Below are 56,556 nucleotides of genomic sequence, written 5' to 3'. Positions count from 1 at the left end.
AATGAAAGAGTGAGAAGTTTGAAAGAAATATTAAAACAGCAATATGCCATTATAGATATTGGATCTAATACAATGCGTTTAGTTATTTATGAAAAGCAAAACGGAGGTTTTTATAAAGAGATTGAGAATACGAAAGTGGTTGCAAGGTTAAGGAATTACTTAGTCGATGGTGTGTTGATTGAAGAAGGAATAGAGGTATTGTTACAAACATTATTTCAATTTCAAGAAAGTACACGATTCCATCAGTTGCGCCATGTACTTTGTGTTGCAACAGCAACAATTAGGCAGGCTGAGAATCAAGAGGAAATTAAAAAACTTGTTGAAGGACAAACAGACTTTACTCTTAGAGTATTATCAGAATATGAAGAAGCACGTTACGGCTATTTAGCGGTTATGAATTCAACTTCGTTCTCGGAAGGGATTACAGTAGATATTGGTGGAGGAAGTACGGAAGTTACATACTTTCGAAATAGAGAGATTTTAGAGTATCATAGCTTTCCTTTTGGGGCACTTTCTTTAAAGCAACAATTTATTAAAGAGGATATACCTACTGAAGAAGAGTTGGACAAGCTTCAAACGTACCTAGAATATCAATTTCGAACATTACCATGGTTAATTGATAAGAAATTACCCCTTATTGCAATTGGTGGTAGTGCGAGGAACTTAGTGAAAATTCATCAAAATTTAATTTGTTATCCTATAGCAGGAGTACATTTATACAAGATGAAAGAAGAAGATATTAAAAATGTGAAAGAAGAATTGGAAGGCTTGTCGTTCATAGAACTTCAAAAATTGGAAGGATTGGCAAAAGATCGAGCGGATACAATTGTTCCCGCAGTCGAAGTATTTCATACGCTTGTTAATGTTATAGAGGCACCAGCATTTGTATTAAGTAGAAAAGGATTAAGAGAAGGTGTTTTCTATGAAGAGTTGACAAAAGATTTGGGGATTTCATATTATCCGAACGTGGTCGAAGAAAGTTTGTATTTATTATCACATGAATATGAAATGGACATGGAATTTGTAATGCAGCTTATTAAACATGGAAGATTAATTTGTCAACAGCTTGAAGAAACAGGGCTGATTTCTATGTCAGTAAAAGACTGGGAAGTGTTCCATCAAGCAGCGAAAGTATTTAATATAGGCAAATATATAGACGAAGAAGCGAGCCGCTTACATACGTTTTATTTATTAGCAAATAAAACAATTGATGGTATGATGCATAAAGAGCGAGTTAGATTAGCGCTTATTGCGTCTTATAAATCAAAAATGTTATTCAAACAACATCTGTCTCCGTTTGAAGGATGGTTTGATAAAAACGAACAAAAAAAAATCCGCCTATTAGGGGCTGTTTTACAATTTTCAGCAGCTCTAAATATAAGACAAAGATCGCTTGTTGAATCGATATCTATAACAGAAAGTAAAGAAGGATTAACATTTAAAATTGTATGTGAGCAATCGGCATTAGCGGAAAAAGTGCAAGCTGAAAAGCAAAAAAAGCAGCTGGAAAGAGTATTGAAAACGAATATTAACTTATTCTTCGAATCAAAACACTAAGTTGTACGGATGTCTTCACAAAAAATTAACACTTTGGAATATTGTAATTTGTTAAAATGAAAGTAACTAAATTATAGTAAAAAAGTTTCAAGGGAAGTGTGAAGAGGATGGAAATGTTGAAGGGGAATATAGTCAATTTAAATGATACAGCTTATTACAACAATAGAGAACTAAGTTGGTTAGCATTTAATGAACGTGTACTACAAGAAGCACAGGATGAGATGAATCCGCTTTTAGAAAGATTAAAGTTTATTAGCATTTTTAGCTCCAATTTAGATGAATTCTTTATGGTACGTGTAGCAGGATTGAAGGATCAAGTGAGCGCTGGGTTTAACCAACCAGAAAATAAGGCTGGCTTAACACCAAAAAAGCAATTAAATAAAATTGCGATAAAGGCCCATGAATTAATGACTGTACAATATGATACGTTTAAAAATTATGTGTTGCCAGCGTTAGAGTTAGAGGGGATTGAGCGTTTAACATTCCATGATTTGACGAAAGAACAAAGAGAATTTATAGAAGAGTATTTTGATGAGCAAATTTTCCCAGTCTTAACACCTGTAGCTATCGATGCGTATCGTCCATTTCCTATGTTATTAAATAAAAGTTTGAATTTAGCTACTCTTTTATATGATGAGAAACAAGTGGAGGAAGAAAACCGCACGAAGTTAGGAATTGTACAAGTTCCTTCATTACTTGAACGTTTCATATTTTTACCGAGTGAAGGGCAAAAGCATAAATTTATTTTATTAGAAGATGTAATTAGTGGTTTTACTCATAAATTATTCACTGGATATAAAGTATCATCTGTTACTCGTTTCCGTATTACACGCAATGCGGATTTAACGATTCATGAAGAAGGTGCGAGAGATTTATTAAAAGTAATTGAAAAAGAATTAAAAAAGCGTAAGTGGGGAGCTGCTGTACGTTTAGAAGTTGGCAAAGAACACATTGATGAAAGAGTATTAGCGTTATTATATGAAGTGTTGGAAGTAAAAGATGAAGATGTGTATATAATGGATGGACCGTTAGATTTAACATGTCTATTTTCTTTATATAAAAAACTAGCGCCTTTATATGAACATTTAGTATATCCGGCTCTTATTCCGCAACGACCTCAAGATTTAGGGGATGCGGAAGATGTATTCGAAAAAGCAATTGAGCATGATATTTTATTACATCATCCGTTTGAATCGTTTCAGCCAGTAGTTGATTTTGTTCGTGATGCAGCAGACGACCCGAATGTACTTGCGATCAAACAAACATTATATCGAGTAAGTGGTGATTCTCCAATTATTCAGGCGCTAAAGGTAGCGGCTGAAAAAGGGAAACAAGTGACGGTATTAGTTGAGTTAAAGGCAAGGTTTGATGAAGAAAATAATGTGCATTGGGCTAAAGAATTAGAACAGGCGGGTTGTCATGTGATTTACGGTGTAAGTCATTTGAAAACACATAGTAAAATTACGCTAGTTGTAAGAAGAAAAAACGGAAAAATTGAAAGGTTCGTACATCTTGGAACCGGAAATTACAATGATGCAACCGCAAAGCTATATACTGATTTTGGCTATATTACATCACGAAAAGACTTTGGGGTCGATGCAACAAATTTCTTTAATTATTTGAGTGGTTATACAACAAAGCCGCATTTTCATCATTTATCGGTTGCACCATTTGATATAAGAGAGCAATTTATCGATTTAATAGATGAAGAAATTCGTTATCATAGGCAATATGGAAATGGATATATCATTGCTAAAATGAATTCATTAACTGATAAACCACTTATTAAAAAAATGTATGAAGCATCACAAGCTGGAGTAAAGGTAGAGCTCATCGTTCGAGGAACATGCTGCCTACGACCTGGTATTCCAAATGTAAGTGAAAATATTCGTGTAGTTAGTGTTGTCGGGAGATATTTAGAACATAGCCGTATTTATTATTTCCATCATAATGGAGAAGAGAAAATATATTTATCTTCAGCTGACTGGATGACAAGAAATATGGAGAAACGTGTAGAAATATCTTTCCCGATATTAGATATTGAAATGAAGGCACGAATTAAGGCGATTTTACAGCTTACTTTAGCTGATAATGTGAAAACACGTGAACAAAATAAAGACGGTGAATATTATTATGTTATTAATAATGGGGCAGAAGAGATTGATAGCCAAGTGAAGTTATTTAAGATGGCGTATCAAAACACAGATGCTGAATAATGAGAACAAAGTAAAAAACCTCTTTTTTAAGAGGTTTTTTACTTTGTTCTCTACTTATTATAAAGGATGCGTAGAGAGAATACTTTTTATTATAAGCATGTTAATGGATTATGAATCGGTTAAGAAAGGAAATAACATTAGTAGAATTGTTGCGGTACATTAATAATAGAATGGTTGTTGACAAGGTCCGCCATAACAAGGATAAGGTGTCGGCGGTGGGAAAGGTGGTGGATATGGTGGGTAATACGGTCTAGGACCGAAAGCTAATGCTCCGCCAAGCAGTCCACCAGCAATACCAGCTAGAAATGGGACGCCAAAAAACGGAAAGAAGCGTGAGTCGCCTACTGGACCAATAGGTGCTGAACGGACTGGGATTGGTTGATAATATGGATACATGAACAAACCTCCTTTATTGGACTCACTTTTATCATATGGTAAATGAAACATGGATGAGCGCGTACAAGAAAGGATATGTAAGAAAATAGGCGAATGATTACGAATGTTGGAGTGTAAAAATTGTTATCTCAGGTTTTGCCATAAATCGGAATGGGACACGTGTTCTGCCTAGGCCGCGATTGACATAGAGAGCTAAATCTTGGATCGTATAGAAACCTTCTACATAATTTTTAGCAAGTGCTGGGGTAATAATAGCGCCTAAAAAAGGGATTTGTACTTGTCCGCCATGGCTATGACCAGAAAGTTGTAAGTTAACCGGATATGTAGCAATTTGCGGTGCAATATCTGGTTCGTGAACAAGAACAATGTTATAAATGTTTTTCCGAGCGCGCTGTAGTGTCTCCTTTATTTTTGGTTTGCCTAATAGTATATCATCAAGACCGAAAATTGAAATTTCACTATTATCCAGTAGACGGATTCTCTTTTCACTGTTTAGTAACAGTTCAAATCCAGATTCACGCATGATGTGTTCGTAGTATTCCGTTCCATATCCGCCGTGATCATGGTTACCATAAATAGAAAATTTACCGAAGGGTGCTTGTATATTTTTTAAAATAGATGCAACGAAAGGAGTGTCAGTATATGTTTGATAATTATCAATGAGATCACCAGTAAAAAGAACAATGTCGGGTTTTACAGCATTAATTTTAGAAACGATTTGAGATAAATGTTGGAGAGAGAAATAGTACCCGAGATGTAAATCGCTAAATTGAAGAATCTTCATACCGTGAAAGCTTTTTGGTATGAGTTGTGATTTCAATGTATGTTCTGTAAAAGAGAGCAGATGAGGCTCAATATATTTAGCGTAATAGTATCCGATACTAGTCGTTATAAATGAATATAGGCAAGTACGCATTCCAGTTTTTAAAAAATCTCTTCTCGTAATTTTCTTCATAAAAATATGAGTATACCTATTTGTCTTATATTACATGTGTTCGTTACATTTACAGGTTACTCAAATCTCCTTTCGTTTTTTTTAATATATTTTAAATCATGTAAAAGTAGTATAGATAACGAAAAAGTGAATAAAAAGAAATCTCTTTACGTTAAAATATCAGAAAAGTTTAAAAATATAAAGATTTCTATTAAATAAAATGATAAAATGAATGTGTATTCATTTTTTGGAGGGGGATATATATGAAAGAAAAAGTAGTTATTGTAACAGGTGGATCGAGCGGAATGGGAAAAGGAATGGCGACTCGCTTTGCAAAAGAAGGGGCACGAGTTGTTATTACAGGACGTACAAAGGAAAAACTAGAGGAAACAAAATTGGAAATTGAACAATTTCCAGGACAAATATTACCGGTACAAATGGATGTAAGAAATACGGATGATATTCAGAAAATGATTGAACAGATTGATGAGAAGTTTGGACGAATTGATATTTTAATCAATAATGCAGCTGGAAACTTTATTTGTCCAGCAGAAGATTTATCTGTGAACGGCTGGAATTCGGTTATTAATATTGTGTTAAACGGTACATTTTACTGTAGCCAGGCTGTCGGAAAATATTGGATTGAAAAAGGTATAAAAGGAAATATCATTAACATGGTAGCAACATATGCGTGGGATGCAGGTCCGGGAGTTATTCATTCGGCTGCAGCGAAGGCTGGAGTATTAGCAATGACGAAGACACTCGCTGTTGAGTGGGGACGTAAATATGGAATCCGAGTTAACGCTATTGCGCCAGGACCAATTGAACGTACGGGCGGTGCTGATAAATTATGGATTTCAGAAGAAATGGCTAAGCGTACGATACAAAGTGTTCCGCTTGGAAGACTTGGTACGCCAGAAGAAATTGCAGGTCTAGCTTATTATTTATGTTCAGATGAAGCTGCGTACATAAATGGAACTTGTATGACAATGGATGGAGGACAACATTTACATCAATATCCATTTTAAAAGGGATAAGGAAAATGTGACGGAATTGTGACATATGAAAGAAAAGTGTTTACAAGAGGTCATATATACGTTATATTTAAGACCTCTTTTTTCTTCATAGTAGAATTGCTAATTCCCCTTAGCATTTTACCCCTCTAATCCCTTCAGGAAAACTGAAGGGATTTTTTATTATTTTTCCGTAAATATCATGTTATAATTTTTGAAAAGTAAAGGGAGGGAAGCACGTTGATAGATGCATTAGATGTAATGAGTAACTTGGATAAAGTCCTTCCTTATTATCAAGCAATTTTTAGTGCTGATGAACATACTGTAATTGGATATGAAGTAGTAGGGCGTATTCAAACAGAAGAGGGCATACAAAGTTTAGCTTCTTTCTTTCATGATGACTCTATTCCAAGTGAGTTTCAACTAGAAGCGGATAACATTATAGTAGAAAAAGCTTTAAATCGTTATTTAGAAAGTGATCAAAAACTATTATTATTTATACATCGGAATGCTAACGTATTGATGAACGATGATGATGAAAGTTTGCTTCAACTTTTATTGATGTATGAAAAACAAGGTTTAAATTTGAAAAACATTGTTTTAGAAATTACAGAACATGAATGTAAAGAAGATATAGAGCAATTTAATCATTTGCTTATGTATTATCGTACATATGGTATTCAAATTTCGATTAATAAAGTCGGAACAGGTACAAGTAATTTAGAACGTATTAGCGTGTTAGCACCTGATATTTTAAAAGTAGATTTAACAAATTTAAGGCAAACTGCACTTTTACAATCTTATCAAGATATTTTATATTCTTTATCATTACTTGCTAGAAGAATTGGTGCGACATTGTTATATGAAGAAATAGATGCTTTTTATCAATTACAATATGCATGGAAAAACGGTGGTAGGTACTATCAAGGGAATTATTTGAAAGAATGCTTACCTGATTTTATTGAAACGAACGTTTTGAAAGAACGACTTGGTAATGAGTGTCATCAATTTATTCAACATGAGAAGAAAAAACTACAAAAGATTTATAATTTAACAGAAATGTTACGTGATCGAATTGGCGATGTTTTAGCCAAACAGAAAAAGAATGAAGATATAAATGATTGGTTATTACAATTTAGCCAAAGTGTATCACAATGTAGTTTTCGTATATTTATTTGTAACGAAGATGGTTTCCAACAATCAGGAAACGTTATGAAAAAAGATGGGGAATGGATTGTGATGCCTGAGTATTACATGAAGAACTGGAGTTGGCGCCCGTATTTTCTAGAGAATATTATGAAAATGCGTTTTGAGAATAAGGCAAGACTTTCAGATTTATATGCTGATATTGAAACCGGTGAGATGGTACGAACATTTTCTTTCCCGATTGATGATGAAAACTTTTTATTTATAGATTTATCGTATGAATATTTATATGAAGAAGATGTTTTATTTTAATGCACGAAGAGATTCGTGCATTTTTTGTTTGTTTTTATCATAAATTGGTAATAGTGAAAATGGTGCCGAAAATGCTGTCTATCGTTGTAAAGATTTTACGAACGAAACCAGCCCTTTCTTTGCATAATCATTGTTACAATGAATACTACAAAGACAAGTTTTCTAAAAAGGAAGGTGAAAAAATGAGGAAATATGGAATATGGTTAGTTCTATTTGTATGTGTTGCCTTTCTAGTTGGTTATAGTGTTACAACTGTTTTAGGAAAAGAGGAAGTGAAAGTCGATCGGAAAGAAGTGTTTGTAACGATACAAAAAGGCTATGAAAGCCAATTTTCAATTCGTGGGAAGCGTTTGCCGATGAATAAGATGATAGAAACGTTATCACCATATTTTACAGAGAATTTCCTTCAAGTATTTACAGATGAAAATAGTAGAAGTGATAAACAAAGTGGTGAATATTTACTTCCAGCAAAAGAAGCGCCATTTTCTTTTAATTCAGAAACGAAAATGTCATATGATGAAGAGCATAAAATTTTATATGTTTATGAGCGGGCGAAAAGTGGACAATATCAAATTGTAACATTGCAAAGAGATCAGGGGAAATGGAAATTGGCCGGATATCATGAAAGCCAAGAACTTTTAACTGAAATAAAAAGGTTACAACAATTATAAAGTGAAACTTTAATCAGGGCATATCCTGTTTAATATGAACTTGCCACAATCAGATGCATACTTCCAAAATATAGCGGGATAAAAATAGGAATAGGTCTTTACCTATTCCTATTCTATATTAAGAAGTTGTTGTAATTTTTCAATTTGAAAACCAGCAACAACTTCTCCATCAATTACAACCGTCGGAGTTGAATAAGAATCATAGTCATATAAAAGACGATTGCGAGCAGCGGCGTCTTTTTTTACGTCAAATTCTTCGTATACAACGTTATTATGCTTTAAAAATTCTTTCACAATAACACATGGCGGACAATCAGGTTGTGTGTAAACCTCAATTTTTTTCATTGCAATTCCTCCTTTTTACTGTTTTTTATTATATTCTTCCAGTATAAAAATCGCAATAAAGAAGGGAAAAGATGTTCTTTCTGTTTTTTCCTTCGTATTTCGACAAATTTTTAGTTGAGTTTCTGGCCAATAACCTTTATCCTAGAGTGTGGAACATTTTTTCTGTTATGACGGATAGAATGAGTATAGCTGTAAAACCTATTGGTAGGAAGATCAGAGAAAGGAGAGATTTCATGTCTCTACTCCAAGGAATTTTAACTCGACTTGTTAGTCTACAAGAACAAGCTGAAAGCGGTGAAGTAGCACAACGCTATTTTGAAGTGAACGGTGAGCGCAAATGTAGCGTGAAATTTTTCGATAAAAGTGAAATGTATGAGTTAGAAGTGTATCAACAAGGTGAAAAACCTCAAGTGTATCAATTCGATAATATCGACATGGTTGCAATTGAGATTTACGATATCATTTCTTGATACATATAAAAAAGGTGTTGCCATAGGGCAACACCTTTTTTAGTTCTATTACTTTTAGTATATATGTATAAGGATTTTTCATTTTTCCTACAATGGTAATAAAGTGAAAGTGTAATTAGTAGGGTTTCTTCGTCCTATACAGCTTATTATCCATCACCAATTGAGGACGGATAGTAAATAGCGGGATGAAAATAGTGAGGAGGTGTGTTATATGGAACGTTTACCAGTTGTGATTTGTCCTAATTGTCACAATTCTGCTGAGATTATTCATGTACTAACGGCTCAATCGAATCAAAACGTAATTTATACGTGCCAAGTTTGCCAATATGTAATTCGGAATATTGAAACGAATAAAGGGTAGGGAGTTATAATTTTTGTTTTTGTCCCATACAATGAAAATACGAAAAGTCTGTCTAATTGAAAGGACGTGACTATGTGGCCGGTGAACATAAATTTTATAATGTTTCAGAGAGACATTTAAATTTTGATATGGTCTTTACCCGTATTTGTAATTTCATTGAAAAGGATCCGCGAAATTTATATCGTTTATCCATTGGGACAGACTCACAAGCACATCAAAAGGATACGAGGTTTATTACGGCAATTCATATTCATCGCGTTGGAAAAGGAGCCTGGGGGTGTTTACACCATCAATCAGTAAAAGATAAGCCAGCAACTTTACGTGAGAAAATATATTTAGAGACGCAGTTTAGTCAAGAAATTGCATGCCTATTTACTCCACATCATATACAAACAATATGGGATTTATTGCATCCATATGCTCAAGATGGGGCTGGTTTTATAATGGAGATTCACTTAGATATCGGAAATGATGGTTTAACAAAAGAATTTATTCTAGATATGACAGCGAAAATTCAAGCGATGGGATTAACTGCAAAAATTAAGTCAGATGCTTATGCGGCGTTTAGTTATGCAAATCGATATACGAAATAAAAACAATTTATATATTTCTTCCACTAAAAACTGAATATTACATCTATTAAATAGGCTGAAAATTTTATATAATAATGGTAACGATGCGAGTATAAGGAGAGGGGTATATGAAAAGGGAATTTGTTTTAACGGAAGAAGAGGAAAGTTTGTTACTAGATATTTTATTTCAGCAAAATTATGCGAGTGAAATTTTAGCTGTGGAACTTACAGATATCGAGAATGGTTTAAAAAAGACAGACGTGATGCAATATAAAAAAATCACAAGGTTATTTTACAGATTAAAAAATAAAGGGTATTAAGCGCTACCGGAATGGTAGTCTTTTTTTTGTGTTATATGCTAAAATAGCTGTGTAATTTTGTTTTTTACTGAAAGAATGTAAGGACAAAATAATAATGTGAAAACGCTGTCATAAAATGTGAATAGAGCCGGTAATTATAAGCAGGAAAAAGGGAAAATGGGGGATGTAATATGATTAGTATTCCAAAAGACGAGTTTCAACAAATTTTTGTAAAAGATTTAATGATTTCATCAGAAAAAGTAGCACACGTCCAAATAGGGAATGGTTTAGAGCATGCTTTACTCGTACTTGTGAAATCTGGATATTCGGCGATACCTGTTTTGGACCCGATGTACAAATTGCATGGGTTAATTAGTACTGCTATGATTTTAGACGGTATGTTAGGGCTAGAACGCATTGAGTTTGAAAGACTTGACGAAATGAAAGTAGAGCAAGTAATGAAGAAAGATATTCCGGTTCTTAAGTTAGAAGATTCATTTGCAAAAGCATTAGAAATGACTATTGATCATCCATTTATTTGCGCTGTCAATGAAGATGGATATTTTGAGGGGATTTTAACACGTCGAGCGATTTTGAAATTGTTGAATAAAAAAGTAAGGCAACATAATCGATAATGTGAGAAAAGTGACTTCATAGAACCGAAGAAGTCACTTTTTTTTCGTGCATATCAGTTGTGTATGTATTATATTTAAAAAGATAAAAAATATAAGCGTATGTAGTTAAATTAAGGATGAAAAGCTTATTGAGATAAGGTGTATGGAAGCTAAGGAAAGAGGGAGAAAGTTGCAAATTGATGATTTTCAAATGATGGTTGTGTTAGCACAGGAATCAAATATGAGAAAAGCGGCGGAACGTTTATTTGTTTCACAACCTGCGCTTAGTCAACGATTACAATCTATGGAGAAACAATGGGGAATGAAGTTTTTTATTCGCTCGCAAAAAGGATTGACAATTACACCTGAAGGGGAAAAAGTCGCAAATTACGCAAAAGAAATGCTACAAAGGGAAGAGGATATTAAAAGTGAGCTAGCTGTTTTTAGAACAGAAACTCATGGGACGTTAAAAATAGCTGTCGCATCAGTTATTGGTCAATATTGGCTTCCTCCTGTTTTGAAGAAGTTTGTACATAAATATCCTTCTGTGAAAATATCGCTGTTTACTGGCTGGAGTAGTGAAGTGCAAAAGCAATTTTATGAAGGAGACGTTCATGTTGCTATATTGAGAGGAACACAAGAATATAAAGGCCAGAAGCAACAATTATTTGAAGATGAACTTTATTTAGTGGATAAAGAAATAAAAGATATTTCGATGTTAAAAGAAACAAATAGACCATTTATTCAATTTAAAAGTGATTCGACTTATTATGGACAAATACAAAATTGGTGGTATGGTTTATTTTCTAATCCACCTAAGAGAACAATTGTCGTTGATCAAATTGAGACTTGCAAACAACTCGTTTTAAATGGTATAGGTTATGCTCTTTTACCTTCTACTGTTTTAAAAGAAGTACAGGAAAATATGTATAAAACACCTGTCCAATTAACGAGAGAAACATGGTTATTGACGAGTGAATCAGCTAGACAATTGAAGCAAGTACAAGCATTTTTAGAAATTATAGAAGAAATTCAAATGGAAAAATAGGATTATTATCTTGCTACTCGCCCTATCGTTTGGTAGAGTAACATTATAAATGGATTTAGGAGGCAACAAGAATGAAAATGATGGACGCTAACGAAATTATTTCGTTTATTCAAAAAAGTGAAAAGAAAACTCCTGTAAAGGTATACATAAAAGGGGATTTAAAAGAAGTAACATTCCCTGAAACGGTACAAGCATTTGTAAATAAAAAGTCTGGTGTATTATTTGGAGAATGGTCTGAAATTAAGACAATTCTAGATGAAAATAGCAAGTACATTGTTGATTACGTTGTTGAAAATGACCGTCGTAATTCTGCAATTCCAATGCTTGATTTAAAAGGTATTAAAGCTCGTATTGAGCCAGGTGCGATTATTCGTGACCACGTTGAAATCGGCGACAACGCTGTTATTATGATGAATGCAACAATTAATATCGGTGCTGTAATTGGTGAAGGGTCTATGATCGACATGAACGCGGTACTTGGTGGACGTGCAACTGTTGGTAAGAACTGTCACGTAGGTGCAGGCGCAGTACTTGCAGGTGTTATTGAGCCACCTTCAGCAAAACCAGTTATCGTTGAAGACGATGTTGTTATTGGTGCTAACGTAGTTGTGTTAGAGGGAGTTACAGTAGGTAAAGGTGCAGTTGTAGCAGCAGGAGCTGTTGTAACAGAAGATGTACCTCCATATACAGTTGTAGCAGGTACTCCAGCACGTGTAATTAAAGAGATTGATGAGAAGACAAAAGCAAAAACTGAAATTAAACAAGAGCTTCGTCAATTAAACCCAGAGAAATAAAAACAAAAAAGCGTAAGAGCATAAACAGGCTCTTACGCTTTTTATAGATAGAGGTGCAAAAATGGTAGTAAGCAAATTCGTTCAAATTCGTAGAGACTTACATAAAATACCGGAAATTGGATTTAAAGAGTGGAAAACACAACAGTATATTTTAGATTACATAGGAACGCTTTCGAATGAACATGTGGAAGTGAAAGTGTGGAGAACAGGTGTTATTGTTAAAGTAAAGGGAAGGAATCCAGAAAAAGTTATAGGTTATCGCGCAGATATAGACGGTTTACCAATTACAGAGGAAACTGGATATGAGTTCGCTTCTGTTCATGAAGGAATGATGCATGCATGTGGACATGACTTACATACGACAATCGGTTTAGGCCTCCTAACAGCAGCTGTAACAGAAAGAATAGATGATGACCTTGTATTTCTATTCCAACCAGCTGAAGAAGGTCCTGGAGGGGCTCTTCCTATGTTAGAGAGTGAAGAGTTAAAAGAATGGAAGCCGAATATTATTCTCGGCCTTCATATTGCACCTGAATACCCTGTAGGGACAATTGCTACAAAAGAGGGGCTATTATTTGCAAATACATCAGAGTTATATGTTGATTTAAAGGGGAAAGGTGGACATGCAGCTTATCCTCATACTGCAAATGATATGATTGTCGCAGCTAGTCACCTTGTTACACAGCTTCAGTCTGTTATTAGTCGTAATGTAAACCCACTTGATAGTGCAGTAATTACAATCGGAAAAATAACAGGCGGTACAGTTCAAAATATCATAGCAGAAAAGTCTCGATTAGAAGGAACGATTCGAACGTTATCAGTGGAATCAATGAGTCGTGTTAAAAGTAGGATTGAGGCAATTGTTGCAGGTATAGAAGCTTCCTTCCAATGTGAAGCGGTTATTGACTACGGAGCGATGTATCATCAAGTATATAACCATGAAGCATTAACGAGAGAGTTTATGCAATTTGTAAGTGAACAAACTGATATGAAAGTAATTACATGTACTGAGGCAATGACAGGTGAAGATTTTGGTTATATGCTTCAAGAGATTCCTGGATTTATGTTTTGGCTTGGAGTAAATTCAGAATATGGTTTACATCATGCAAAATTAAAGCCAGATGAAGAGGCTATTGAGAAAGCTATTGTATTTTTAGATCAATATGTAAAGTGGAAGGGAACTAGAAAGTAAATTTGCTCGCCAACTTTGTAACAATTTAAAGTGGGTATTCGTTAGTTCCAAGGTGAAAACATCTTTTATATCTGTTCTGGATACACATCGGCATACAAATGGATAAAATAATGAGCAGTGGTTTTGAGCCGCTGCTCATTATTCATTATCACTTATTGAGAAGATGATTAGTTAACTAGCTTATATATGTTTACAATTCGTGTGGAGAGTGTGTAAAATCAAGGTGAAACGTAGAAAAAAGGGTGGGGAATTACGTGCAGATTAGCAGTGCGATTTTATGTTTTGTTTTATATACATATGTTATTATTGCGGCGGTTTATTTTGGGATAAGTTTTTATGCCTACCGTTTAGCGAATAATCATGAATATGAAGAGACATACAACTGGGTGAAAAGGTATTTATCACCTGTACTAGAAATTATGAATGGGTTTGTTCTTTTTTTATTTATTGGATTAATTGCTTTTTCAACGAGCTTAGTAGGAAATAAGACTACATTATTTGTACTAGGTATCATTATTTTTATGCTATTAGGAATTCGTATTGGTAATACGGTATTTTGGAATGAGAGAAAAGTAGATGGTTGGACGGGAATGCTAATACCGTGTATGCTAGCTGCTATCGTGACGAATATAGAACATGAATATTATCAGTTGCATTTTTGGCTCATAATTGTTTTAACAATTCTCTCTGTGTTGTATATAAGTACTGTCGTGCTAACATACATTGCAAATGAAAAGGGAGATGTAAAAGGTACGCATTTCTTTAGAGGGCGTGCATTGTTATGGAGTGTGCCAACGATGGCGGTTATAGCAATTATTGCGATATTAGTAAATGGGTATCAATTTACGAATTGGCAACTGTTTTTAGAAAATTGGTGGATTTTCATTCTTTCGTTTATCGCTTTTTTAGGTGCAACGCATTATTTATTCCATCAACACCATTACATATTGGCATTGCTATTCGCATTCACACAACTATTATTTGCTTTCTTCGGACAAGAAACGTTATTATTCGTTTTTGAAACGTTTAGTTCATTTGGAAACATATTTGTATTTGGTATGTTAATTTTCAGTATCGCATTTTATTTACAACAGTATTTTTATATGCAAAAACAAAAATAAAGAATGATATACAGGTTTTTGTAGCAAATCTAAAGTATGTTACAATAAAAATACATAGTATTCGATGTTATTGGAGGAATTTCTGTGGGTGAAAAAGAGAAAGAATTTGCTGTCATTGGGCTTGGGCGTTTTGGTGGAAGTATTTGTCGGGAACTTGCTCAATTAGGTATGGAAGTAATGGCAATTGACTCAGATGAGGATAAAATTAATGAGTTTGCAAATATAGCTTCACATGCTGTAATTGCAGATTCAACAGATGAGATGGTATTAAAAAGTCTTGGTATTCGTAATTTTGATCATGTAGTCGTTGCGATTGGAGACAATTTAAATTCAAGTATTTTAACAACATTAATTCTGAAAGAGTTAGGTGTAAAAAATATTACTGTAAAAGCTCAAAATGATTACCATGAAAAAGTATTAAGTAAAATAGGAGCAGATCACATTGTGCACCCAGAGCGTGATATGGGAAAAAGGATTGCTAATAATATTGCATCAAGTAATGTGCTAGACTATCTTGAGCTTTCAGATGAGCATAGCATTGTAGAGATTATTGCAAATAAAAAAATTGATGGTCATTCTTTAATCGAATTAGATATTCGTGCGAAGTTTGGATTGAATATTGTAGCGATTAAACGTGGTAAAGAAGTTATTGTATCCCCTCGAGCTACGGAAAATATTCAAGCGGGAGATATATTAATTGTAATTGGTCATGACGATGAAGTAGATCGTTTCAAGCACTTTTTAAGATAAGAGAAAAGGACAATACCATAAAGGTATTGTCCTTTTTTCTTATATCTCCATAATGATTGGTAAAATCATTGGGCGACGTTTCGTTTTCTCATATAGGAATGGTGCTAATGTATCTGTAATTTCATTTTTAATTTCAGACCATTGCGTTGTTTTACGTTCCATTACTTTTTCTAAATGAGTTGTAATTAATGTTTGAGCATCATTAATTAAATCACTACTTTCGCGCATATAAACGAAACCACGTGAGATAATATCAGGCCCTGCTGCAACTTTAAATTCTTTCATATCAATGCTTACAACGACAATAACAAGTCCTTCTTCAGAAAGGATACGACGATCGCGTAATACGATATTACCGATATCTCCAATACCATTTCCGTCAATATAAACAGATCCAGATGGTATTTTACCAGCTACACTTGCTTCATCTGAACGTAAGGCAAGAACATCACCATTATCCATAATGAAACAGTTTTCTTCTGGAATACCACAATCATTTGCTAATTTCATATGCATACGTTGCATACGATATTCACCATGAATTGGCATGAAATACTTCGGTTTAATTAGACGAAGCATTAGTTTTTGTTCTTCTTGTCCACCGTGTCCACTCGTATGAATGTTTGACAGTTTTCCGTGGATTACATCAGCACCAGCACGGTACAACATATTAATTGTACGGCTTACACTAACTGTATTACCAGGGATTGGTGAAGAAGAGAACACAACTGTGTCGCCAGGAATAATTTGAATTTGACGATGGGTACCATTAGCAATACGTGAAAGTGCTGCCATTGGCTCTCCTTGACTACCTGTACATAAAATAACAACTTTATTAGCCGGTAGACGATTTAATTGAGATGCATCTATAAATGTATCTTTCGGACAGCGAATATAACCGAGGTTTTGTCCGATTTCAATCGCTGCCTCCATACTTCGGCCAAATACAGCCACTTTACGATTGTTTTCAACAGCCGCTTCAACGACTTGTTGCAAGCGATGGATATTTGATGCAAAGGTTGCGAAGATAATACGACCTTCTACTTTGCGGAAAATATCTTGAATACTATCACCAACACGGCGCTCAGACATTGTAAAGTTTGGAACCTCACTGTTTGTACTGTCAGATAAGAGACAAAGTACACCGTCTTTTCCGATTTCAGCCATTTTTGTTAAGTCCGCTGGTTCACCAACCGGTGTGAAGTCAAATTTGAAATCTCCAGTATGAACCACTTGTCCTTGAGGTGTTTTCACAACAACTCCGTATGAATCTGGGATACTGTGAGTTGTACGGAAGAAGGAAACAGATGTCTTTTTAAATTTAATAACATCATCTTCTTGAATTTCATAAAGCTTTGCTTTACGAAGTAATCCGTGCTCTTCTAATTTGTTTTTGATTAGTGCAATTGCTAATTTTCCGCCATAAATCGGAATGTTCACTTGACGTAATAAGTAAGGAATTCCACCGATATGATCTTCGTGACCATGTGTAATGAATAACCCTTTAATTTTATCTTCGTTTCGCACAAAATAAGTGTAATCTGGTATTACATAATCGATTCCGAGGAGTTCGTCTTCTGGAAACTTAATTCCAGCGTCAATTATAATAATTTCATCTTGAAATTGAACAGCATATGTATTTTTACCGATTTCACCAAGACCACCTAAAGCAAAAACGGCTGCTTGATCATTCTTTAGAAATTTCATATGACTATACGATTTCCGCTAATGTTAAATCAGCGTTTTCTTTTTCATATTCAAGATGATTGCCAGTCACAGACTGAACGAATTCGATATTATATGCGAACTTATTTAATTTTGTACGAACATCCTTTTCAGACGTAGCCTCTAAATATAAAACTTTTGTATTTTCACGTACTGGAACCTCAGTCATTTTTTCTTGATAAAATACTTTAAAAATCATTTGGAAAACCTCTCCTTGTCTATGTTTTGCATTATCTGTTACTTATTATAAAGCAAACAGTCACGATTTTCATGTTTTTTCGAATGAGAATGAAGAAAAAGCCCGAAATGGGCACAATTTAAGCGATCGTCTTTTTACGGACTAGATCTTTTAAATAACGCTTCAGCTTTTTCTTCAGCTTCTTCAGCATGATTACTCCTTCCTTTCCTTATTTTAAACATGCATATTACTAGTGAAAACGCCGTCTCTGATATAAGAAAGAGGACAAAAGTGAATGTTGAATCTTGTCTTTTCTCATACAGAGAAAGTTATTCTATAGTAACGATTAGTAGCCGTTAGTTATAGATATAGTATGAGAAAGAATAGAAAAGAAAATTCATACGAACAAGTATCCACATTTTTTACTAATATATATATGCAGGTTTTATAAATAAGGTCAGAAAGTGAACGCTTTCTTCACAGATGTTTAATATGTTATACTTTTTTTTAGCATTTGAAAAGCGATAATCAAAATAGGAATATAGAGTAACAGAAAGGATTTTGACAAATGAATGATAAAATTGTCTTTTTTGATATTGATGGAACATTATTAGATCATGATAAGAAGATTCCGCAATCTACACGAGATGCAGTAAGACAGTTACAAGAAAAAGGCGTGCATGTAGCAATTGCGACAGGACGTGCACCATTTATGTTTGAAGATATTCGTAAGGAACTGAATATCCACAATTATGTTAGCTTTAATGGACAGTACGTTGTATTTGAAGATGAGGTAGTATTTAATAACCCATTACATCCAGCTGCTCTACATAAGTTTACTCAGTTTGCAAAACAAGAAGGATATCCGCTTGTATATCTTGATCATCAAGAAATGAGAGCATCAGTGGAATATCATGATTATGTGAAAGAAGGGTTTGGCAGTTTACATTTTGAGCATCCGGCATATGAACCTGATTTTTATGAGAAGCGTAATATTTATCAAACACTTCTTTTCTGTGAAGTAAATGAAGAAGAAAAGTTTATAAATCAATACCCAGACTTTCATTTTATTCGCTGGCATGCGTATTCAATGGATATTATTCCAAATGGTGGTTCTAAGGCAAAAGGGATTGAGAAATTTATTGAAAAATTAGGATTTAACCGTGAACAAGTGTATGCATTTGGGGATGGCTTAAATGATTTAGAAATGATTGAAGCAGTTGGGACAGGTATTGTGATGGGGAATGGTCATGAAGACTTGAAAAAACTTGCGAATCATGTGACAAAGGATGTTAGTGAAGACGGTATATATCACGGTTTAAAATGGGCTGGATTGCTATAAGTGAATATGGAATCTATTTCATATAGTAAAAAGGCGGAAGAGTGTATTCCGCCTTTTTTACTATCGCTCCAGAGGTTTTGAATCGTCAGGAGCGGTAAATGGATTTTCTTTATTAATGTGGTCATAGAACATAACACCATTTAAATGGTCAATTTCATGTTGAAATACAATTGCTGGTAACCCTTTTAAACGTAATTTCACTTCTTCGCCGTTAATAGAAGTTGCTTTCACTGTAATTCTTGTATAACGAGGGACATAACCAGGTACTTCACGGTCTACTGATAGACAGCCTTCACCACTTTGTAAATATGTACGTTCAACAGAATGGCTAATGATTTTTGGATTGAATAATGCATGACTATATAACGTACCGTCCGTATCTGTTACATGAACCGCAATCATTCTTTTTGAAATACCGATTTGCGGAGCCGCTAATCCGATTCCAGGGCGTAAACTATATTTTTCAGCCATTTCAGGATCTTGGCTATTTATTACAAATTCAATCATTTCTTTAAGAGTATTTGTATCTTCTTCGCTCGCTGGTAGTACTACCTCTTCTGCAACGTTTCGCAAAATAGGATCTCCTTCGCGAATTACATCTTTCATTGTAAGCATATGTAATCTCTCCTTTCCCTTTTAGTCTACCAAAGGAGATGGAAAAAGTCATCGGCAAGTAAGGGGAAGATAGATCGGTTATGTAGGAATAAAAAGAAAGAGACGGCAGAGCCGTCTCTTTCTTTCCATAGTTGTTTCATTTTACATTAGCGAATGCAAGCAGCACCAACGATAATTAAAAGAATAAACAACACAACGATTAAGGCGAAGCCGCGTCCAGACCCACCACAAGAACCGCCATAACCGTAGGAAGGATATGAACAAGTTGGATAGCAATATGAATATCCGTACATGAGATGACCTCCTTTATCATTTCCCGCTAATACTGCGGTTACTATAATGTATGGAGGGAAGAGTAGAAATGTATGGGTAATTACCTATAAAAGGAAGAAGAGTTTGTATATTTTTGCTAAGAAGAGAGAAAAACTAAAGGGAATTAAATCGTTTACATATTATTCTAAGAGAAAAAACAAGTTAAAAAGGGAATAATATAACAGTAGGTTAATGCTTACTAATACAGATGTGAAAAATAAAAACACGTTTGTGTAGGAGAAACCTGCAGATTATTTATAAAAAAACGTATTCAAAGTAATTGACATCGTAATTAGAATAGTTGTAAACTAAAAAACGTGATCAAGATTGTATTAATATGTTTCTGAAAAAACATTAGTACAGATTGTTAGGTACACAAAATTATTCTCAACCGACAAATAAATTTGTTGGTTTACATTGTTGCGGTTTCCATCTAGCTAATAGATAGTGAAAGCGTTTCAGAATATGGTTCAAGAGAGGAAGAGGTGAACGGAATGGGTACTAAAACAAAAAAGACCCTATTTAATGTTGATGAGCAAATGAAAGCTATCGCAGCTCAATTTGAAACATTACAAATTTTAAATGAAAAAGGCGAAGTTGTGAATGAAGCAGCTATGCCTGAATTATCTGATGATCAATTAAAAGAATTAATGCGCCGTATGGTGTATACTCGCGTACTAGATCAACGTTCTATTTCTTTAAACCGTCAAGGACGTTTAGGTTTCTACGCACCAACAGCTGGACAAGAGGCTTCTCAATTAGCAAGTCATTTCGCACTTGAAGCAGAAGATTTCATCTTACCAGGATATCGTGATGTGCCACAATTAGTATGGCACGGTTTACCATTATACCAAGCATTCTTATTCTCTCGTGGACATTTCATGGGTAACCAAATGCCTGAGAACGTAAATGCACTTGCTCCACAAATCATCATCGGTGCGCAAATCATCCAAACTGCTGGTGTTGCGTTAGGTATGAAATTACGTGGTAAAAAATCTGTTGCAATTACTTACACTGGTGACGGTGGTGCTTCACAAGGTGACTTCTACGAAGGTATGAACTTTGCGGGCGCATTCAAAGCTCCAGCAATCTTCGTTGTACAAAACAACCGTTATGCAATCTCTACTCCAGTAGAAAAGCAATCTGCAGCTAAAACTGTAGCACAAAAAGCAGTAGCAGCAGGTATTTACGGAATTCAAGTAGACGGTATGGATCCATTAGCTGTATACGCAGCAACTGCTTTCGCTCGTGAGCGTGCAGTAAATGGCGAAGGTCCTACTTTAATCGAGACTTTAACATTCCGTTACGGTCCACATACAATGGCTGGTGATGACCCAACTCGTTACCGTACAAAAGATATCGAGAACGAATGGGAACAAAAAGATCCAATCGTACGCTTCCGTGCATTCTTAGAAAACAAAGGCCTATGGTCTCAAGAAGTTGAAGAGAAAGTAATCGAAGAAGCAAAAGAAGATATCAAACAAGCAATTGCTAAGGCTGACCAAGCTCCAAAACAAAAAGTTACTGATTTAATGGAAATCATGTACGAAAAAATGCCTTACAACTTAGCTGAACAATATGAAATTTACAAAGAAAAGGAGTCGAAGTAAGCCATGGCTCAAATGACAATGATTCAAGCAATCACTGATGCTTTACGCGTTGAAATGAAAAATGACCCTAACGTACTTGTGTTTGGTGAAGACGTTGGTGTAAACGGCGGTGTATTCCGTGCTACTGAAGGTTTACAAGCTGAATTCGGTGAAGACCGTGTAATGGATACTCCACTTGCAGAGTCTGGTATTGGTGGACTTGCAGTTGGACTTGCACTTGAAGGATTCCGTCCAGTTCCAGAAATCCAATTCTTCGGTTTCGTTTATGAAGTAATGGATTCAATTTCTGGTCAATTAGCTCGTATGCGTTACCGTTCTGGTGGACGTTGGACTGCTCCAGTAACAGTTCGTTCTCCATTCGGTGGTGGTGTTCATACTCCTGAACTACATGCTGATAGCTTAGAAGGTTTAGTGGCTCAACAACCTGGTCTAAAAGTTGTTATTCCATCTACTCCATACGATGCAAAAGGTCTTTTAATCTCTGCGATTCGTGACAACGATCCAGTTATCTACTTAGAGCATATGAAATTATACCGTTCATTCCGTCAAGATGTACCAGAAGGCGAATACACAATTGATTTAGGCAAAGCTGACATCAAACGTGAAGGTACAGATGTATCTGTTATCGCTTACGGTGCTATGGTTCACGCTGCATTAAAAGCTGCTGAAGAACTTGAAAAAGAAGGTATCTCTTTAGAAGTTGTTGACTTACGTACAGTTCAACCATTAGATATCGAAACAATCATCGCTTCTGTTGAAAAAACAGGCCGCGTAGTTGTAGTTCAAGAAGCTCAAAAACAAGCTGGTATTGCAGCTAACGTTGTAGCGGAAATTAACGACCGTGCAATCTTAAACTTAGAAGCTCCAGTTGTACGTGTTGCAGCTGCTGATACAGTATTCCCATTCTCTCAAGCTGAGAGCGTATGGTTACCAAACCACAAAGATATTGTTGAAGCTGTTAACAAAGTAATGAACTTCTAATTTTTACTTATTCATGTGCAAAAGAAATCAGCACATGCTGATTTCTTTTGCCATATTCCATAATAAAGAAATGAATCAGGGGGCTGAATTCCGTGGCATTTGAATTTAAACTACCAGATATCGGTGAAGGTATCCACGAAGGTGAAATCGTAAAATGGTTTATTAAACCAGGCGACGAAGTAAACGAAGACGACGTACTTCTTGAAGTACAAAATGATAAAGCAGTAGTAGAAATTCCTTCTCCTGTTAAAGGTAAAGTACTTGAAGTACTTGTAGAAGAAGGTACGGTTGCAGTAGTTGGAGATACATTAATTAAATTTGATGCTCCTGGATACGAAAACCTTAAATTTAAAGGCGACGATCATGACGAAGCTCCTAAAGCTGAAGAAGCAAAAGAAGAAGCTCCTAAAGCTGAAGCTACTCCAGCAGCAACTGCAGAAGTAGTAAATGAGCGCGTAATCGCTATGCCATCTGTTCGTAAATATGCTCGTGAAAACGGCGTAGACATTCATAAAGTAGCTGGTTCTGGTAAGAACGGTCGTATCGTAAAAGCTGACATCGATGCATTTGCAAATGGTGGACAAGCGGTAGCAGCAACTGAGGCTCCAGCAGCAGTAGAAGCTACTCCAGCAGCAGCGAAAGAAGAAGCACCAAAAGCACAACCAATCCCAGCTGGTGAATATCCAGAAACTCGTGAGAAAATGAGTGGTATCCGTAAAGCAATTGCGAAAGCAATGGTTAACTCTAAACATACAGCTCCTCACGTAACATTAATGGATGAAGTAGATGTAACTGAACTTGTTGCTCACCGTAAGAAGTTCAAAGCTGTTGCAGCTGACAAAGGTATTAAATTAACTTACCTTCCATACGTTGTTAAAGCTTTAACATCTGCATTACGTGAATATCCAATGTTAAACACTTCTTTAGATGATGCTTCTCAAGAAGTAGTTCATAAACATTACTTCAACATCGGTATCGCAGCTGATACAGACAAAGGTCTATTAGTACCAGTTGTTAAAGATACAGATCGCAAGTCTATCTTCACAATTTCTAACGAGATCAATGATCTTGCTGGTAAAGCACGTGAAGGTCGTTTAGCTCCTGCTGAAATGAAAGGCGCTTCTTGCACAATTACAAACATTGGTTCTGCAGGTGGACAATGGTTCACTCCAGTTATCAACCACCCAGAAGTAGCAATCCTTGGTATCGGCCGTATCGCTGAGAAACCAGTTGTGAAAAACGGTGAGATCGTTGCAGCTCCAGTATTAGCATTATCTCTAAGCTTTGACCATCGTTTAATTGACGGTGCAACTGCTCAAAAAGCATTAAACCAAATTAAACGTCTATTGAATGACCCACAATTATTAGTAATGGAGGCGTAATAACAATGGTAGTAGGAGATTTCCCAATTGAATTAGATACAGTCGTTGTTGGTGCAGGTCCTGGTGGATACGTTGCGGCAATTCGTGCAGCACAATTAGGTCAAAAGGTAGCAATCATTGAAAAAGCTAACCTTGGTGGCGTATGCTTAAACGTTGGATGTATTCCTTCAAAAGCGTTAATCAATGCAGGTCATCGTTATGAGAATGCAATGCATTCTGATGACATGGGTATCACTGCAGAGAATGTAAAAGTTGACTTTACAAAAGTTCAAGAATGGAAAAACGGCGTAGTTAAGAAATTAACTGGCGGTGTTGAAGGCCTTCTTAAAGGTAACAAAGTTGAAATCATTCGCGGTGAAGCTTACTTCGTAGATGCTAACACATTACGCGTAATGACTGAAGATGCAGCTCAAACTTATACGTTTAAAAATGCTGTTCTTGCAACTGGTTCTACACCAATCGAAATTCCAGGATTCAAATACTCTAAACGTGTTATCAACTCTACAGGTGCTTTAAGCTTACCTGAAATTCCTAAAAAACTTGTTGTAATCGGCGGCGGTTACATCGGTATGGAATTAGGTACTGCATATGCTAACTTCGGTACAGAAGTTACTGTAGTAGAAGCTGGCGACGAAATCTTAGCTGGTTTCGAAAAAGCTATGAGCTCTGTTGTTAAACGTGCTCTACAGAAAAAAGGTAACGTAACAATCCATACAAAAGCTATGGCTAAAGGCGTTGAAGAAACAGAAACTGGCGTAAAAGTTAGCTTCGAAGTTAAAGGTGAAATCCAAACTGTAGAAGCAGATTACGTATTAGTAACTGTAGGTCGTCGTCCAAACACTCAAGAAATCGGTCTTGAGCAAGTTGGAGTTAAAATGACTGACCGCGGCATCATCGAAATCGATGAGCAATGTCGTACAAATGTACCAAACATCTATGCAATCGGTGATATCGTTCCTGGACCACCATTAGCTCACAAAGCTTCTTACGAAGGTAAAGTAGCTGTAGAAGCAATTAGTGGCCATGCGTCAGCTATCGATTACATCGGAATTCCTGCAGTATGCTTCACTGATCCAGAATTAGCATCTGTTGGTTACACTAAGAAACAAGCTGAAGAAGCTGGAATGACTGTAACTGTATCTAAGTTCCCATTCGCTGCTAACGGTCGTGCATTATCATTAAACAGCACTGACGGTTTCTTACAACTTGTAACACGTAAAGAAGATGGTCTTCTTGTAGGTGCTCAAGTTGCAGGTGCAGGCGCTTCTGATATTATTTCTGAGATTGGTTTAGCTATCGAAGCTGGAATGACAGCAGAAGATATCGCTCAAACAATCCACGCTCACCCAACATTAGGTGAAATCACAATGGAAGCAGCTGAAGTTGCTCTTGGAATGCCAATTCACATTGTAAAATAATTTAAGTAATGAAAATAGCCCATCTCTTATTTAAAGAGATGGGCTATTTTTTATTTTATAATAAAAGTGGCTTGCAAGGTCTTTATACGTACTTGTCGAATGAATATATAATAATTTAATTGAATTGTTAAAACATATATAAATCCAAAAGCCGTATATATGCTTTCGTGTAATATGTAATTGATTCAAACTTAATACCATATATTAATAAAATAGAGCATGTCAAAGGAGAAGGTTCCATGAAAATATTACATGTTATATTTTATCATTTTTTATTATGGAGTGGTTTTTCTGTTGTATTATCATTGTCAAATGGTGATAAGTTGCATTATAAAGTCATTCTATTTTTTGTATTTCTTTATTTAGCATATGTGATCGCATATTTTGTATTGCAAATTAGAAAGCAGGCATTATTCCTTACGTGTTCAAATTGCATACTTTTCTTAATTATATTTTCTATTTTTTAAATTAACGTTTATAGAAATACATTGTTCTTCCATTAAATAATTTCAACTCTCCTTCTAATTTCTTCGCTAGAAAACGGCAAAATTCATTTGCTTTTCCTTTATCACCAAATGTTGCATTAGGTGGTAAAGAAACTTGAATATAAGTTTGTTCCTTTTCTATACCGACACCAACATAAATGGAGTCATATCGATCGTGCGTAGATTGTAGTTTGAATGTTGTTGCTGATGTATCTAAAATTTCATACGGAAAAGCGGTATTTGTATAAGCGTAATTAATTTGAACACCAGTTTTGGAAGTAACTGTTTTATAATAATGAAAAAGTTGTTTTATATCATCTATTGAAACAGATTGTTGATTGGATTTAGGTACAAGCGTAATAAAGGCATGTTGCATATAAGTTCCCCCTAACTTAGTAGAATACTCTCATTCTACATCCTACTGAATTTTTTGACAATTAAAAGGAGTATTCCTTTTTTTGTTTAATATACTAATGAAAGGTGATGTAGAAAGGTGGAAACCGATGTTTGAAAAATTGTATGATGAGCATGAAAGTGTGAAGGTACGATTTTTGGGGTTTATGACACATGATACTCGTTATGATTTTGGTGTTATTTATACAAATATGTTTTTTGGAAAGCCACTTATTGTTTGCATGCAAACAGGAAGGTCTACTTTACTTGGACGAGATGATGTAGAGAATGTTCAACATTTGCAGGAAGTGTTCAAATTAGGTTCAGAAGAGGAAGCAGCTGAGTTAGCTCAGTTTTTCTCATTTTTAGTTCCATCTATATCTTTGCATGCGGAATATGAAGAATAAATAATGTAAAACAGTCGTACGTATAAATATGGCTGTTTTTTTGTTTGAATATCGCATACTAATTTAAAATAAAAATATTTAATGTGTTATACTAAAAACCTATTGACGTAAAAAGTATAACATATTAAAATAAAGACAGAAAGTTAAGCGGTTACAAAAAAGTTTTTGGGATTATAAACTTAGGGGGAAATGAAAAATGGGAACAATCGTATGTCAAGATTGTGAAGGTACAATTGCACACTTCGAGGATGAGAAAGTAACGGTACTTTACGGGAAATCTGGATCTTGCGGATGTGATCACACAGAGCATACAAAAGCCCAATAATTGATAGGAAATGGACAGCTGAAAGTTTTTAGGACCATAAACTTAGGGGGAAATGAAAAATGGGAACAATCGTATGCCAAGTATGTGAAGGAACAATCGGACATTTTGAAGATGAAAAAACGACAGTGCTTTACGGAAAATGCGGAACAAATTGTGACTGTGCTAGTAGAGATAATGCGAAAGCTTAATGATAAATAAATAGATTACTATTAAAACTCAGGGGGAAATGAAAAATGGGAACAATCGTATGCCAAGTATGTGAAGGAACAATCGGACATTTTGAAGATGAAAAATCAACAGTACTATACGGGAAATGTGGATCTCATTGCGACTGTGACCATAAAGAACATTCAAAAGCTTAAATAAAAAAAGCGCCTACATATGTAGGTGCTTTTTTTAATAAACTGTAGTTGTGTTGCCAACTGTTGCAACAATTGCATCATCTCTAATCGGAATAAATCCTATGGATGTCTGTGGTGTGTTAGGAGAAGCGTGGTAGCTCATAAGACGGCTATCGATACGGGTAATAGTATCGGTTAAGAAAGCGGAAATAAAAGCGTAAGGGACTCGTCGCTCATTTAACGCGTATATAATTTCTTCTTTTGTTTTTACACCTACGCCATGCCCATAAAAAAAGAAATTTCCTAGATAGATTGTATTTTCTCCTTGCCACTCGATTGTAGCTGGGTTCACTTGTGGATTTTTAAAGTAAACGAGATCACCTGGGACAAGATCGCCACCCGTCTTTGTTATGAGCTTTAAATCTTGGTCGTAGTCCCACGTATAAAGTAAAAGGTTTGCAAAGAGACGGTTGAAGGTTTCTTCCTCATATAATGCTAGTAAAGCTTTGTAAAAAATAATGATCATAGCGGTGGCACATTCAGTTCCATATAGTTTTCCGTTTTTGAAAATATCTTGTATGGCAATGGAAGGGGGTATGTTTGGAAGGAGCTCGAATCCTCCAAGAGATGTTCTTTTCCAATACTGAGGGTTACAAAAAGATTGTTGAAATGTGCGAAACTGAAAACCACTTTGAAAAAGTTCTAATGCAGAAGTAATAATATGAACACGCAAATTTAGATCAAAGCTGAGTTCATCAGATGTTCGGAAGGAATAGATTTCTTGATTTCCTGCCATTATAGATAAAATTTGTTGTTTCTCATTTGCAAATGGCTCATATTCATTTGTGATATAAGGATGTACAATAGAACGGCCTATTACAATCATAATAGTATCCCCACCTATACGTTACATTACATAATATCGTATGAGAAAAGGCCAAAAGGGTGAAAGAAAAGCCTATCAACTGATAGGCTTGTACTCTTTAATCACGCGTAATGTTTGTAATGTCATATCTTCAGGACCTTGTACAGGTAAACCTGCTTCTAAGTTTTTACGAATATACTCTAAGTTATCTTGTGTAATAATTTCCCCCGGAGTAAAGATTGGAATCCCTGGCGGATAAACCATAACGAAATCAGCTATAATACGACCTGCTGCATTTTCAAATGGGATGACTTCTGTTTCCGAATAAAAAGCATCTCGAGGAGAAAGTGCTAAAACAGGTATTTCTGGAATTTCTACTTGCACTTGAACACCTTTATCAGCTTTATTTTTAAATGTTGCTGATAAATCTTGTAATGCTGCAATAAGTGTATTTGTCTCACTTTCTGTATCCCCAAAAGTGACAAGACATAGTATGTTGTATAAATCTGAGAGCTCTACTTCAATGTTATATTGCTCTCTAAGCCATACTTCAGCCTGATGGCCTGTAATACCTAAATCTTTTACAGATACAATTATCTTTGTAGGATCATAGTTAAAAGTAGCATCCGTACCTAGCATTTCTTTCCCTGGACAGTAAAGATGTTCGATATCATTTATAGCATCACGAACTTGTTCCGCTAATTGTATTGTTTGTTCTATGAGTGCCGTTCCTTCTGTAGCAAGACGTTTTCTAGCAACATCTAGGGAGGCTAACAAGATGTAAGACGTTGATGTAGTCGTAAGCATGCTAATAATAGATTGAACATGTTTTACGTTCACAAGGCCTTCTTTTACATTAAGAATAGAACTTTGCGTTAAAGATCCACCTAATTTGTGAACACTTGTTGCTGCCATATCTGCACCGGCTTGCATCGCTGACATCGGCAGTTCATCGTGAAAATGAATATGAACACCATGAGCCTCATCAACGAGTACAGGGATATCGTAAGAATGTGCTAATTGTACAATCTGTTCTAAGTCCGCAGCAAAGCCAAAGTATGTTGGGTTAATAACAAGTAGGCCTTTCGCATCTGAGTGCTCTTCAAGTGCCTTTTTGACAGATTGAATTGTGATTCCATGTGAAATACCAAGTTTTGGATCAATTTCAGGATGCATGAAAATAGGTTTTGCACCTGAGAAAATAATAGCTGACATTACTGATTTATGCACGTTTCGTGGTACTAGTATTTTGTCACCAGGACCGCAAACGCTCATCACCATTGTCATAATTGCGCCACTTGTACCTTGAATAGAAAAGAAAGTATGATCCGCACCAAATGCAGCGGCTGCTAAATCCTGTGCTTCTTTAATCATACCTTTTGGATGATGTAAATCATCGAGCGGCGCAATATTAATTAAATCAATTGCTAATGCATTATGCCCAATAAATTCGCGAAATTCAGGATCCATGCCCTGTCCTTTTTTATGCCCTGGAATATGGAATTGAATTGGATTTCGCTTACTGTGCTCAACTAAAGCGGTAAACAATGGTGTTTCGTATTGGGACAATCTATACACCCCTTCTTTTTTAATATTTATTAGAGTTTGTTTTATATAATCTTGTTCTAAAAAAGTTACGTTCTTTTTTAGAATGAGACTTGTTTTTCTGCCATTCACAAAAGCTTTTTTGAGATGGGAGCTTCACTTTATTTTCTATAAAACAAAAGCATTATATCACCAATAATTATAGATGTATAGCAAAAAATATTTTTACGGTGAGTATGTTAAATAGTAGCTTCCTACTAACTTCTAGTGGAAGGCAATTCCATTAAAATGAATAAATAGTGTATAATGCAAAGTGGCTATAGTGAAGTAGAAAAAATCACTTTAAGATAGCGTATTGAAATAAGAAGAAATGATAAATGAGGTGCGAAATGGAATATCAATATCCGTTAGATTATGATTGGTCAAATGAGGAAATGGTTACAATTGTGAAGTTTTATGAAGCGATTGAGAAAGCATATGAAAAAGGAATTGTAAGAGAAGAATTAATGGGTTTATATCGTCGTTTTAAAGAGATTGTTCCATCGAAAGCAGAAGAAAAGAAAATTGATAAAGAGTTTCAAGAAGTAAGTGGATATTCTATATACCGTGCGATTCAGAAGGCTAAAGAAATTGAAGAAGAAAAGCTTGTGAAAATGTAAAAAATATTTTGAAAAATAAAAACTGAAGTGATATAATGTGATAACAACTAAAAACGGACAATATAAATTGTCCGTTTTCTACTATCGATTACAAAGTGCATATAAAGGAAGGAGTGATTGCATCGTAGATTCAATCTTAGCAAGGAATTGTTCGTTGGTCATTGCTGAAAACTCCTCTGGTGATATATGAATACCAACTAATAATTCTGCTTTTTTCACAGTAGCTAGACGTTCAATCATCTTTTGTAAATCATTTGTTTCAAGTGTTTTATGTAATTTTACACTTGGTTTAGTATGGTCAATGGACCAAACGAAGTCATTTGGAATATTTGTTTTTAAATCATTTATATGTTCTAAGAAGGCGTGAGCCGTCTCCACTTTTTGTGGACACTCATAGATTAAACCAAAGTATATGAAGGCATGAGTACCCCATAATCCAATTTGGAAATGTGGTAGCATTTTATATCCGCGTTTATTTGTTGAAAAAGCAACCCAAGTATCGTTTGGTGGATTGACTTTGCGACGTGCGTGTTTTGCTACATGATAAAAAAAGTTCTCATCAGTTTGTTTGGATAAATACGCTGCAAACTGTTCCCCTAAAGCTTCTAGCTTAGGATGAATGTTCGTTTTAATTGCACTCATTCGTTCTTCGAGACCATCAACTGTAAAGACCTCAAAATCAGTTGATTTGAATGTTTGTAGTGTCATGATTGTTCCTCCAACTCCTATTTTGCTTTTATTTTAGCATAGCTTGTACTATTCATAAAAAAAACAGCACAAAAAAATTTAAATAAAAAAATATAATTTTGTTGCATAGATGATTTATCCAACATAGTATAGTATAAAACAAAAAATCAGAAAATTGAATCAATTCTAGTCCGAGGGCAGACGAATATTGGGAGGAGGCAAATAATATGAGACAGGTGATTAATGCGTTAAAGAGAACAGATGCTGAAAAGAGAATACCGGTGCTACGTTTGGAGCTAGATTATGAATTAGCGACTTTATATGATGCGATGATGGAAAATGATAAACAGAAAAAAGAAGAGTGTGTACAAAAGTTAGAAGTGTTAAGACTTGAAATGATTCGTTTAGAAGCGTAATAATAGTATATGTATAAAAAATTAGTTGGTGCGAACCTTATAAAGGGTTCGTTTTTTCTGTGAACAGTATAGATCGGAGTGTTTAAACATGCAAGAAGTATGGAAAGACATCGATGCACACGCCAAACAGTGGATTCGGGATGCGGGAGAGCGTTTAATGGCATCAATGAAAAAAGCACTTATTATAGAAACAAAATCAAATGCAGCTGATTTAGTAACAAATATGGACCGAGAAATAGAGCAGTTTTTAATTGGGAAAATTAAAGAAACATTCCCACATCATCATATTTTAGGTGAAGAGGGCTATGGAGACGAGGTAACTTCTTCTGACGGGGTTGTTTGGTTAATTGATCCAATTGACGGCACGATGAACTTTGTTCACCAAAAAAGAAATTTTGCAATTTCAATTGGAATTTATGAGAACGGTATCGGAAAGATTGGACTTATTTATGATCCAGTTCATGATGAATTATATCATGCGTTAAAAGGGGCTGGAGCATTTTGTAATGAAGTACCAATACCTTTATTACAAAAAGGTACTGTAGAGCAAGGTATTGTAGCTTTAAATGCGATATGGCTTACCGACAATCCATTGCTTAATATGGAAAGTATGATGGCACTTGTTAAGAAAGCAAGAGGCACGAGATCATATGGCTGTGCAGCATTAGAGATGGTATACGTTGCAACTGGAAGAATCGATGCATATGTAACGCCTAGATTATCACCATGGGACTTTGGTGGGGGACAGATAATTGTAGAGGAAGTTGGAGGCAAGGTAACAACATTCTCCGGAGCGCCACTTTCTATCGTAGAGAAGAGTAGCGTATTAGTTGCGAAGCCAGGGGTGTATGAAGAAGTGTTATCGTTTATATCCAAGTAACAAAAAAAGTAAGAGGCTGTATACAGGCTTCTTACTTTTTGACGTTATTGCGATTTACGCATTTTTCTTTTTGTTACAAAACCGTATCCAACTGTAACAAATGTGCCGATAATGCAAATAATAATACCGATTGGACTATTTTCAGCAATCATAATGCCGATACCGATTAAGAAAATAACACCGATAATTGCAGTTAATAAAAAGCGATATTGAATGTGTTCCATTTCTTCACCCTCCAATCTCATTTTACTTTCACAAAAGTAAGAATACAACTATATTTTCATTCTTGATTTTATTTTAATTGCTATTGTATCCCCTTCGCTCTTATAATAGAGAAGGATTAAAAAGACATTAGGAGTTGGACATGTTGAAAAAACGACAAGATTTACGTAATATAGCAATTATTGCCCACGTTGACCATGGTAAAACAACACTTGTTGACCAGTTATTACGTCAAGCGGGGACTTTCCGTGCGAACGAACACGTTGAAGAGCGCGCAATGGATTCAAATGATCTAGAAAGAGAGCGCGGTATTACAATTTTAGCGAAAAATACTGCGATTCACTATGAAGATAAAAGAATTAACATTTTAGATACACCAGGTCACGCTGACTTCGGTGGAGAAGTAGAACGTATTATGAAAATGGTTGATGGTGTTTTACTTGTTGTTGATGCATATGAAGGTTGTATGCCACAAACACGATTTGTTTTAAAGAAAGCTCTTGAGCAAAACTTAACTCCAATCGTAGTTGTAAATAAAATTGACCGTGACTTCGCTCGCCCTGATGAAGTAGTTGATGAAGTAATTGACTTATTCATCGAACTTGGTGCAAACGAAGATCAATTAGAGTTCCCAGTTGTATTTGCATCAGCAATGAACGGAACAGCAAGCTTAGATTCAAACCCAGCAAATCAAGAAGAGAATATGAAATCATTATTTGATACAATTATTGAACATATTCCTGCACCAATTGATAACAGCGAAGAGCCACTTCAATTCCAAGTAGCACTTCTTGATTACAACGACTATGTTGGACGTATTGGAGTTGGACGCGTATTCCGCGGTACAATGAAGGTTGGACAACAAGTTGCTTTAATGAAAGTAGACGGAAGCGTAAAACAATTCCGCGTAACAAAATTATTTGGTTACATGGGATTAAAACGTCAAGAAATTGAAGAAGCAAAAGCTGGAGACTTAGTAGCTGTTTCTGGTATGGAAGACATTAACGTTGGTGAAACAGTATGCCCAGTTGAACATCAAGATGCGTTACCATTATTACGTATTGATGAGCCAACACTACAAATGACGTTCCTTGTAAATAACAGTCCATTTGCAGGTCGTGAAGGTAAATACATTACATCTCGTAAAATTGAAGAGCGTCTTCGTTCACAATTAGAAACAGATGTAAGTTTACGTGTAGATAATACAGAGTCTCCTGATGCATGGATCGTATCTGGACGTGGGGAACTACATTTATCTATCTTAATTGAAAACATGCGTCGTGAAGGTTATGAACTACAAGTATCTAAGCCAGAAGTAATTATTAAAGAAGTTGATGGCGTAAGATGTGAGCCTGTAGAGCGTGTACAAATCGATGTACCTGAAGAATACACTGGTTCTATTATGGAATCTATGGGTGCACGTAAAGGTGAAATGTTAGATATGGTGAATAACGGAAACGGTCAAGTTCGCCTTACTTTCATGGTTCCAGCACGTGGTTTAATTGGTTACACAACAGAATTCTTAACATTAACTCGTGGTTACGGTATTTTAAACCATACATTCGATTGCTACCAACCAGTACACGCTGGACAAGTTGGTGGACGTCGTCAAGGTGTTCTAGTTTCACTTGAAACAGGAAAAGCATCACAATACGGTATTATGCAAGTTGAAGACCGTGGTGTAATCTTCGTTGAACCAGGTACAGAAGTATATGCTGGTATGATTGTCGGAGAACACACTCGTGAGAATGACTTAACAGTTAACGTTGTGAAAATGAAACAACAAACTAACATTCGTTCTGCGACGAAAGATCAAACTTCAACAATGAAAAAACCACGCTTAATGACTTTAGAAGAATCATTAGAGTACTTAAACGATGACGAGTTCTGTGAAGTAACTCCAGAATCCATTCGTTTACGTAAAAAGATTCTTGATAAGAGCGAACGTGAAAGAGCTGCTAAGAAAAAGAAATCTGTAGAAGCGTAAAATAGTAAAACAGCTACCTTTAATTAAGGTAGCTGTTTTTTTATGTTTATTTTTTAGAATATTTACTCTTTTTGTGGACAGTATTTTTTTCACAGGTTACTCTTGTATTAAGTACATAAAGAAAAATGGTTTGATTTATGAGGAAGGGGGATAAATAGTGTTAGAAAGAATGTCGTTTTTTGCGAAGTTATGTAAAGTTGATGAAAATCCAGAACTAGGGATGTGGTTACTGTATGGCGTCATTATTATATTAAGTGCACTTGTGTATAATTTAGGTTTTGCAAGAAAGCTATCTATAATAAAAAATATAGTGATATATATATCGTTAGCGATTGGGTGTACAGTGTTAACTTTCTTTGCAGTTTTTTTACCTGTTGGAGAGGGGCTTGTTGTAGCAGCAATTGTACTTGGGATTTATAGGTTGAGATTACGTCAAGCAAGACAACAAAAAGCAGGATGAGGGGGGAAGCTTTATGCGTTCCGTACAAGATGCGTTATATAATTGGTTAACAATTAAAACAGTTGCCGAAGCACGTCCGGATGATAGTGCTGCAAAAGAAACGTATTTGTTATTTCAAAATATGATATATGAAGAACATAAATTGAGAAATGTGGAAGTTAAGAAGAACGAGGAAATGTATATAGTTACATATGAAATAAATGGAGAAAGAAAATCTGCAAGGTTTCCATTAGAAGCTATTGATTGTTTTTTGGATCAAATGAATCGCGAACCTGAAAAATATAAATAAGTCCTTTATCATATTGATAAAGGACTTATTTATATTTTACCAATCGTCTTCGACTTTTTTATCACGATATAATCGAAAATTACCACTTGCATGACGTTCCATCGTACGTTCAGCAATTCGTTCCGAACATTCCATGCACATATATGTATGAATAGGGCGATTACGCAGTTTTTTTGCCATAGGATTTTCATCATCTAACATATCTTTTTTATCACAAATCATACATTTGACTCTCATTTCGTCACCTCAATACGAATTCTATCAGTATAAGTATATCATGGAAGTGTAATGTTTTTGAATAATAGCGGGAAAAAATAATATTTTCGCAATTCAAAAAATAGGTTATGATAAGGATATATGAAGTATATTTGGAGGTGGAAATATGGCGAATGTAGTAGAGCCCACATTAACGGATGATTTAGTACAAACGTTACGTAAAGAGTGTATTGTTATGGTAGCAACAACAGATTTTGAAAAACAAGTTCCTAACGTAAGTGCTATTTCTTGGGTGTATGCAGTGAGTAAAACTAGTATTCGATTTGCAGTAGATCAACGTTCACGTATTGTGGAAAATATAAGACATAGTACTGGAGTGGTATTGACTATAATGGCGAATGAATCCGTATTTTCCATAAGTGGTGCAGGTGAAATTTTGACTGATAGAATGGAAGGCATTCCTTTAAAATTGACTGTAATAGAAGTAAATGTACAAGAAGTACGTGATGTTATGTTTTATGGTGCAAAACTTGCAATTGAACCAACATATGAAAAAACGTATGATCTTCGTGCAGCTAAAAAGCTCGATAACCAGGTGTTAGTAGGAATGAAAGAATTATAAATGTGATAAATAAGAAAGTCAGTTATTAACTTTTGTAATTACTTATTGTGATTTTATGTTAATAATTATAATTAAAAGTAATATATTGAATAGAAATGAATAAAAAATAAATAAAAGGTTTAATGGCTATAAATTTCGATTCTACCTCGTTTATACGGTACATATAATTATAACAATGGTTCGTCCATATTTTATGGATGAAACCCTTGTTCTACAAATTTAAAAGTGGAGTCAGGGGGTAACAGGTTGGATAAAATTTATGTGTTAGATACGAATGTACTTTTGCAGGATCCTTTATCTATTTTTTCATTTGAAACCAATGAAGTAGTGATTCCAGCAGTTGTATTAGAAGAGGTTGATTCGAAAAAACGTTATATGGATGAAGTAGGACGAAACGCTCGTTATGTATCTAAGTTAATAGACAAATTTCGTGAAATAGGAAAACTGCATGAAAGTATTCCGCTAGAAAACGGCGGTACATTTCGTATTGAATTAAATCATCGTTCGTTTGTCCAACTACAAGATATTTTTGTAGAAAAAACAAATGATAATCGAATTTTAGCTGTAGCAAAAAATCTATCTTTAGAAGAACAAGAAAAAGAGGACGGGAAGTCTGTTATTTTAGTAAGTAAAGACGTGCTCGTAAGGGTAAAAGCAGATGCAATAGGTTTAAAGGCGGAAGATTATTTAAGTGATCGGGTTATTGAAGTGGAAAATATATATTCAGGATTTTTAGAAGGATATATATCAAAAGAACAATTGGATTATTTTTATGAAAAAGGCGAATTGCCTTTATCCGAAATTGCAAATCATCCTTTTTATCCAAATCAGTTTGTAGTAATGAAAGATGCGTTAGGTGGATCTAGTTCAGCACTAGGTATTGTGGATCATTTAGGTAAAAAGGTAAAGAAACTTATTTTTCATAATGAACAAGTATGGGGAATACGACCACGAAATGTGCAGCAAATTATGGGATTAGAATTGTTGCTTCGTGAAGATATTCCGCTAGTCACGCTAACAGGGAAAGCTGGTACAGGAAAGACATTACTAGCTTTAGCTTCGGGGCTCATGCAAACGGAAGATTTAGGGTTATATAAAAAACTACTCGTTGCACGGCCAATTGTTCCAGTTGGGAAAGATATCGGTTATTTACCGGGAGAAAAAGAAGAAAAGTTAAGACCGTGGATGCAACCGATTTTTGATAATCTAGAGTATTTATTTAATACGAAAAAACCAGGAGAGTTAGATGCTATTTTAGCTGGAATGGGTTCGATAGAAGTAGAAGCTCTTACGTATATACGCGGGAGAAGTATTCCAGATCAATTCATTATAATTGACGAAGCACAAAATTTAACGAAGCATGAAGTGAAAACGATACTAACGAGGGTAGGAGAAAAAAGTAAGATCGTATTAATGGGAGATCCTCAGCAAATTGATCATCCGTATTTGGATGAGTATAATAACGGTTTAACATATGTTGTAGAGAAATTTAAAGAGCAACGTATTAGTGGTCATGTGAAATTTGTAAAAGGGGAGCGATCTAATTTAGCTCAACTAGCAGCAGATTTATTATAAAAAGGAGTGAGCTGAAGCTCACTCCTTTTCTTTAAATAATTGTAAATTTGCGGATGTTACGGATTGGATTTTGTCTATTAGATCCATCATTGTAATATAAATGAACAGGTCCATCTTCTTTTAATGGTTTTCCTTCTTTTGAAAAACCAAGAATAGCATGTTTGACAGTTTCTAATGGAAGCGTTATTGTATCATCTACTGTTTCGATCTCGACTTGCGTAGCGTCATCTGAAATTTCGGCGTTAGCAAGAAAAGGTTGAAATGGTATACCGAACGTTCCAGTAATTAGCTGTTCTTTTTTAAATTTCTTTACACTTTGTTGTATCGGCGGGAAAGCAGCACCATCACGGATTTCGCGATCCCAATGTTCCGAGGTGTTTTTTAAATAAGCTTCTAGTTCTGAAGTGTTTTCTCTCGTTTCATCAAAGTAAGTTGTCAAATCTACTTTTCGATCATCAAAGATCCAAACGGTTGGATCGATAGTGATTGGAAAACGAACTTTTCCATTAATAAATAAAATTTCGCTCATTGTTGTTCCCCCATTTGTGTTATACTCCCACTTTTCAGTATAATAGTATTAGACACTATTGTCACAAAAAATGTTTCTATTGCAATTTATTAAAACTATCGCTAATATTAATAGATAGGAGAGAGTAGGACGGAAACGGAGGGAATCAATTTGGCGTCTGAGACAGTATCAAATCATCAGGAAAAGGCACTAGCCCTTCTACAAGCGGATGCGGAGAAGATTTTAAGACTTATTAAGGTGCAAATGGACCATCTTACAATGCCGCAATGTCCATTATATGAAGAAGTGTTAGACACACAAATGTTTGGACTATCCCGCGAAGTCGATTTTGCAGTTCGCCTTGGTCTTATTTCAGAAGAACAAGGGAAAGCAATGTTAGGAGAGCTTGAACGTGAGTTATCTGCACTTCATGAAGCATTTACAAACAAACAACAATAACGGGTTCAAATAAGGGGGCTCAAACTGAAAAAGTTTGAGCTTTTTATTTGTATAATAAAGCAGGAAGAATCAATGTACATATGGAATACAACAATAATTAAATTGAAACAGAGAGAGGAAATGAAATGAAAAGAGTATGGAAATCAATGGATTATTCATTATTACTTCCTCTTGTTATCTTATGTGTGCTGGGAGTTATAATGGTATATAGTTCTAGTTCCATTGTTGCGATTTCGAGATTTGATAAACCAGCAAATTTCTTTTTTAAAAGACAATTAATTACTTTAGTTGTTGGGACAATGGTATTAATAATTATTGCTACTATCCCATATAAAGTTTGGAGAAAACGAATTTTTTTATTGGGGAGTTATGGTGCTAGTGTTGCCTTAGTAGCTGCAGCTGCCTTTTTCACTAAGAAAGTAAACGGTGCAAACGGGTGGATATTTGGAATACAGCCTGCAGAATTTGTTAAGATAACAGTTATTCTCGTCTTAGCTCATTTTTTTGCGAAAAGACAAGAAACGAATACACCTGTTTTCAAAGGGTCAGGTCCAGTACTTATTGGTGTTGGAATAATCATGTTTTTAATATTAAAGCAAAATGATTTAGGTACTGATTTGTTAATTGCAGGAACAGTAGGAATTATGTTTCTTTGTTCGGGAGTACAGGTTAACTTATGGATTAAACGAATTGCTTTAACTTCTATAGTATGGATTCCGGCACTATATTTTCTTGGTAATTATGCATTAAATCCATATCAAAAGGCACGTTTTTCTGTTTTTCTTGATCCGTTTAATGATCCTCAAAAGGATGGGTTTCAATTAGTGAATTCATTTATTGGAATTGCTTCGGGAGGGCTAAATGGTAGAGGATTAGGAAATAGTGTACAAAAGTATGGTTACTTACCAGAACCACAAACGGATTTTATAATGGCAATTATATCTGAAGAACTTGGTTTTATAGGTGTGGCTATTATTTTAATCTGTTTATTACTTATAATTATTCGGGCCTTTAGAGTTGCACAAAAGTGTAAAGATCCATTTGGAAGTTTAATAGCTATCGGAATTGCAAGTTTGTTTGGAGTCCAAACATTTGTTAATGTTGGTGGTATGTCTGGATTAATACCACTTACAGGAGTTCCTTTACCGTTTGTTAGTTATGGTGGGAGTTCCTTATTAGCTAATCTACTTGCGATGGGGATATTACTCAATATTGCTAGTCATGTAAAACGACAAGAGAAACAACAGAACGAGACAGTTAAAGAAAGAGAACAAGGTGGACCACATCTTGTAGTTGTAAAATAAAACACATTGTGCCTTAGAGCATGATGTGTTTTTTTATTTTTAAGTAGTTTTAAATATGATGTATTAATTTATCTTTTAGTCAAAGGGTATATCACATTTAGTTTAAAGTGATATACAATTAAGTTGTTACATAAGGAAGAGGTATGCTATACTATTTTTGTGAGACAAATTGCTCAGAAAACTTATCATTTGTTAAAAAATAAGGTATGATGGATAAAAATAAAGTGAAGCTTTCTAAGTATAATATAATGTAGAAAGTGAAGAACTTCACGCTCTTTATGGTGTGTATATATTTTATCTCTAGAGTGGTAGGAAAGTAGAGGGGGAAAATCATGACAAAGCTGCAACGTATTCAAAAAGTATTGGTAGCTAACCGTGGAGAGATTGCAATTCGTGTGTTTCGAGCTTGTTCGGAACTGGGATTAAAAACAGTTGCAATCTATTCTAAAGAGGATAGTGGTTCTTATCATCGTTATAAAGCCGATGAATCCTATTTAGTTGGGGAAGGAAAAAAGCCAATTGATGCTTATCTAGATATTGAGGGCATTATTGAGATTGCGAAAAGTAATCATGTAGATGCAATCCACCCTGGATATGGTTTCTTGTCAGAAAATATTCAATTCGCAAAACGTTGTGAAGAAGAAGGGATTATCTTTATCGGTCCAAAAAGTAAGCATTTAGATATGTTTGGAGATAAAGTAAAAGCAAGAACACAAGCGCAGCTAGCACAAATTCCAGTTATTCCTGGTAGTGATGGGCCAGTAGATTCATTAGAAGAAGTCGAAGAATTTGCTGAAAAGTATGATTACCCGATTATTATTAAAGCTTCCCTTGGCGGTGGCGGTCGTGGTATGCGTATTGTACGTACTAGTGAAGAATTAAGAGAATCGTATAATCGAGCAAAGTCAGAAGCGAAAGCAGCCTTTGGTAATGATGAAGTATACGTAGAAAAATTCGTTGAAAAACCTAAACATATAGAAGTTCAAATTTTAGCAGATGAAGAGGGCAATGTTGTTCATTTATACGAGCGAGACTGTTCTGTACAACGTCGTCATCAAAAAGTAGTAGAAATTGCACCTAGTGTGTCGCTTTCAGATGATTTGCGTCAGCGTATTTGTGATGCTGCTGTGAAATTAACGAAAAATGTAAATTATTTAAACGCAGGAACAGTTGAATTTCTTGTAAAAGATGATAATTTCTATTTCATTGAAGTAAATCCGCGTGTTCAAGTAGAACATACAATTACAGAAATGATTACAGGAGTCGATATCGTTCAATCACAAATTTTAATAGCTGATGGACATGCATTACATAGCAAATTGGTGGGTGTTCCAAAGCAAGAGGAAGTTGTTGTACATGGATTTGCAATACAATCTCGAGTAACGACTGAGGATCCACTAAATAATTTCATGCCGGATACAGGAAAAATTATGGCATATCGATCAGGTGGTGGCTTTGGAGTTCGTCTTGATACAGGTAATAGTTTCCAAGGTGCTGTTATTACACCGTACTATGATTCTTTACTTGTAAAAGTTACAACATGGGCGCTTACTTTTGAACAAGCTGCTGCAAAAATGGAACGTAACTTAAAAGAATTCCGTATTCGTGGTATTAAAACGAATATTCCATTCCTAGAGAATGTAGTAAAACATAAAAACTTCTTATCAGGGGAATATGACACTTCATTTATTGATGCGTCACCTGAACTATTCTTGTTCTCGAAACGTAAAGACCGAGGAACGAAAATGTTAAATTACATCGGGACAGTAACAGTAAATGGCTTCCCAGGAGTAGGGAAAAAAGAGAAACCAATTTTCCCAGATGCTCGTATACCGAATGTATTACACTCAGAGCCAATCCAAAATGGAACGAAACAAATTTTGGATGAGCGTGGAGCAGACGGATTAGTAAAATGGGTACAAGATCAAAAACGTGTACTTTTAACGGATACAACATTCCGTGATGCGCATCAGTCATTACTTGCAACGCGTATTCGTACAAAAGATTTACACCAAATTGCAGAGCCGACAGCGAGAATGTTACCGAACTTATTCTCAGCAGAAATGTGGGGCGGTGCGACGTTTGATGTTGCATATCGTTTCTTAAAAGAAGATCCGTGGGAACGATTACTAGATCTTCGTGAAAAAATGCCAAATGTTTTATTCCAAATGTTACTTCGTTCTTCAAACGCGGTTGGTTACAAAAACTATCCGGATAATTTAATTCAAAAGTTTGTGGAGTGTTCTGCTCAAGCTGGAATTGATGTGTTCCGTATTTTTGATAGCTTAAACTGGGTAGAAGGTATGAGAGTTGCGATTGATGCTGTACGAGATACTGGTAAAATTGCAGAAGCAACTATGTGTTACACAGGGGATATTCATGATCCGTTACGTAGTAAATATGATTTAAATTACTATAAAAATTTAGCAAAAGAATTAGAAGCATCAGGAGCTCACATTTTAGGTATTAAAGATATGGCGGGCTTACTAAAACCAAATGCAGCATATGATTTAGTTTCAGCATTAAAAGAGACGGTATCGATTCCGATTCACCTGCACACACACGATACGAGTGGAAATGGTATATTAACGTATACGAAAGCAATTGAAGCAGGTGTTGACATTGTCGATGTAGCAGTAAGTTCTATGGCTGGTCAAACGTCACAACCAAGTGCGAACACGCTATACTATGCGTTAGGTGGAAACGAAAGACAGCCAGATGTTAATATAGATTCATTAGAAAAATTATCTCATTACTGGGAAGATGTACGTAAATACTACGCACCGTTTGAAAGTGGTATGAATGCTCCTCATACAGAGGTATATATGCACGAAATGCCAGGCGGACAGTATAGTAATTTACAACAACAAGCGAAAGCGGTTGGCTTAGGCGATCGTTTCGATGAAGTGAAAGTAATGTACCGCCGTGTGAATGACATGTTTGGTGATATTGTTAAAGTAACGCCATCATCTAAAGTTGTCGGTGATATGGCATTATTCATGGTTCAAAATCACTTAACAGAACAAGATGTTTTAGAGCGTGGACATTCTATGGACTTCCCAGGATCTGTTGTTGAAATGTTCTCTGGAGATTTAGGACAACCATATGGTGGTTTCCCGAAAAAGTTACAAGAAATTATTTTAAAAGGGAAAGAACCATTAACAGTAAGACCAGGTGAATTATTAGAACCAGTAGATTTCGACGCGTTAAAAGAAGAGCTATTCCATAAACTTGGACGCGAAGTGACGATGTTTGATGTAGTTGCATATGCATTATATCCAAAAGTATTTATGGATTACGAAAAAGTTGCTGAGATTTATGGAAATGTATCTGTGCTTGATACACCGACTTTCTTCTATGGTATGAGACTTGGTGAAGAAATCGATGTGGAAATTGAACAAGGTAAAACATTGATGGTTAAACTAGTATCAATTGGAGAGCCTCAGCCAGATGGAAATCGAGTTCTTTACTTGGAGTTTAACGGTCAACCACGTGAGATTGTTGTGAAAGACGAAAGTGTGAAAGCGACAGTTGCACAACGTGTGAAAGGAAACCGTGAAAATCCAAACCACATTAGCGCAACAATGCCAGGAACGGTTATTAAAGTAGTTGTAAAAGAAGGCGATGAAGTGAAAAAAGGCGATTCTATGGCAATTACAGAAGCGATGAAAATGGAAACGACAGTTCAAGCGCCGTTTAATGGTAAAGTGAAAAAAGTATATGTTAACGATGGAGATGCAATTCAAACGGGTGACTTACTCATTGAATTAGATCACTAAAATAAAAAAGGGTTGTGGAAACACAGCTCTTTTTTATTACGAAAAAATACCTTGCCAATTCGGGCAAGGTATTTTCATTTATTTTGTTTGTTTAGAAGTTGATGCAGCTTCTTTTGCATTCACTTTACTTCTTGTACCTAACATAACTAAATAGCATAGTACAGCAAACAAGCAAGAAATGAATAGTGAATGTAATAATGCCATTGATAAACTAGCATTTGTAAATACGACTAAAATTCCTACGATAGCTTGAAGTGTAACAAGGATAAATGAGATGATCCATCCCCAGTATACGACAGGCTGCTGTTTGTAATGGCGGATAGCGAGAATCATCGCGTATAGTATCCAAGCGAAAATTAACATCGCTGCAACTCTATGTCCCATTTGAACCCATTCATGTAATTGAGTTGGCATAGGTCTATTTTTGCTACATAAAGGAAAGTCTGGACAGGCTAAGCTAGCTCGTTCGTGACGTACTAAAGCCCCTGTGTAGACGACAATATAACTGTAAATTGTTACACCATAAATATGAAATTTCATTTTTTTGTCCATAATAAGTGAACGTGCATCAAATTTTTGGTCAATTTCAAAGATAAGACACGTTAATAAAATGACAGAAGCAAATGAAATTAAGGAAATACCGAAATGGATAGCAAGTACAGCTGGCATTTGCCCCCAAACAACCGCTGCGGCTCCCATTAATGCTTGTGCAACTAAAAATACGAAGGATAAAATTGCTAACGTTTTTGTTTCGCGCACATGTTTATAATATTTCCAGGACAAAATACAAAGGAGAGTGACAAGAATTCCTGCTGATCCTGATGTAAGGCGATGACTTAGTTCAATAATAGTTTCCATTGATAAATTAGATGGAACAAATTCACCGTTACAAAGTGGCCATGATTTACCGCATCCTTGGCCAGAGCCTGTTTTTGTAACTAAGGCGCCTCCTAATAAAACTATTAATAAATCAAGACTCGTAATGACTGCTAACCATTTAATAAAGCGTTGCAATCTCTTTCACCATCTTTCTGCTATGAAGTTATTGCGAAATATTTTCATTCCATTATGTATAGAATAAAACGCGCTAGTTCCTATGATATATAAAAAATAATAAAATAGCAAAGAAATGGAGGGGGAAGACAGGGAAGAGAAAACGGGTGTGGAAATAAGGTTTATAAGGAAATTTTTAGGTGAAAAATAGGCTATTTTGAAAAGAAATGGGGAGAATACGTGTTAAATATGACAAAAAAGTTTATTATAGAAGGTAACATCATGTTATGATATGGATAAGTAACAATTAAGTTTTTTATGTTCGACACAAAAAGTTCATGTTTTCTTCACAAAATGTTCGGGAAATATGATTTAATATATTGGAGTATGGGCGTAGATTAGTAGTAGAATGGGTTAACAATGTTTCTACTGTAATAATATTGCTATATAGAAGCGAAATATTTCAATTTGAAATAGGCGCAAAAAGAAAGATGAAAGTTTTAAGAGGGGGTTAAAGTGATGAACCATGCAACAAGTGAGCTGCATGATGAGTCTGCTGTTACAAGCGTACCGGAAACAACTCGGTTACAAGATTTAAAAGCGCTCGTTAAAATGGGGATTGTAAACTCAAATACACTTACTGTATTTACAGGATTTTGGTTGGCATTACACTTTAATGGATTAAGTGTAATGGACAATCTGGATAAGTTATTCTTTACAATCGTTGGTTCTGGATTAGTTATGGCAGGGGTATGTTGTTTAAACAACTACATTGATCGAGACATCGATCCATTAATGGAAAGAACAAAGACCCGTCCAACGGTTACTGGAAAGTATAAACCAGGATTTGCACTTACATTTGGACTAGTTATATTACTTCTTGGTTTTGTATTTTTATTATTAACAACACCAATGGCAGTCTTAATGGGATTTATTGGTGCTTTCACATATGTTGTTCTATATAGTTTATGGACAAAGAGAAAGTATACACTAAATACTGTTGTAGGTAGTATATCTGGTGCAGTTCCACCTTTAATTGGATGGGCAGCAATCGATCCATCTTTAGGCCATCCAATTGCTTGGATGTTATTTTTAATTATGTTTATTTGGCAAATCCCACATTTCCTTGCATTAGCAATGAAACGTGTTGATGAATATCGAAACGCAGGAATTCCAATGCTTCCTGTAGTTCATGGATTTGAAATTACGAAACGCCAAATTATGATTTGGACAGTATGTTTATTACCACTACCATTTTATATGAGTGGACTAGGGATAACATTTATGGTAATTGCAACACTGCTTAACATCGGATGGATCGTTTTAGGTTTTTATGGCTTCCGTAAGAAAGATGACATCAAATGGTCTGTGCAAATGTTTGTTTATTCCCTAAATTATTTAACAATCTTATTTGTATCAATGATTGTAGTTACATTCTTCTAAGACAACGACATAATTGGATTTCTTTACGTTGAGATTTACTTTACTTAACTATAAAGTACAATCTAATTCACAAGGAAAGTGGGGGTTGTTTGTATGAAGAAACAGTGGCGACTGCTTTCGTTCGTTTCACTGCTGGCTTTACTGTTAGGGGGATGCGGTAAAGCCTTTCAATCTACTTTAATTCCGCAAGGAGAAGTAGCAAAAATGCAATACGATCTGCTCTTACTAGCAAGTGCGATCATGGTAGGAGTAGTACTAGTAGTTACTATTATTTTCTTATATGTAATTGTGCGTTTCCGACAAAAGAAAGGTCAGGAAGATTATATTCCGGAGCAAGTTGAAGGGAATCACAAACTAGAAATTATATGGACAGTTATTCCGATTATTCTTTTGCTAATCTTAGCTGTTCCGACGGTTACATATACATTCAAACTTGCTGATGTAAGTGCGATGGAGAAAAAGAATATTGATAAAGATACTATCGTTGTTGATGTAACAGCGAATCTTTATTGGTGGGAATTTTCTTATAAATCAGAAAAGATAGTAACTTCTCAAGATTTAGTCATCCCCACAGGTAAGAAAGTGTATTTGAATTTGAAGGGTGCCGATATTAAACATTCGTTTTGGGTTCCATCTTTAGCTGGGAAAATGGATACAAATACAGATAATGTAAACAAAATGTGGTTAAAGGCAGATAAATCGGGCACTTATAATGGTTTTTGTACAGAATTTTGCGGCCCATCACATTCTTTAATGCAATTCAAAGTGAAAGCTTTAGATGAAAGCGAGTACAAAAAGTGGCTTGCTGATATGAAGAAAATTGATGGGAAGAAAGAAGTAGCTTCAACAAAGGCGCAAGAAGGCCAAGAAATATTTAATAAAAGCTGTATTGGTTGTCACGCAGTTGGATCTAATGATAGTAGACCACCTTCCGCTCGTATCGCACCAAACTTAGCAAACTTTGCGGATCGCGATACAGTTGCCGGCATTGCTGAAAACAATGAAGAAAACTTAAAAAAATGGCTGAAAGATCCTGAAAATATGAAACCAGGAAATAAAATGACTGGTAAATATGGCAACTTAACAGACGATCAAATTGATGCATTAAATGCATATTTACAAACGTTAAAAGTTGAAAAGTAAAGAGGGATTATTCGCGAAGGGGAGGTTGAAAACGTGAGTTCTGTAGCAAAAAAACAGGGGATGGGTGCTGTCATATGGGATTATTTAACGACAGTAGACCATAAAAAGATTGCCATTCTCTATTTAATTGCAGGTGGATTGTTTTTTATAATAGGCGGAATAGAAGCTCTATTTATTCGCCTTCAATTAGCGATTCCTAACAACGCTTTTCTTGTTGGGGATGCTTATAATCAAGTATTAACTATGCACGGTACAACAATGATTTTCCTCGCAGCTATGCCACTCGTGTTTGCATTTATGAACGCCGCTGTACCACTTCAAATTGGTGCACGTGATGTAGCGTTCCCGTTTTTAAATTCACTCGGATTTTGGTTATTTTTCTTTGGTGGAGTATTTTTAAATTTAAGTTGGTTTTTAGGTGGAGCACCTGATGCAGGATGGACATCTTATGCATCTTTAGCTTTAGCCTCTAAAGGCCATGGTGTTGATTTTTATGTGCTTGGCTTGCAAATCTCCGGTATAGGTACATTAATTGGAGGTATTAACTTCCTTGTAACCATTATTAATATGCGTGCGCCAGGGATGACGTATATGCGTATGCCGATGTTTACATGGACGACATTTGTAACATCTTCATTAATATTATTTGCTTTTCCGCCGTTAACTGTAGGATTAGGACTTTTAATGTTAGACCGCTTATTTGGAACAAGTTTCTTTAATCCAGCACTGGGCGGGAATACAATTATATGGGAGCACTTATTCTGGATTTTCGGTCATCCAGAAGTATACATTCTTATACTCCCAGCTTTCGGAATATTCTCAGAAATCTTCGCGACGTTTTCGAAAAAACGATTATTTGGTTATTCGTCGATGGTGTTTGCGACAGTATTAATTGGATTTTTAGGGTTTATGGTATGGGCGCATCATATGTTTACTGTTGGGCTTGGTCCAGTTGCAAATGCTATTTTCTCAGTTGCAACAATGGCGATTGCGGTTCCGACCGGTATTAAAATATTCAACTGGCTCTTTACAATGTGGGGCGGAAGTATTCGTTTTACGACACCGATGATGTGGGCAGTAGCCTTCATTCCATCATTCGTAATGGGAGGAGTTACAGGTGTTATGCTAGCATCTGCACCAGCTGATTATCAATTTCATGATAACTATTTCGTAGTAGCTCACTTTCATTATGTAATTGTCGGTGGTGTTGTATTTGGTTTACTTGCAGGAGCCCATTATTATTGGCCACTGATGTTTAATAAAGTATTGAATGAAACGTTAGGAAAGATAACATTTTGGTTATTCTTTATCGGTTTCCATTTAACGTTCTTCATTCAGCATTTCCTTGGCTTAATTGGTATGCCACGTCGTTACTACACATATCTTGAAGGTCAAGGGTTGGAAATGGGCAATATGATTAGTTCTATTGGAGCGGTATTTATGGCTCTTGGAACGATTGTTCTTCTATTCAATGTAATTAAAACAACAGTATCAAAAGAAAAGGCTGGTCGTGATCCGTGGGATGGACGTACATTAGAATGGACAATGCCAGCACCTACACCAGAATATAACTTTAAACAATTACCATTTGTTCGCGGGTTAGATCCGTTTTGGATTGAAAAACGTGAAGGGAATAAAGAGATGACAGCGGCGGAACCAGTGGGTGATATTCATATGCCAAATCCATCATTTTCACCATTTATCATTTCTTTAGGATTGTTTATAGCGGCATTCGGTGCAATGTATATGCAGGGTGGAAAAGATAAGTTTTGGTTATTAGTAGCAATTATCGGTTTAATTATTACGTTTGGTACAATGTTCCTACGTTCAGTAATTGATGATCATGGATATCATATTCATAAAGAAGATTTAGAAGATAAGGGGGGCAAGGCGTAATGCATGTAGATGAAAAATTAACGAATGAAACATTTCCAGCAGAGCCTGAAAAAGCAACCCTTGAGGGGAAAAATAAGTTTGTCGGTTTTTGGTTATTTCTTGGAGGCGAAACAGTATTGTTCGCTTCCTTATTTGGCACATATTTAGCGTTAAAGAATTCTACAAATGGCGGACCAACATCTCAAGAGATGTTCCAAATGCCACTCGTTTTCATTATGACGATGCTTTTATTAACGAGTAGCTTAACGAGCGTATATGCGATGTATCATATGAAAAACTTTAATTTTAAGAAAATGCAACTTTGGCTACTGGTAACAGTGCTGCTAGGATTAGGGTTTTTAGGGTTTGAGATCTATGAGTTTTACCATTATACACATGAATTTAAGCATACTATGAGAAGTAGTGCATTTGGTTCTGCGTTTTATGCTCTTGTTGGTACACATGGACTCCACGTATTGTTTGGATTGTGTTGGATTTTAACATTAATCTTTAGAAATGCGAAGAGAGGTCTAAATTTATACAATGCACCGAAGTTTTATGTTGCATCGATTTATTGGCACTTTATTGACGTAGTTTGGGTGTTTATTTTCACTGTAGTATATTTAATGGGAATGGTGGGATAAACAATGGCGATAAAGCAAACGAATAATCCTAAAGTTGATCTTGTTTATCGGAAGAGAAAAAGTGCGGAGGAAATGAAGCATCAAGTTATTACATTTGCATTAATGATATTTTTAACATTAGTTGCATTTGTAGCAGTAGCATATCCGAAAACTTTCAGCCCGACTTTCTCAGTACCATTTATTTTACTATTAGCGGTGGTACAAGTAATTTTTCAATTGTACTATTTTATGCATATGAGTCATAAAGGGCATGAAGCAGCGAGTTTCTTTCTTTATTCTGGTCTGTTAATCGGGTTAATTACAATTTTAGCTTTTATGACAATTGTGTGGATTTGAAAAGTGAAGAGGGAGCTTGTGTTGTCACAGCTCCCTCTTCATATTATGTGAAAGGATAACCTTAAGAAGGTAGGTGTGACAATGAGTAACTTGTGGATATTTGGTTTTCAAGCGCTATGGAGTCCAATCTTTTTATTATTTATGCTTTCGATCCTCATTGGATATTTTTTAATTATTGGACCATATAGAATGCGATTTGAACATGCGACGAAGGTAAGTAAGAAGCAAGTTTTTTATTTTACGACCGGGATTGTTCTTTTGTATTTTGTAAAGGGAGGGCCTATTGATTTAATTGGTCATATTATTTTTAGTGCACATATGTTTGAAATGGCAGTCATGTATATTGCCGTTCCGCCATTGTTGTTGCTTGGTATACCAGTTTGGTTATATCGTTATATTACTTCTTTTAAGTTCGTTCAAATTATATTAAAGATATTTGCTAAGCCGCTTATTGCATTGTTTGTATTTAATGGCCTGTTTTCTTTTTATCATTTACCAGTTGTTTTTGATACAGTAAAACAAAGTCAAATTGCTCATCCTATCTGTCTCGCTATATTGTTCTTTACGGCAATCATGATGTGGTGGCCGATGCTAAATCCATTATCAGAATATCAAACGTTAAGTGATATAAAGAAACTTGGTTATATGTTTGCTAACGGTATATTATTAACGCCAGCTTGCGCGTTAATTATTTTTGCAACGGCGCCGTTGTTTGCAACGTATACGGATCCGGCTGCTTGGATGAAGGCGATGGAACTATGTGTACCAGCGGGAACTTTATCTAATTTAAATATAACTGGACCAGAATTTTTACACTGGATGCCGATCGTACAAGACCAACAAACAGGCGGCATCATTATGAAAATTGTCCAGGAAATAGTGTACGGCACAATTATTGGTTATGTGTTCTTTCGATGGGCGCGTCGAGAGCGTGAAAAGGATAAAGAGCAGTTACAACAATTGCCGCCGTATTTACAAACGAAGTAAAAAAGTGTATGGGTTTCCATACACTTTTTTAGTTTTACTAAACTTTAATAGATTGAATTTTCTAATTATTTATGTTAAGTTAGTGTAGGCATGTACTAAAAGTGGATATAAGATTTACTACTAGCTTTAATGCATAATAATTCCATGTGTAGTACAAGTTTTTTAGAGAGTTACAAATTTATATTGTTATCTTTAATAAAACAAGGACTATTTTAAGGGGGAATTTAAATGGGTAGTAGTGGAAGTATGGTAAAGCCAATTAGTGGTTTTTTAGCAGCATTAATACAATATCCAGTACCGGTAGTAGAGTCACGTGCAGACATTGATAAACAAATTAAACAGATCATAAAAACAATTCATTCAACTAAAGCAGGGTATCCTGGATTGGAATTGATAGTATTTCCAGAATATAGTACGCAAGGGCTTAATACAAAAAAATGGACTACAGAAGAGTTTTTATGTACGGTCCCTGGGCCAGAAACAGACTTGTTTGCTGAGGCATGTAAAGAGTCTGAAGTATATGGTGTTTTTTCTATAATGGAAAGAAATCCTGATGGTGGAGAACCGTATAATACAGCAATAATTATTGATCCACAAGGTGAAATGATTTTGAAGTATCGTAAGCTAAATCCTTGGGTGCCAGTTGAACCTTGGAAGGCTGGAGATTTAGGTTTACCTGTTTGTGATGGACCAGGAGGAAGTAAATTAGCTGTTTGTATTTGTCATGATGGTATGTTTCCTGAAGTAGCTCGTGAAGCAGCTTATAAAGGTGCAAATGTCTTGATTCGTATTTCTGGATATAGCACACAAGTTAGTGAACAATGGATGTTAACTAATCGTTCGAATGCATGGCAAAATTTAATGTATACATTGTCGGTGAACTTAGCCGGTTATGATGGTGTATTTTATTATTTTGGTGAAGGACAAGTATGTAATTTTGATGGGACTACTTTAGTGCAGGGACACCGAAATCCTTGGGAGATTGTTACTGCTGAAGTATATCCAGAGCTAGCAGATCAAGCTAGATTAGGATGGGGTCTCGAAAATAATATATATAATCTAGGTTCAAGGGGATATGTAGCGACTCCTGGTGGGGTGAAAGAAAACCCATATACGTTTGTAAAAGATTTAGCTGAAGGTAAATATAAGGTTCCTTGGGAAGATGAGATTAAAGTAAAGGATGGAACTATTTATGGGTATCCAGTCAAAAAGACGATTCATTCTTAAGTAAGATAAATAGAACAAGCGCATCATATTGATGCGCTTGTTCTATTTACTCAATGATTTGGAATTCTTTTAACTCTTTTTCGATATTTTGTAGGAGTTGTTCGCTTTTTTGAATGACATTCGTTGGGAAAGTTTCACCATCACCATATTCAACGCCGTGAGGATAATAATGTTTACCTAATAAGGGAGGGAGTAGCTTTATTTCAGCGTGTCTGCTGCCAATGTCACCTTCAACAGCTAAACCTTGTACACGTAAATAATAAACATCGTTTAATATTTCGAATTTATAATCGTATGTAACTCGTTCATAATCCCACTGTCCAGCAAGTACAAAATGGTTCTTTTCCATAATCTCTGTTAATAGTGTTAAATCAACGACTGCCCCATTAAATTTCGTATTTGTAAATTGCATAAAATACCTCCTTTTTTAATGTTACACCATTATTTTTATAATAGTATGAATAATAAGAAAGTGCAATTCATATTGAGAGAAAAGGGATAATCCAGACTTTTTTTGCGAAAATATGATATAGTGAAAAGAGTACGGTACACACAAAAAAAGGAAAGAAAAGGATTTGTGTATATCTCAATTTTATGTTTTCTGCAGGAGGTATATCGATTGAAGAAATTATTGCGTATCGTAATGATTACAATTTTAATTTTAGCTGTTGATTTATACGGGAAATTACTCGTTTCACAATATATATTAACCCCATCTCAATCAAAGCAAGAAAATAAAATTGTGAAAAAGAAAAAACAAGTAAATGAAGACTCTTCCGATACTGTTTTAAATATGATTGGTGGGGACTCTGAAAATTTATTAGCAAAATGGGGAGAACCTTCTCGAATAGAGCCATCTGCTTATGGATATGAATGGTGGGTATACAATCAAGATTTAGCTCAGTATGTTCAATTTGGGGTTGCTGAACGTAAAATTGTAACGGCGTATGTCGCTGGTGAGCAAGTTAAGGTGCCACCTTATTATATAAATGAAAAGTATGAAGATGTGTATAAAAAGAATCCACTTTCTCATGAGATTTCGTTAAAAAGAGGAAAGAATAGTTATCAATTTGAGTTATCTGATACCGAAGTGATGGAACAACCATTAGTACCAGTAGAAGATGGTTGGGCACAATTATATTTTGATCATTTTACGCATGAGCTTGTCGGTGTTCGTTATATGGATGACGAAACGTTATTGCGTCAAAGACCGTATCAGCTCGTTTATTCGGGTGAATTATTAGCAGAACAACCATTAACTCCAGATAAAATGAAACAAATAGAGAATGGGAATATGCAACAAATTTTTGATTTAACAAATATTATTCGAAGTCGTCATAATTTACCGTTATTAGCGTGGGACCAACAAACGGCAGAGGTGGCAATCGGTCATAGTAAAGATATGAAGGATAATAATTACTTTTCACACGATTCACCTACATTAGGTACGTTAGGAGATCGTTTACAGCGCGGGAAAGTAGGATTTCAACTTGCCGGTGAGAACATAGCGGCGCAACATAGTGATGGGGTTGCGGCATTGCAAGGTTGGTTAAATAGTGAGGGACATCGAAAAAATTTATTGAATGAACAATTTACAGGATTAGGTGTTGGCGTATACGATAAGTTTTATACACAAAATTTTATTCGGAAATAAAATGAAACTGTAAATTGTGGATGGGAATCTTCCCCTATGCAAATAGTAGGATAAAAAGGTGCATGAATCGTCTAAAAATAGGCGAACCATGCGCCTTTTTTTTCTTATTATATAGTAGATATACATGAAGAGGTGAGGATTATGCCGACAACAAAAGGACCGTTACATCCATCGGTTCAACAGTTTAAAGAGTTTGTAAACCATCACCCTAAAATGGTTCATGAAGTTCGAAGTGGTCATAAAACTTGGCAACAGTTTTATGAGGAATGGTACTTACTTGGTGAAGAAGATCCAATATGGGCAACTTTTAGACCGGATGGAGCGCCTGCTTTTTCTTCGGTAAAAGAAAAGAAAAAAGAAAATGGAAAAGAAAAGGATACTCGAACTGAAGAGGAAAAAACTGCTGATGTGATGGGACAAATGCTTTCTTTCTTTAAAAAGTTAGACGTGGAACAAATGCAACATCATTTAGCCAATGTGACGAGTGCTATTGGGAGTGTGCAACAAGTTTTTCAACAATTTCAAGGGAAACGCACGCAGCAAGAAGAGAGTACTTCCGAAAATAATCCATTTTTCTTTCAGAAGGATTAGGAGGAAAGCGGATGAGAGCAGAAATTATGGAGTTTATAAAGGCTGATGAGGATTTATCTCGCTATATTAGGGAGCAACCTTACTGGTATAGAAAACTAACGCGAAACCCTGAAGAAAAAGAGGCATTTGAGTTAGCAGCTATGCAACATTTCAAAAAAACGATACCAGATAAAGTTGAGAAATTTCAAAATCAATTGGCAGTTGCTTCCATTATGATTGATATGTTTCAGTATATGAAGCAGCAAAATGCAACATAATTGGAAGGGAAAACTATGTCCGTCATGCAGAACTTTTGATACAATAGAAGCGGATTATTTAAAAAGGAGTTGCAGCATGAGCATGACGGAAATTTGTTTAGTACGACATGGACAAACTGATTGGAATTTTCAAGAGATTATTCAGGGACGTGAAGATATTCCGCTTAATGAAGTGGGGAAGAAGCAAGCGAGTCAAAGTGCAGCTGCTTTGCAAGCGGAGGCATGGGATATAATTATAAGTAGCCCATTAATTAGAGCGCAAGAAACAGCTAAGGAAATTGCAGAGGCAACTGGATTACAATCAATTTTATTAGATGAGCGATTTGTTGAACGTAATTTTGGTGAAGCTTCTGGGAAGCCAGTTGCGACTGTTAGGGAATTAATTGCAGAAGGTAAAGTAGAAGGTATGGAGCAAGATGAAGAAATTGTAGCTCGTTGTTTTGCTGCGGTAAAAGATGTTGCAGAAACTCATTCTGGCAAACGTATTATTATTGTAGCCCATTCTCATGCGATAAAAGCAATTTTACATGCAATTGCTCCGGAAGATATTTCGTTTAAGACACCGTTAAAAAACGCATGTATTAGTTATGTGAATGAAAATAGTGGGAAGTGGGATGTTGTTAAATACAACATCGCGGAACATATTAATGTATAAATGTGTACTGAAATTATTAAAAAATAGTTAGAATGATATCTTTCTGTTTAGTGAGACACTTCAATTAGTAGTTCTATTCTAAATGTGGTATGATAAATACTCGGAGGTGTCTCTCATGATTGTAGCGACGCTAGAAAGCGTATTAATATTAGATAAGGCAGAGCAGCTTGCAAAAGCGATCATCTGTTCAGATATAGCAGAAGATTACCGTAAATGTTATAAAGAATTGCATGAAGATATGGAAGTTCAGACGTTAATTCAGCAATTTACAGCGATGAAAGAACGATATGAGGAAGTGCAACGTTTCGGTAAATATCATCCTGACTATACTTTCGTTTCGACGAAAATGAGGGAATTGAAGCGTTCTGTAGATTTACATGATAAGATTGCAGCTTTTAAACGAGTAGAAACGGCTTTACAAAAGTTGTTAGATGAAGTTAGTGTAGCAATCGGTTCTGAGGTATCCTCTTCCATCAAAGTTCCAACAGGAAATCCATTTTTTGATGCTGGTGGCTGTGGTGGTGGTTGTGGTACCGGCGGAGGTTGCGGTTGTAAAAAAACGGGGTAAATCACCCCGTTTTTTAGAAGATAGAAGAAAACGTATACAGAGTTTGTCCTGTAATGTCATAAATTTCTGATTGGTTTTCATAAAATATAAAATATATGTTTTTAAAAGGAGAAGATGGAGAAGATTATGTTCGGGCAACGACAAAGTATGATTGTTTATTTACATTCATTGAAACATGCCAAGATTTTAAGAAAATATGGTAACATACATTACATATCAAAACGTTTAAAATATGCAGTAGTATATTGTGATATGGAACAAATTGAGCATATGATGCAAAAGTTGAACAAACTTCCTTTTGTGAAAAAGATAGAACAGTCGTACCGCCCGTATTTAAAAACGGAATTTGAAAATTCGCGTCCTGATCGGGCAAAAGAATACGATT

Annotated in this window: 65 protein-coding genes (1 of these 65 only partly in view); 49 read left to right on the top strand and 16 right to left on the bottom strand. The window is 35.4% G+C overall.

What is annotated here, in order from left to right; genetic code table 11:
* Positions 1–18: 18 nt before the first annotated feature.
* Together ppx and PDQ68_RS06855 are read left to right on the top strand one after the other, a co-directional pair.
* Complete coding sequence (ppx, locus tag PDQ68_RS06860) at positions 19–1,557, top strand: exopolyphosphatase (protein WP_000658869.1); 1,539 nt, start codon at positions 19–21, stop codon at positions 1,555–1,557.
* Positions 1,558–1,664: 107 nt separating this feature from the next.
* The gene (locus PDQ68_RS06855) at positions 1,665–3,773 is read left to right on the top strand and encodes a polyphosphate kinase (protein WP_014893533.1); all 2,109 of its coding nucleotides are present in this window, start codon (positions 1,665–1,667) and stop codon (positions 3,771–3,773) included.
* A 159-nt stretch (positions 3,774–3,932) separates the two neighbouring features.
* Here PDQ68_RS06855 and PDQ68_RS06850 read toward each other — a convergent pair whose 3' ends face one another.
* Both PDQ68_RS06850 and PDQ68_RS06845 read right to left on the bottom strand, forming a co-directional pair.
* Positions 3,933–4,169 (bottom strand): hypothetical protein, encoded by a 237-nt coding sequence (locus PDQ68_RS06850; RefSeq protein WP_000283744.1) that lies wholly within the window; start codon positions 4,167–4,169, stop codon positions 3,933–3,935.
* Between the two features lie 97 nt (positions 4,170–4,266).
* Complete coding sequence (locus tag PDQ68_RS06845; protein ID WP_000724516.1) at positions 4,267–5,124, bottom strand: metallophosphoesterase; 858 nt, start codon at positions 5,122–5,124, stop codon at positions 4,267–4,269.
* Between the two features lie 242 nt (positions 5,125–5,366).
* Here PDQ68_RS06845 and fadH point away from each other — a divergent pair, with 242 nt between their 5' ends.
* The 3 genes from fadH (at position 5,367) to PDQ68_RS06830 (ending at position 8,245) form a co-directional block, all read left to right on the top strand.
* Positions 5,367–6,131 (top strand): 2,4-dienoyl-CoA reductase, encoded by a 765-nt coding sequence (gene fadH, locus PDQ68_RS06840; RefSeq protein WP_000660918.1) that lies wholly within the window; start codon positions 5,367–5,369, stop codon positions 6,129–6,131.
* A gap of 225 nt (positions 6,132–6,356) precedes the next feature.
* Entirely contained in the window at positions 6,357–7,574 is a 1,218-nt protein-coding gene (locus tag PDQ68_RS06835; RefSeq protein ID WP_000564304.1) for an EAL domain-containing protein, read from the top strand.
* Positions 7,575–7,756: 182 nt separating this feature from the next.
* Positions 7,757–8,245, top strand: coding sequence for a DUF3993 domain-containing protein (locus PDQ68_RS06830; RefSeq protein ID WP_001233820.1), 489 nt, complete (start codon positions 7,757–7,759; stop codon positions 8,243–8,245).
* Between the two features lie 108 nt (positions 8,246–8,353).
* On the opposite strand, the gene PDQ68_RS06825 is transcribed toward PDQ68_RS06830, so the two are convergent.
* Positions 8,354–8,590, bottom strand: coding sequence for a glutaredoxin family protein (locus PDQ68_RS06825; RefSeq protein ID WP_000717880.1), 237 nt, complete (start codon positions 8,588–8,590; stop codon positions 8,354–8,356).
* A gap of 233 nt (positions 8,591–8,823) precedes the next feature.
* Here PDQ68_RS06825 and PDQ68_RS06820 point away from each other — a divergent pair, with 233 nt between their 5' ends.
* The 10 genes from PDQ68_RS06820 (at position 8,824) to PDQ68_RS06775 (ending at position 15,811) form a co-directional block, all read left to right on the top strand.
* Complete coding sequence (locus PDQ68_RS06820; protein WP_000055151.1) at positions 8,824–9,060, top strand: YkuJ family protein; 237 nt, start codon at positions 8,824–8,826, stop codon at positions 9,058–9,060.
* A 211-nt stretch (positions 9,061–9,271) separates the two neighbouring features.
* Positions 9,272–9,421, top strand: a complete 150-nt coding sequence (locus PDQ68_RS06815; RefSeq protein ID WP_000440538.1) for a hypothetical protein — start codon at positions 9,272–9,274, stop codon at positions 9,419–9,421.
* Between the two features lie 74 nt (positions 9,422–9,495).
* Complete coding sequence (locus PDQ68_RS06810; RefSeq protein WP_061183945.1) at positions 9,496–10,014, top strand: ribonuclease H-like YkuK family protein; 519 nt, start codon at positions 9,496–9,498, stop codon at positions 10,012–10,014.
* Between the two features lie 107 nt (positions 10,015–10,121).
* On the top strand, positions 10,122–10,313 hold the full coding sequence (abbA, locus tag PDQ68_RS06805) for an antirepressor AbbA (RefSeq protein WP_000817794.1): 192 nt from the start codon (positions 10,122–10,124) through the stop codon (positions 10,311–10,313).
* A gap of 170 nt (positions 10,314–10,483) precedes the next feature.
* Positions 10,484–10,927 (top strand): cyclic-di-AMP-binding protein CbpB, encoded by a 444-nt coding sequence (cbpB, locus tag PDQ68_RS06800; RefSeq protein ID WP_000623566.1) that lies wholly within the window; start codon positions 10,484–10,486, stop codon positions 10,925–10,927.
* Positions 10,928–11,069: 142 nt separating this feature from the next.
* A complete protein-coding gene (locus PDQ68_RS06795; protein ID WP_001984809.1) occupies positions 11,070–11,954 on the top strand; it encodes a LysR family transcriptional regulator in 885 nt (294 codons plus the stop codon).
* A 71-nt stretch (positions 11,955–12,025) separates the two neighbouring features.
* A complete protein-coding gene (gene dapD, locus PDQ68_RS06790) occupies positions 12,026–12,748 on the top strand; it encodes a 2,3,4,5-tetrahydropyridine-2,6-dicarboxylate N-acetyltransferase (protein ID WP_000783248.1) in 723 nt (240 codons plus the stop codon).
* 61 nt (positions 12,749–12,809) lie between these two features.
* The gene (locus PDQ68_RS06785) at positions 12,810–13,940 is read left to right on the top strand and encodes an N-acetyldiaminopimelate deacetylase (RefSeq protein ID WP_000261645.1); all 1,131 of its coding nucleotides are present in this window, start codon (positions 12,810–12,812) and stop codon (positions 13,938–13,940) included.
* A 254-nt stretch (positions 13,941–14,194) separates the two neighbouring features.
* The gene (locus tag PDQ68_RS06780; RefSeq protein ID WP_001167328.1) at positions 14,195–15,061 is read left to right on the top strand and encodes a hypothetical protein; all 867 of its coding nucleotides are present in this window, start codon (positions 14,195–14,197) and stop codon (positions 15,059–15,061) included.
* An 84-nt stretch (positions 15,062–15,145) separates the two neighbouring features.
* Positions 15,146–15,811: a potassium channel family protein gene (locus PDQ68_RS06775; protein ID WP_000504032.1), complete on the top strand. Its 666-nt coding sequence runs from the start codon at positions 15,146–15,148 to the stop codon at positions 15,809–15,811.
* 39 nt (positions 15,812–15,850) lie between these two features.
* On the opposite strand, the gene rnjA is transcribed toward PDQ68_RS06775, so the two are convergent.
* Both rnjA and PDQ68_RS06765 read right to left on the bottom strand, forming a co-directional pair.
* Positions 15,851–17,518 carry a ribonuclease J1 gene (rnjA, locus tag PDQ68_RS06770; protein ID WP_000670369.1) on the bottom strand — a complete coding sequence of 556 codons (1,668 nt, stop codon included), beginning with the start codon at positions 17,516–17,518 and terminating at the stop codon, positions 15,851–15,853.
* A gap of 4 nt (positions 17,519–17,522) precedes the next feature.
* Positions 17,523–17,735, bottom strand: coding sequence for a DNA-dependent RNA polymerase subunit epsilon (locus PDQ68_RS06765; RefSeq protein WP_000576444.1), 213 nt, complete (start codon positions 17,733–17,735; stop codon positions 17,523–17,525).
* A 547-nt stretch (positions 17,736–18,282) separates the two neighbouring features.
* On the opposite strand from PDQ68_RS06765, the gene PDQ68_RS06760 reads away from it, so the two are divergent.
* On the top strand, positions 18,283–19,056 hold the full coding sequence (locus tag PDQ68_RS06760) for a Cof-type HAD-IIB family hydrolase (RefSeq protein WP_000998288.1): 774 nt from the start codon (positions 18,283–18,285) through the stop codon (positions 19,054–19,056).
* 60 nt (positions 19,057–19,116) lie between these two features.
* On the opposite strand, the gene def is transcribed toward PDQ68_RS06760, so the two are convergent.
* Together def and PDQ68_RS06750 are read right to left on the bottom strand one after the other, a co-directional pair.
* Positions 19,117–19,671, bottom strand: a complete 555-nt coding sequence (gene def / locus PDQ68_RS06755) for a peptide deformylase (protein ID WP_061183946.1) — start codon at positions 19,669–19,671, stop codon at positions 19,117–19,119.
* Between the two features lie 146 nt (positions 19,672–19,817).
* On the bottom strand, positions 19,818–19,964 hold the full coding sequence (locus PDQ68_RS06750) for a YjcZ family sporulation protein (protein ID WP_000274562.1): 147 nt from the start codon (positions 19,962–19,964) through the stop codon (positions 19,818–19,820).
* Between the two features lie 513 nt (positions 19,965–20,477).
* Here PDQ68_RS06750 and pdhA point away from each other — a divergent pair.
* The 5 genes from pdhA to PDQ68_RS06725 all read left to right on the top strand — a co-directional run bounded on the left by pdhA (position 20,478) and on the right by PDQ68_RS06725 (position 25,841).
* Positions 20,478–21,593, top strand: coding sequence for a pyruvate dehydrogenase E1 component subunit alpha (pdhA, locus tag PDQ68_RS06745; protein WP_000536893.1), 1,116 nt, complete (start codon positions 20,478–20,480; stop codon positions 21,591–21,593).
* Positions 21,594–21,596: 3 nt separating this feature from the next.
* On the top strand, positions 21,597–22,574 hold the full coding sequence (gene pdhB, locus PDQ68_RS06740) for a pyruvate dehydrogenase complex E1 component subunit beta (RefSeq protein WP_000068166.1): 978 nt from the start codon (positions 21,597–21,599) through the stop codon (positions 22,572–22,574).
* Between the two features lie 92 nt (positions 22,575–22,666).
* A complete protein-coding gene (gene pdhC / locus PDQ68_RS06735; protein ID WP_000863427.1) occupies positions 22,667–23,956 on the top strand; it encodes a pyruvate dehydrogenase complex dihydrolipoyllysine-residue acetyltransferase in 1,290 nt (429 codons plus the stop codon).
* A 5-nt stretch (positions 23,957–23,961) separates the two neighbouring features.
* On the top strand, positions 23,962–25,374 hold the full coding sequence (lpdA, locus tag PDQ68_RS06730) for a dihydrolipoyl dehydrogenase (protein WP_000260111.1): 1,413 nt from the start codon (positions 23,962–23,964) through the stop codon (positions 25,372–25,374).
* A gap of 239 nt (positions 25,375–25,613) precedes the next feature.
* Positions 25,614–25,841 (top strand): hypothetical protein, encoded by a 228-nt coding sequence (locus PDQ68_RS06725; protein WP_000697468.1) that lies wholly within the window; start codon positions 25,614–25,616, stop codon positions 25,839–25,841.
* Between the two features lies 1 nt (position 25,842).
* Here PDQ68_RS06725 and PDQ68_RS06720 read toward each other — a convergent pair whose 3' ends face one another.
* Positions 25,843–26,235, bottom strand: a complete 393-nt coding sequence (locus PDQ68_RS06720) for a DUF1885 family protein (RefSeq protein WP_001163309.1) — start codon at positions 26,233–26,235, stop codon at positions 25,843–25,845.
* Positions 26,236–26,362: 127 nt separating this feature from the next.
* Here PDQ68_RS06720 and PDQ68_RS06715 point away from each other — a divergent pair, with 127 nt between their 5' ends.
* From PDQ68_RS06715 to PDQ68_RS06700, 4 genes are all read left to right on the top strand, one after another.
* Positions 26,363–26,659: a DUF3055 domain-containing protein gene (locus tag PDQ68_RS06715; RefSeq protein WP_061183981.1), complete on the top strand. Its 297-nt coding sequence runs from the start codon at positions 26,363–26,365 to the stop codon at positions 26,657–26,659.
* Positions 26,660–26,855: 196 nt separating this feature from the next.
* Complete coding sequence (locus tag PDQ68_RS06710; protein WP_061183947.1) at positions 26,856–26,984, top strand: GapA-binding peptide SR1P; 129 nt, start codon at positions 26,856–26,858, stop codon at positions 26,982–26,984.
* A 59-nt stretch (positions 26,985–27,043) separates the two neighbouring features.
* Positions 27,044–27,172, top strand: a complete 129-nt coding sequence (locus PDQ68_RS06705; protein WP_000536805.1) for a GapA-binding peptide SR1P — start codon at positions 27,044–27,046, stop codon at positions 27,170–27,172.
* 45 nt (positions 27,173–27,217) lie between these two features.
* Positions 27,218–27,346 carry a GapA-binding peptide SR1P gene (locus PDQ68_RS06700; RefSeq protein ID WP_000536793.1) on the top strand — a complete coding sequence of 43 codons (129 nt, stop codon included), beginning with the start codon at positions 27,218–27,220 and terminating at the stop codon, positions 27,344–27,346.
* A gap of 34 nt (positions 27,347–27,380) precedes the next feature.
* Here the strand turns inward: PDQ68_RS06700 and PDQ68_RS06695 are convergent, their stop codons facing one another.
* Together PDQ68_RS06695 and speA are read right to left on the bottom strand one after the other, a co-directional pair.
* Complete coding sequence (locus tag PDQ68_RS06695) at positions 27,381–28,211, bottom strand: protein-glutamine gamma-glutamyltransferase (RefSeq protein ID WP_061183948.1); 831 nt, start codon at positions 28,209–28,211, stop codon at positions 27,381–27,383.
* 75 nt (positions 28,212–28,286) lie between these two features.
* On the bottom strand, positions 28,287–29,759 hold the full coding sequence (gene speA, locus PDQ68_RS06690) for an arginine decarboxylase (RefSeq protein WP_000084887.1): 1,473 nt from the start codon (positions 29,757–29,759) through the stop codon (positions 28,287–28,289).
* A 365-nt stretch (positions 29,760–30,124) separates the two neighbouring features.
* On the opposite strand from speA, the gene PDQ68_RS06685 reads away from it, so the two are divergent.
* Positions 30,125–30,394 carry a UPF0223 family protein gene (locus tag PDQ68_RS06685; RefSeq protein ID WP_000456556.1) on the top strand — a complete coding sequence of 90 codons (270 nt, stop codon included), beginning with the start codon at positions 30,125–30,127 and terminating at the stop codon, positions 30,392–30,394.
* 81 nt (positions 30,395–30,475) lie between these two features.
* Here PDQ68_RS06685 and PDQ68_RS06680 read toward each other — a convergent pair whose 3' ends face one another.
* Positions 30,476–31,102, bottom strand: coding sequence for a YktB family protein (locus tag PDQ68_RS06680; protein ID WP_000175082.1), 627 nt, complete (start codon positions 31,100–31,102; stop codon positions 30,476–30,478).
* A 206-nt stretch (positions 31,103–31,308) separates the two neighbouring features.
* Here PDQ68_RS06680 and PDQ68_RS06675 point away from each other — a divergent pair, with 206 nt between their 5' ends.
* Both PDQ68_RS06675 and PDQ68_RS06670 read left to right on the top strand, forming a co-directional pair.
* Positions 31,309–31,497: a hypothetical protein gene (locus PDQ68_RS06675; RefSeq protein WP_001250168.1), complete on the top strand. Its 189-nt coding sequence runs from the start codon at positions 31,309–31,311 to the stop codon at positions 31,495–31,497.
* An 88-nt stretch (positions 31,498–31,585) separates the two neighbouring features.
* A complete protein-coding gene (locus PDQ68_RS06670) occupies positions 31,586–32,377 on the top strand; it encodes an inositol monophosphatase family protein (protein WP_001158698.1) in 792 nt (263 codons plus the stop codon).
* 44 nt (positions 32,378–32,421) lie between these two features.
* Here PDQ68_RS06670 and PDQ68_RS06665 read toward each other — a convergent pair whose 3' ends face one another.
* A complete protein-coding gene (locus PDQ68_RS06665; RefSeq protein ID WP_000400127.1) occupies positions 32,422–32,601 on the bottom strand; it encodes a DUF5325 family protein in 180 nt (59 codons plus the stop codon).
* Positions 32,602–32,741: 140 nt separating this feature from the next.
* On the opposite strand from PDQ68_RS06665, the gene typA reads away from it, so the two are divergent.
* From typA to PDQ68_RS06650, 3 genes are all read left to right on the top strand, one after another.
* Complete coding sequence (typA, locus tag PDQ68_RS06660) at positions 32,742–34,586, top strand: translational GTPase TypA (RefSeq protein ID WP_000914763.1); 1,845 nt, start codon at positions 32,742–32,744, stop codon at positions 34,584–34,586.
* Between the two features lie 157 nt (positions 34,587–34,743).
* Positions 34,744–35,046 (top strand): YlaH-like family protein, encoded by a 303-nt coding sequence (locus PDQ68_RS06655; RefSeq protein ID WP_000893666.1) that lies wholly within the window; start codon positions 34,744–34,746, stop codon positions 35,044–35,046.
* A gap of 13 nt (positions 35,047–35,059) precedes the next feature.
* Positions 35,060–35,335, top strand: coding sequence for a hypothetical protein (locus tag PDQ68_RS06650; protein WP_061183950.1), 276 nt, complete (start codon positions 35,060–35,062; stop codon positions 35,333–35,335).
* A 36-nt stretch (positions 35,336–35,371) separates the two neighbouring features.
* Here PDQ68_RS06650 and PDQ68_RS06645 read toward each other — a convergent pair whose 3' ends face one another.
* Complete coding sequence (locus PDQ68_RS06645) at positions 35,372–35,572, bottom strand: YlaI family protein (protein ID WP_001995040.1); 201 nt, start codon at positions 35,570–35,572, stop codon at positions 35,372–35,374.
* A gap of 145 nt (positions 35,573–35,717) precedes the next feature.
* On the opposite strand from PDQ68_RS06645, the gene PDQ68_RS06640 reads away from it, so the two are divergent.
* Positions 35,718–36,173 (top strand): pyridoxamine 5'-phosphate oxidase family protein, encoded by a 456-nt coding sequence (locus PDQ68_RS06640; protein WP_016718389.1) that lies wholly within the window; start codon positions 35,718–35,720, stop codon positions 36,171–36,173.
* A gap of 246 nt (positions 36,174–36,419) precedes the next feature.
* Complete coding sequence (locus tag PDQ68_RS06635; protein ID WP_000358083.1) at positions 36,420–37,748, top strand: PhoH family protein; 1,329 nt, start codon at positions 36,420–36,422, stop codon at positions 37,746–37,748.
* A gap of 31 nt (positions 37,749–37,779) precedes the next feature.
* Here the strand turns inward: PDQ68_RS06635 and PDQ68_RS06630 are convergent, their stop codons facing one another.
* Positions 37,780–38,277: a molybdopterin-binding protein gene (locus PDQ68_RS06630; RefSeq protein ID WP_001289788.1), complete on the bottom strand. Its 498-nt coding sequence runs from the start codon at positions 38,275–38,277 to the stop codon at positions 37,780–37,782.
* A gap of 150 nt (positions 38,278–38,427) precedes the next feature.
* Here PDQ68_RS06630 and PDQ68_RS06625 point away from each other — a divergent pair, with 150 nt between their 5' ends.
* The 3 genes from PDQ68_RS06625 to pyc all read left to right on the top strand — a co-directional run bounded on the left by PDQ68_RS06625 (position 38,428) and on the right by pyc (position 43,798).
* On the top strand, positions 38,428–38,715 hold the full coding sequence (locus PDQ68_RS06625; protein WP_000135697.1) for an Fpa/YlaN family protein: 288 nt from the start codon (positions 38,428–38,430) through the stop codon (positions 38,713–38,715).
* A 125-nt stretch (positions 38,716–38,840) separates the two neighbouring features.
* The gene (locus tag PDQ68_RS06620) at positions 38,841–40,019 is read left to right on the top strand and encodes an FtsW/RodA/SpoVE family cell cycle protein (RefSeq protein WP_061183951.1); all 1,179 of its coding nucleotides are present in this window, start codon (positions 38,841–38,843) and stop codon (positions 40,017–40,019) included.
* Positions 40,020–40,351: 332 nt separating this feature from the next.
* Positions 40,352–43,798: a pyruvate carboxylase gene (gene pyc, locus PDQ68_RS06615; RefSeq protein ID WP_000164051.1), complete on the top strand. Its 3,447-nt coding sequence runs from the start codon at positions 40,352–40,354 to the stop codon at positions 43,796–43,798.
* Positions 43,799–43,876: 78 nt separating this feature from the next.
* Here pyc and ctaA read toward each other — a convergent pair whose 3' ends face one another.
* Positions 43,877–44,812, bottom strand: coding sequence for a heme A synthase (gene ctaA, locus PDQ68_RS06610; protein ID WP_001188737.1), 936 nt, complete (start codon positions 44,810–44,812; stop codon positions 43,877–43,879).
* Between the two features lie 498 nt (positions 44,813–45,310).
* Here ctaA and ctaB point away from each other — a divergent pair, with 498 nt between their 5' ends.
* From ctaB to PDQ68_RS06575, 7 genes are all read left to right on the top strand, one after another.
* A complete protein-coding gene (ctaB, locus tag PDQ68_RS06605; protein WP_001015058.1) occupies positions 45,311–46,234 on the top strand; it encodes a protoheme IX farnesyltransferase in 924 nt (307 codons plus the stop codon).
* A 93-nt stretch (positions 46,235–46,327) separates the two neighbouring features.
* Positions 46,328–47,377: a cytochrome c oxidase subunit II gene (gene coxB / locus PDQ68_RS06600; protein WP_000745271.1), complete on the top strand. Its 1,050-nt coding sequence runs from the start codon at positions 46,328–46,330 to the stop codon at positions 47,375–47,377.
* A gap of 60 nt (positions 47,378–47,437) precedes the next feature.
* Entirely contained in the window at positions 47,438–49,273 is a 1,836-nt protein-coding gene (gene ctaD / locus PDQ68_RS06595) for a cytochrome c oxidase subunit I (RefSeq protein ID WP_011040617.1), read from the top strand.
* On the top strand, positions 49,273–49,896 hold the full coding sequence (ctaE, locus tag PDQ68_RS06590) for a cytochrome c oxidase subunit III (protein WP_000557861.1): 624 nt from the start codon (positions 49,273–49,275) through the stop codon (positions 49,894–49,896). Before ctaD ends, ctaE begins: the two co-directional genes overlap by 1 nt.
* Before the next feature lie 3 nt (positions 49,897–49,899).
* Positions 49,900–50,232, top strand: coding sequence for a cytochrome c oxidase subunit IVB (gene ctaF / locus PDQ68_RS06585; protein WP_000985703.1), 333 nt, complete (start codon positions 49,900–49,902; stop codon positions 50,230–50,232).
* Positions 50,233–50,313: 81 nt separating this feature from the next.
* Positions 50,314–51,219 (top strand): cytochrome c oxidase assembly factor CtaG, encoded by a 906-nt coding sequence (ctaG, locus tag PDQ68_RS06580; protein ID WP_061183952.1) that lies wholly within the window; start codon positions 50,314–50,316, stop codon positions 51,217–51,219.
* Positions 51,220–51,447: 228 nt separating this feature from the next.
* Positions 51,448–52,446 (top strand): formamidase, encoded by a 999-nt coding sequence (locus tag PDQ68_RS06575; protein WP_000535781.1) that lies wholly within the window; start codon positions 51,448–51,450, stop codon positions 52,444–52,446.
* Between the two features lie 46 nt (positions 52,447–52,492).
* Here the strand turns inward: PDQ68_RS06575 and PDQ68_RS06570 are convergent, their stop codons facing one another.
* Positions 52,493–52,858 (bottom strand): YugN family protein, encoded by a 366-nt coding sequence (locus tag PDQ68_RS06570; RefSeq protein ID WP_001160940.1) that lies wholly within the window; start codon positions 52,856–52,858, stop codon positions 52,493–52,495.
* 207 nt (positions 52,859–53,065) lie between these two features.
* Between PDQ68_RS06570 and PDQ68_RS06565 the strand changes: the two genes are divergently transcribed.
* The 6 genes from PDQ68_RS06565 to PDQ68_RS06540 all read left to right on the top strand — a co-directional run.
* The gene (locus PDQ68_RS06565; protein WP_000735391.1) at positions 53,066–54,100 is read left to right on the top strand and encodes a CAP domain-containing protein; all 1,035 of its coding nucleotides are present in this window, start codon (positions 53,066–53,068) and stop codon (positions 54,098–54,100) included.
* A 141-nt stretch (positions 54,101–54,241) separates the two neighbouring features.
* Positions 54,242–54,691, top strand: a complete 450-nt coding sequence (ylbD, locus tag PDQ68_RS06560) for a YlbD family protein (protein ID WP_001143335.1) — start codon at positions 54,242–54,244, stop codon at positions 54,689–54,691.
* Positions 54,692–54,702: 11 nt separating this feature from the next.
* Positions 54,703–54,948 carry a YlbE-like family protein gene (locus PDQ68_RS06555; RefSeq protein WP_001200990.1) on the top strand — a complete coding sequence of 82 codons (246 nt, stop codon included), beginning with the start codon at positions 54,703–54,705 and terminating at the stop codon, positions 54,946–54,948.
* Between the two features lie 82 nt (positions 54,949–55,030).
* Positions 55,031–55,603: a histidine phosphatase family protein gene (locus tag PDQ68_RS06550; RefSeq protein WP_001998138.1), complete on the top strand. Its 573-nt coding sequence runs from the start codon at positions 55,031–55,033 to the stop codon at positions 55,601–55,603.
* Positions 55,604–55,718: 115 nt separating this feature from the next.
* A complete protein-coding gene (locus tag PDQ68_RS06545; RefSeq protein WP_000634353.1) occupies positions 55,719–56,171 on the top strand; it encodes a YlbF/YmcA family competence regulator in 453 nt (150 codons plus the stop codon).
* A gap of 126 nt (positions 56,172–56,297) precedes the next feature.
* A protein-coding gene (locus tag PDQ68_RS06540) for a YlbG family protein (RefSeq protein ID WP_002080814.1) crosses the window boundary here: on the top strand, positions 56,298–56,556 show its 5' portion. 8 nt of this gene lie beyond the right edge of the window; only the first 259 of its 267 coding nucleotides appear in the window; it begins with the start codon at positions 56,298–56,300; the stop codon falls past the right edge of the window.

The organism is Bacillus cereus group sp. Bc010 (genome assembly GCF_027716745.1).
GTDB lineage: Bacteria > Bacillota > Bacilli > Bacillales > Bacillaceae_G > Bacillus_A > Bacillus_A pacificus.
The sequence above is the reverse complement of the archived record's forward strand: the minus strand, read 5'-3'. Positions and strand labels throughout refer to the sequence as shown.

What these genes read in the sequence shown, in the direction of transcription:
- PDQ68_RS06855 (WP_014893533.1), top strand. Translation starts at nt 1,665, where the DNA reads ATGGAAATGTTGAAGGGGAATATAGTCAATTTAAATGATACAGCTTAT.
- PDQ68_RS06850 (WP_000283744.1), bottom strand. Translation starts at nt 4,169, where the DNA reads ATGTATCCATATTATCAACCAATCCCAGTCCGTTCAGCACCTATTGGT.
- PDQ68_RS06845 (WP_000724516.1), bottom strand. Translation starts at nt 5,124, where the DNA reads ATGAAGAAAATTACGAGAAGAGATTTTTTAAAAACTGGAATGCGTACT.
- fadH (WP_000660918.1), top strand. Translation starts at nt 5,367, where the DNA reads ATGAAAGAAAAAGTAGTTATTGTAACAGGTGGATCGAGCGGAATGGGA.
- PDQ68_RS06830 (WP_001233820.1), top strand. Translation starts at nt 7,757, where the DNA reads ATGAGGAAATATGGAATATGGTTAGTTCTATTTGTATGTGTTGCCTTT.
- PDQ68_RS06825 (WP_000717880.1), bottom strand. Translation starts at nt 8,590, where the DNA reads ATGAAAAAAATTGAGGTTTACACACAACCTGATTGTCCGCCATGTGTT.
- PDQ68_RS06820 (WP_000055151.1), top strand. Translation starts at nt 8,824, where the DNA reads ATGTCTCTACTCCAAGGAATTTTAACTCGACTTGTTAGTCTACAAGAA.
- PDQ68_RS06815 (WP_000440538.1), top strand. Translation starts at nt 9,272, where the DNA reads ATGGAACGTTTACCAGTTGTGATTTGTCCTAATTGTCACAATTCTGCT.
- abbA (WP_000817794.1), top strand. Translation starts at nt 10,122, where the DNA reads ATGAAAAGGGAATTTGTTTTAACGGAAGAAGAGGAAAGTTTGTTACTA.
- cbpB (WP_000623566.1), top strand. Translation starts at nt 10,484, where the DNA reads ATGATTAGTATTCCAAAAGACGAGTTTCAACAAATTTTTGTAAAAGAT.
- PDQ68_RS06795 (WP_001984809.1), top strand. Translation starts at nt 11,070, where the DNA reads ATGGAAGCTAAGGAAAGAGGGAGAAAGTTGCAAATTGATGATTTTCAA.
- dapD (WP_000783248.1), top strand. Translation starts at nt 12,026, where the DNA reads ATGAAAATGATGGACGCTAACGAAATTATTTCGTTTATTCAAAAAAGT.
- PDQ68_RS06785 (WP_000261645.1), top strand. Translation starts at nt 12,810, where the DNA reads ATGGTAGTAAGCAAATTCGTTCAAATTCGTAGAGACTTACATAAAATA.
- rnjA (WP_000670369.1), bottom strand. Translation starts at nt 17,518, where the DNA reads ATGAAATTTCTAAAGAATGATCAAGCAGCCGTTTTTGCTTTAGGTGGT.
- PDQ68_RS06765 (WP_000576444.1), bottom strand. Translation starts at nt 17,735, where the DNA reads ATGATTTTTAAAGTATTTTATCAAGAAAAAATGACTGAGGTTCCAGTA.
- PDQ68_RS06760 (WP_000998288.1), top strand. Translation starts at nt 18,283, where the DNA reads ATGAATGATAAAATTGTCTTTTTTGATATTGATGGAACATTATTAGAT.
- def (WP_061183946.1), bottom strand. Translation starts at nt 19,671, where the DNA reads ATGCTTACAATGAAAGATGTAATTCGCGAAGGAGATCCTATTTTGCGA.
- PDQ68_RS06750 (WP_000274562.1), bottom strand. Translation starts at nt 19,964, where the DNA reads ATGTACGGATATTCATATTGCTATCCAACTTGTTCATATCCTTCCTAC.
- pdhA (WP_000536893.1), top strand. Translation starts at nt 20,478, where the DNA reads ATGGGTACTAAAACAAAAAAGACCCTATTTAATGTTGATGAGCAAATG.
- pdhB (WP_000068166.1), top strand. Translation starts at nt 21,597, where the DNA reads ATGGCTCAAATGACAATGATTCAAGCAATCACTGATGCTTTACGCGTT.
- lpdA (WP_000260111.1), top strand. Translation starts at nt 23,962, where the DNA reads ATGGTAGTAGGAGATTTCCCAATTGAATTAGATACAGTCGTTGTTGGT.
- PDQ68_RS06725 (WP_000697468.1), top strand. Translation starts at nt 25,614, where the DNA reads ATGAAAATATTACATGTTATATTTTATCATTTTTTATTATGGAGTGGT.
- PDQ68_RS06720 (WP_001163309.1), bottom strand. Translation starts at nt 26,235, where the DNA reads ATGCAACATGCCTTTATTACGCTTGTACCTAAATCCAATCAACAATCT.
- PDQ68_RS06715 (WP_061183981.1), top strand. Translation starts at nt 26,363, where the DNA reads ATGTTTGAAAAATTGTATGATGAGCATGAAAGTGTGAAGGTACGATTT.
- PDQ68_RS06710 (WP_061183947.1), top strand. Translation starts at nt 26,856, where the DNA reads ATGGGAACAATCGTATGTCAAGATTGTGAAGGTACAATTGCACACTTC.
- PDQ68_RS06705 (WP_000536805.1), top strand. Translation starts at nt 27,044, where the DNA reads ATGGGAACAATCGTATGCCAAGTATGTGAAGGAACAATCGGACATTTT.
- PDQ68_RS06700 (WP_000536793.1), top strand. Translation starts at nt 27,218, where the DNA reads ATGGGAACAATCGTATGCCAAGTATGTGAAGGAACAATCGGACATTTT.
- PDQ68_RS06695 (WP_061183948.1), bottom strand. Translation starts at nt 28,211, where the DNA reads ATGATTGTAATAGGCCGTTCTATTGTACATCCTTATATCACAAATGAA.
- PDQ68_RS06685 (WP_000456556.1), top strand. Translation starts at nt 30,125, where the DNA reads ATGGAATATCAATATCCGTTAGATTATGATTGGTCAAATGAGGAAATG.
- PDQ68_RS06680 (WP_000175082.1), bottom strand. Translation starts at nt 31,102, where the DNA reads ATGACACTACAAACATTCAAATCAACTGATTTTGAGGTCTTTACAGTT.
- PDQ68_RS06675 (WP_001250168.1), top strand. Translation starts at nt 31,309, where the DNA reads ATGAGACAGGTGATTAATGCGTTAAAGAGAACAGATGCTGAAAAGAGA.
- PDQ68_RS06670 (WP_001158698.1), top strand. Translation starts at nt 31,586, where the DNA reads ATGCAAGAAGTATGGAAAGACATCGATGCACACGCCAAACAGTGGATT.
- PDQ68_RS06665 (WP_000400127.1), bottom strand. Translation starts at nt 32,601, where the DNA reads ATGGAACACATTCAATATCGCTTTTTATTAACTGCAATTATCGGTGTT.
- typA (WP_000914763.1), top strand. Translation starts at nt 32,742, where the DNA reads ATGTTGAAAAAACGACAAGATTTACGTAATATAGCAATTATTGCCCAC.
- PDQ68_RS06650 (WP_061183950.1), top strand. Translation starts at nt 35,060, where the DNA reads ATGCGTTCCGTACAAGATGCGTTATATAATTGGTTAACAATTAAAACA.
- PDQ68_RS06645 (WP_001995040.1), bottom strand. Translation starts at nt 35,572, where the DNA reads ATGAGAGTCAAATGTATGATTTGTGATAAAAAAGATATGTTAGATGAT.
- PDQ68_RS06640 (WP_016718389.1), top strand. Translation starts at nt 35,718, where the DNA reads ATGGCGAATGTAGTAGAGCCCACATTAACGGATGATTTAGTACAAACG.
- PDQ68_RS06630 (WP_001289788.1), bottom strand. Translation starts at nt 38,277, where the DNA reads ATGAGCGAAATTTTATTTATTAATGGAAAAGTTCGTTTTCCAATCACT.
- PDQ68_RS06620 (WP_061183951.1), top strand. Translation starts at nt 38,841, where the DNA reads ATGAAAAGAGTATGGAAATCAATGGATTATTCATTATTACTTCCTCTT.
- pyc (WP_000164051.1), top strand. Translation starts at nt 40,352, where the DNA reads ATGACAAAGCTGCAACGTATTCAAAAAGTATTGGTAGCTAACCGTGGA.
- ctaB (WP_001015058.1), top strand. Translation starts at nt 45,311, where the DNA reads ATGAACCATGCAACAAGTGAGCTGCATGATGAGTCTGCTGTTACAAGC.
- coxB (WP_000745271.1), top strand. Translation starts at nt 46,328, where the DNA reads ATGAAGAAACAGTGGCGACTGCTTTCGTTCGTTTCACTGCTGGCTTTA.
- ctaD (WP_011040617.1), top strand. Translation starts at nt 47,438, where the DNA reads ATGGGTGCTGTCATATGGGATTATTTAACGACAGTAGACCATAAAAAG.
- ctaE (WP_000557861.1), top strand. Translation starts at nt 49,273, where the DNA reads ATGCATGTAGATGAAAAATTAACGAATGAAACATTTCCAGCAGAGCCT.
- ctaF (WP_000985703.1), top strand. Translation starts at nt 49,900, where the DNA reads ATGGCGATAAAGCAAACGAATAATCCTAAAGTTGATCTTGTTTATCGG.
- ctaG (WP_061183952.1), top strand. Translation starts at nt 50,314, where the DNA reads ATGAGTAACTTGTGGATATTTGGTTTTCAAGCGCTATGGAGTCCAATC.
- PDQ68_RS06575 (WP_000535781.1), top strand. Translation starts at nt 51,448, where the DNA reads ATGGGTAGTAGTGGAAGTATGGTAAAGCCAATTAGTGGTTTTTTAGCA.
- PDQ68_RS06570 (WP_001160940.1), bottom strand. Translation starts at nt 52,858, where the DNA reads ATGCAATTTACAAATACGAAATTTAATGGGGCAGTCGTTGATTTAACA.
- ylbD (WP_001143335.1), top strand. Translation starts at nt 54,242, where the DNA reads ATGCCGACAACAAAAGGACCGTTACATCCATCGGTTCAACAGTTTAAA.
- PDQ68_RS06555 (WP_001200990.1), top strand. Translation starts at nt 54,703, where the DNA reads ATGAGAGCAGAAATTATGGAGTTTATAAAGGCTGATGAGGATTTATCT.
- PDQ68_RS06550 (WP_001998138.1), top strand. Translation starts at nt 55,031, where the DNA reads ATGACGGAAATTTGTTTAGTACGACATGGACAAACTGATTGGAATTTT.
- PDQ68_RS06545 (WP_000634353.1), top strand. Translation starts at nt 55,719, where the DNA reads ATGATTGTAGCGACGCTAGAAAGCGTATTAATATTAGATAAGGCAGAG.